A 54,445-nucleotide genomic window follows, 5' to 3' on the forward strand; every position below is an offset into this window, starting at 1 on the left:
GCGCCAATGGCGAACGCACCGGCAGTTCGGTCGAACTCGCCGAACTGATGGCCAAGGAAATGGGTGTGAAGATCACCTTCCTCGACTTCGACTGGGACGGCCTGATCCCGGCGCTCTTGTCCGGCAAGGCCGATCTCCTGGTCGCCGACATGACGCCGACGCTGGCGCGCGGCATGAAGGTCGCCTTCACCACGCCTTACATGTACACGGGCAGCACCGTCTTCACCAAGGCCGACAGCAAGTTCAAGACCACCGAGGACTGCAAAGCCAAGGGCACCAAGATCGCCGTGCTGCTCGGCGCCACCGGCGAGAAGGAAGCCAAGGCCGCCTTCCCCGATGCCGACATCAAGAGCTACAAGGGCGGCGGTCCGCTGCTGCTCGACGCGGTCAACAACGGCCAGGCCGATTGCGGCGTCAATGACGTCTCGGCGGTCAAGGGCCAGTCGACCGCCTACCCGGCCGGCACCTTCACCATCATGCCGGACCTCTTGTCGAAGGAGCCGCTTGCCTTCGCCACCCGCTATGACGAGCCGGACCTGCTGGTCTGGATGAACCTGTTCCTCAACCAGGTCACCATCGACGGCCGCCTGCAGAAGAACCTCGACTACTGGGTCAATTCCGACGCCTGGAAGAAAGACCACTAAATTGGGTGAGTAGTGAGTAGGCAGTAGTGAGTAGTGAGTAGCCATTCGGCGCACTTCTCTACCGCCTACTGCCTACTGCCTACTGCCTACTGCCCTACTGCCCTACTGCCCTACTGCCTACTGCCTACTGCCTCCTCACTACTCACACCGCCGCGCTCATGCTCGAAAATTTCAGTTTCCGCACCATCGTCGAATACCTGCCGCTGTTCGGGCAGGGCCTGGTCACGACCGTCTGGCTGTCGGCGATCTCCTTTGTCGGCGCGCTCCTCGTCGGCATCGCGCTGTGCGCCATGAATTTGCAGCGCGGCTGGTTGTTTCGCGCGCCGGCCAAGGCCTATATCGACGCCGTGCGCGCCACGCCCTTGCTGGCGCAGCTCTATTTCCTCTATTTCGGCCTGCCCCGGCTCGGCTTCGTGCTGCCGGAACTCGTCGTCGGCATCCTCGCTTTGTCATTGAACAGCGGCGCCTATATCGCTGAAATCATTCGCGCCGGCATCCTGTCGATCCCGCGCGGCCAAGTCGAGGCCAGCGTCGCCTCCGGCATGACCTACACGCAGCGCATGCGCCTGGTCGTCCTGCCGCAAGCCTTCAAGGTGACGATCCCGCCGCTGCTCGGCCAGGCGATCGTGCTGGTCAAGGATTCCGCGCTTCTGTCGCTGATCTCGGTCGCCGAGCTGACGCGTGCCGGGCAGTTGCTCGCCTCCGATCGTTTCATGCCGGCGGAAGGCTTTCTCACCATCGCCGCCTTCTATTTGCTGCTCTACTACGGCCTGAAGGCACTGGCCGGTCTCTCCGGCCGCTGGCTCGGCACGGCGGGGGCGCGGACATGATGTGGCAGCAATTCGTCAGCCTCGCCGGCTCTTATCCGCTGGCCCTGCGCGGCCTCGGCATGACCGTGGTGCTGTCGCTGATCAGCCTGGTGCTCGGCACCTTGCTCGGCTTCGGTCTCGGCATCTTGCGCACCGGCGGCAGCCGGCTACTCTCCAGCGTCATCGGCGCCTGGGTCGACCTCATCCGCGGCACGCCGTTCCTGGTGCAGATCTTCCTGATCTTCTTCATCCTGCCGGAGTTCGGTATCGAGCTCGACGCCTTCACCGCCGGCGTCATCGCGCTGACCAATCTCGCCGCCTGCTTCATCTGCGAGATCGTCGCCGCAGGCATCCGCTCGGTTCCATCAGGTCAGGTCGAGGCGGCGCTGGCGTCCGGCCTGTCGCGCTGGCAGCGCATGCGCCAGGTGGTGCTGCCGCAGGCGATGCGCATCGTGCTGCCGCCGCTGGTCGGGCAATATGTGCTCTTGATCAAGGATTCTTCCGTTGTCTCGGCCATCGGCCTGACCGACCTCACCCGCGTCGGCTGGCTGGTGGTGCAGCGTGTGCCCAACGGCCTGCTGGTCTTCTTCCTGGTCGGCGTCGGCTATTTCATCGTCTGCTATCCGCTGATCATGCTGGCCCGCCGGCTAGAACGCCGCATGGGTGCGGCGCATGGCGAGGTGCAGCTGTGACATCGAACCCCAAAGGGCCAAGCAATATGACCAAAGCGGGCATGACCCAACCAGGCCTGACCAAGACCGGCATGATCGACTTTCGCGACGTCAACAAATGGTTCGGCGCGCTCAACGTGCTCAGGGATATCACGCTCAGCGTCGAGCCGCGCGAAGTGGTCGTCGTCTGCGGCCCGAGCGGCTCGGGCAAGAGCACGCTGATCCGCTGTATCAACGGGCTGGAGACGATCAAGGACGGCCACCTCATCGTCGACGGCCAACGCGTCGGCGACCCCGCCACCAACATGACGCAGCTGCGCACCGAGATCGGTTTCGTCTTCCAGTCCTTCAACCTCTACCCGCACAAGACCGCGCTCGAAAACGTCACGCTGGCCCCGATCCATGTCCGCAAGATCCCGCGCGCCGAGGCCGAACAGGCCGGGCGCGAACTGCTGGCCAAGGTCGGCTTGGCCGACAAGGTCAACGCCTATCCGGCACAGCTCTCCGGCGGCCAGCAGCAGCGCGTGGCGATCGCGCGTTGCCTCGGCATGCGGCCCAAGATCATGCTGTTCGACGAACCGACTTCCGCCCTCGACCCGGAAATGATTTCGGAAGTGCTCGACGTCATGGTGGCGGTCGCCGAGGAAGGCATGACCATGATGGTGGTGACGCACGAGATGGGCTTTGCCCGCAAGGTCGCCCAGCGCGTCGTGTTCATGGATGCTGGCGCCATCGTCGAAAGCGGCACGCCCGACGAGTTCTTCTCACACCCCAAGACCGACCGCAGCCGCGCCTTCCTGAGCAAGATTCTCAGGCATTGACGGCGGCGACCGTCGGCTTTGCGGTGCAACCGCTCTGTAAGCCGTTAGGGCCATCGTACCGGGCGAGCGGCTGCCCTTCCGCTGCGGGCGAAAGGGCAAACCGTCTGCGATGGGCGGCTCAGGCCGCCGTCGGGTAATCCGTATAGCCCCTGGCGTCGCCGCCGTAGAACGTCGCCTTGTCGGGGACGTTGAGTTCGGCATTGCGCTTCAGCCGGCTGACCAGGTCGGGATTGGCGATGAACAGCTTGCCGAACGCGACCAGGTCGGCATAGCCGTCCCCGACGGCCTTTTCGGCCAGTTCCTTGTCGTAGCCATTGTTCACCAGCCAGGCACCGGCGCCGCCGGCCTTGTGATAGGCGGCCTTGAGTTCTTCGTAATCGAACGGCTGGTGGCCCTGGCTGAAGTCGCGCGCGCCGCCGGTCGCGCCTTCGACGATGTGGATATAGGCAAGGCCACGGCTGCCCAGGCCCGCCACCACATGGTTGAACAGCGGCTGCGGATCGGCATCCGAAGTGTCGTTGGCGGGTGTCACCGGCGACAGCCTGATCCCGGTCCTGCCGGCGCCGACTGCGCCCGTGACCGCGTCGACCACCTCGAACAGGAAGCGCGTCCGGTTCTCGATCGACCCGCCATACGCATCGCCGCGATGGTTGGTGCCCGAACGCAGGAACTGGTCGATGAGATATCCGTTGGCGCCATGGATCTCGACGCCGTCGAAACCCGCCACCTCGATCGCCGCCTTGGCGGCGCGGCGGAAATCATCGACGATGCCGGGGAGTTCGGCCGCATCGAGCGCGCGCGGCTCGGAGGTCTCGGCGAACTCGCCGCTGCCATCCGGCTTGACCAGGAACGTCTTGGAGTTTGCGCGGATCGCCGACGGCGCCACCGGCTTGCCGCTGCCGGGCTGCAATGTGTTGTGCGAGATGCGCCCGACATGCCAGAGCTGCACCACGATCTTGCCGCCGCCTCTATGGACGGCGTCGGTGACACGCTTCCAGCCGGCCAGCTGGTCCGCGCCATAGAGGCCGGGCACGTTGGCATAGCCCTGGCCCTGATGGCTGATGGCGGTGGCTTCGGTGACGATAAGACCAGCCGTGGCGCGCTGGCTGTAATAGGTCACCGAGAGGTCGCCGGGCACCGCATTGGGCGAGCGATTGCGCGTCAGCGGCGCCATGACGATGCGGTTCGCCAGCGTCAGGTCGCCGGCCCGCAAGGGATCAAACAGGGTAGTCATGAGAAATGCCTTTCATGCATTCGGGGGGAGGATCGTCAGAGATCGGACAAGGCGGCCTGAAAGGCGGCGATGGTTTCTTCGTTGCGCTTGTAGAACACCCATTGGCCGACCCGACGCGTCGTCACGAGGTCGGCCGATGCCAGCGTCGCCAGATGCGCCGAGACGCTGGACTGCGCCAGGCCGCGATGGTCGAACTGGCTGGCGCAGACACCCATCTCGAGCGGATGCGCCTGCGCGGCGAAGTGCTGTTCAGGCTCCTTCAGCCAAGCCAGGACATCGCGTCGAAACGGATGCGCCAGTGCCTTCAATATGATGTCGCGGTCCATCTTCACCTCGCATCGATCTCACCCGATATATAGATCGGGTAGAGTCGATATGGCAGGAAATCCATGCTATTTTCGAAGGCAATTGGAGCAAGTTGGTCTCAGGACACGGCACGAATCCGCAAATAGCGCCGCCGGGCGCCAGCCTCCGCGGCGAATGCGCCGCCATCCCGTCAGGTGACCGACAGCACCTTGCCCGTATCGTGCTGGCGCACGAAATCCACATGGCTGCCGTCCCAGTGGTAGGAGTAGTGCCGGCCTTGTACCGGCACGGGGATGACGTCGGGCCAGAAGATGCCGATGCATTGCCCGTCGGGCATACGCACGCTGTTCCAGACAAGTCCATCGCTGCCCCCTGCCCGTAGCGCCCTCCCCTCCGCCTGCGAGGCGGTGTAATCGTCGGGGTCGAGCACGCCGGGCACGGCGTTGACGTCGTCGAGGTCGCGGTCGACGCTGCCGATCAGCACGCGAAAGTCCGCCGTCCAGCCCGGATCCTCATTGGTGGCGCGCATGAAGTTCTGGTGGTGGTGGATGGTTTCGGCCAGCGCCACATCCTCGCTGTCGCCGGCATAATAGAGGCCGTAGCTGCCATCGGAAAAACGCCCGGGCCGCAGCGTCGAACAGTGCACGAAGGGCGCCATGACGAAGCTGGCGCCGGGGCCGGACACCCGCCTTGCCGCCGCGACCTTGCCGAGATCGCCGATCTCCAGCCGGATGCGCGGGTTGGTCTTCTCCTCGACGGCGGCCAGAGCCTCCCAGTCACGCGGATCGGCAATGTCCTCGAACAGGTCGATCGGCGGATGGATGGAGCGGATGATGCGAAACGTCTGGGGCCAGTGGACGCGGCGCCTGACCGCGAGCCCACTCACCATGCACCACGCTCCGCATCGAGCCATTCGCGCATGGCGGCAAGGTCGGAGATTTCGCCGCGCAGCATCAGGTCGAGCGCCGACTGGCCGCCGAACGTGGCATTGGGCTTGCGGATCCAGGCATAGCCGCGCGCCGGCTCGGTGAAGAGATAGCGCAGGCCCTTGTGGATGCCCATCAGATGCGCCATGCGGGTGCGCAGGTCGCGGTCGATCCTACCGATGCCGCCTTCCTTCCAGCGCGCCCCAGTCTTCCAACGTGCCCAGGTGCGCGCCGACATGCCGCCGAGCAGGATGCAGGCCTCGATGTCGGTGAGGTTCCACGCCTTGAACAGATTGACCGTGGTGCGCGCCAGCGCGCCGGCCTCTTCTTCCGAAATGGCTGACCCGACCGCGGCCGGCGTCGTGACGATGGACTGAAGCTGCATGTTGCTCACCCTGCTATTGGCAGAGATATAGCATGTATTTGCCAATTGGCAAGGATGAGACCTTAACAGACTTGGGTTCCTCGCCCCCACGAAGTGGGGGAGAGGTGGATCGGCGAAGCCGAGACGGAGCGGGGGATGGCGCGGCCCTAGGTGATTGAGCAGAAACATCCAGCGCCGCAGCCCCCTTTCCGACCGCTTCGCGGCCACCTCTCCCCCGCTTTGCGGGGGCGAGGAACCCAATTCCTGGAAGGTCGATGCTAAGGCCCTGCCTACTCCGCCGCCTCATACCCGGCGATGCCCTTGATCTCGAGGAAATCCTCGAGCCCGTATTCGGCGTATTCGCGGCCGTTGCCTGATTGCTTGTAGCCACCGAAGGGCAGGCCGGCGTCCCAGGCCGGGTAGTTGATGTAGACATTGCCCGAGCGCATGCGTGCCGCCACGTCGCGGGCCTTCTGGATGTCCTTGGCCTGGATGTAGGAGGCAAGGCCATAGACGGTGTCGTTGGCCTGTTCGACCGCCTGTTCGACCGTGTCATAGGGCAGGATCGCCAGCACCGGCCCGAAGATTTCCTCGCGCGCGATGCGCATGTCGTGGGTGACGTCGGCGAACACAGTCGGCCTGACATAGTAGCCGCGGTTGAGTTCGGCCGGGCGGCCGGGGCCGCCGGCGACCAGCGTCGCCCCCTCGTCGATGCCGGCCTGGATCAGGTCCTGGATCTTGTCGAACTGGACCTGGCTGACGACGGGGCCAAGCTTGGTGTTGGCGCCATCGGCGGGGCCGACCACGAATTTTTCCGCCGCCGCCTTGGCATAACCGGCGGCCTCGTCATGGCGCTCGCGCGGCACGAACATGCGGGTCGGCGCATTGCAGGACTGGCCGCTATTGCCGAAGCAGCCGGCGACACCCTTGGTGACGGCGCGGGCGAGGTCGACATCCGGGAACAGGATGTTGGCCGACTTGCCGCCCAGTTCCTGGTGCACGCGCTTGACCGTGTCGGCGGCGGCCTTGGCCACCAATATGCCGGCCCGCGTCGAGCCGGTGAACGACATCATGTCGACGTCGGGATGGCTGGACAGCGCCTGGCCTACGCCGGGGCCGTCGCCATTGACGAGATTGAACACACCCTTCGGCACGCCGGCCTCATCGATGATCTCGGCGAAGATGATGGCGTCGAGCGGCGCAATTTCCGACGGCTTCAGCACCATGGTGCAGCCGGCGGCAAGTGCCGGGCCGACCTTGCAGGTGATCTGGTTCAGCGGCCAGTTCCACGGCGTGATCAGGCCGACGACGCCGATCGGTTCCTTGACGATCAGCGAGGCCCCCTTGACGTGACGAAACTGGAAGGTCTTCAGCGTCTCCGCCATCTTCTCCAGATGCGCCAGCCCGACGCCAACCTGGCTGTCGAGCGCCATCTGGCGCGGCGCGCCCATTTCGCGCGACACGGCGAGCGCCAGGTCCCTGGAGCGCTTCTTGTAGACCTCGATGACGCGGTTCAGCATGTCGAGGCGTTCTTCGACCGAGGTGAAGCCGAACGTATTGAAGGCGCGCCTGGCGGCGGCCACCGCCTTGTCGACATCGGCCTTGGAACCCAGCGAGATCCGCGCGAAAACATCCTCATTCGACGGATCGATGACATCGAGTGTGTTGGGCACGACAGGATCGACCCACGCACCGTCGATATAGAACTGCAGATTGTGTGGCATGGTTTTCTCCTTGGGGTGCCGCAAGGCCGTTCCGGCCGTCATATCCGATCAGAAATAACGATGCACAAACGCCGCTGTCAAACACAACCCCCGAAATGGTTGAGCCAGCGCGCCAGCGATTGAGCCAGAGGCGTTGGCCAGAGAACCCAGCCGTTTTCAATGGCCAAGGATGGACTACAGCAGAGTGTGACCTGCCTCGACCAGATGCCGTCGCGCCGCATCCTGATCCCCGGCCTTCACCAGCAGGTGATCGCCGTCGAAGGTGGACACCAGGAAGATGCCCAGTCCCTTTTCCGACAGCGGCTGGATGACCGACAGCACGATGCCGGTTTCGTCGAAAGCAAAGGGCCCCTGCAATTTGAAGGCGACCCAGTCGCCGTCGTGCTTGACCGTGCCTGGGACGCGATCCTGCAGGCACGTGATCGAAAGCTCGTCGTCGGTCCGGGTGATGCTGACGAAGCCCGGCCCGTCCGCCCAGCCGGGAATGCCGTCGCCCGACCCGAGCCGCGAAATCGCGTACGGCCCGGGAAGTTGCCTCAATTTGACCTTGGCAGCCATCGTCGTATCCATGCCTCCGATTTGTCCGCTATCGCGTCAATTTCTTGCTCATATAGACCGTCATGCCGCCCATGAACGGCTCCTCCCGCTCGATCGTATAGCCATGCTTTTTGTACAACAACACATTGGCCTCGAAGGCGCCATTGGTCAGCAGGCGCAGCTCCAGGCGGTCTGCTTCGAGCGCCTTGCGCTCGGCCCGCTCCAGCAGCAGCCGGCCGATCCCCCTGCCCTGCGCCGGCGGCGCGACGCAGACATTCTCGATCCACAGATGATCGTCGGCCAGCATGGTTTCGATCATCCCGACGATGCGGCCGCCGTCGACGGCAAGCTCGAACGGATGCTCGGCAACGGCCTTCCCGTAATCGGCGCGCATCGGCAGCGGCTCGCGGCCGATCACCGGCACCCATTTGCCATAGGCCGCGCGCACAATGTCCCTGATGGTCGCGGCGTCAGCGGTTTCGGCCGGCCGAAACCGGATGGAAGAATTTGTCATCACAGTGCTCCAGATATGCAAAACCCCGCCGGCGATGTCGCGGGCGGGGCTGGAAACGAACGAACCGGATCTATCCTGCCGGCCTTTGTCGTCGCGCAATCAGCTTGCCGCTCCGCAATGGGCGGGAACAACGTCGCTGGGTGTTTGTGGGCGCGAGAGCGAACATGACGCCAAGCTGGAACATGAGGCGCGGGCGTCAAGGCTTGGGGATTAGCCCAGACTTTCGAACTTAGTACTCCTGCGCCGTCAGCCTGAACAGGATCTCGTTGATGTCGGCCTCATCGGGCCAGCTCATGGCGAACTCGACCGTCCTGAAGGAATCCGCCGGATGGCTACACGGTCACAGAGCGCGCGCACGCTTCAGCGGTCAATCCTCGCCGCCTGTTGCGGCGAATAGCGCTCGCCCTGCACGGCAATTGCCGAGACCGCGTTTTCGATGTCGGCAAGATCCTGCGCCGTCAGCGCGACCGAGGCCGATCCGATGTTCTCCTCGAGGCGGTTGAGCTTCGTCGTGCCGGGGATCGGAACGATCCAGGGTTTTTGCGCCAGCAGCCAGGCGAGCGCGACCTGCGCCGGGGTCGCCTTCTTTTGCGCCGCGATGGCGACGATCGCGTTGACCAACGCCTGGTTCGCCTTGCGCGCCTCTTCCGCGAAACGCGGCACGGTGTTGCGGAAGTCGCTGCTGTCGAACCTGGTATCGGCATTGATGGCGCCGGTCAGGAAACCCTTGCCCAGCGGGCTGAAGGGCACGAAGCCGATGCCCAGTTCTTCGAGCACCGGCAGGATCGCCGCCTCGGGTTCGCGCCACCACAGCGAATATTCGCTTTGCAGGGCGGCGACCGGCTGCACCGCATGGGCGCGGCGGATGGTGCGCACGCCGGCTTCGGAGAGGCCGAAATGCTTGACCTTGCCTTGGCCGATCAAGTCCTTCACCGCGCCCGCCACATCCTCGATCGGCACGACCGGATCGACGCGGTGCTGGTAGAGCAGGTCGATCCGGTCGGTCCTCAGCCGCTTGAGCGAGGCCTCGACGACCTCGCGAATATGCTGCGGCCGGCTGTCCATGCCTTGATGTCCGGCCGTGCCGGCGATGTCGATGCCGAATTTGGTGGCGATCACCACCTGGTCGCGGATCGGCTGCAGCGCCTCGCCGACGACCTCCTCGTTCTTGAACGGCCCATAGACCTCCGCCGTGTCGAAGAAGGTGATGCCGCGCTCGAAGGCGGAGCGGATCAGGCGAACGGCATCCGGCGTCTCCATCGGCGCCCCGTAGGACTGGCTGATCCCCATGCAGCCGAGCCCGATGGCCGAGACTTCGAGGCCGCTTGTTCCAAGTGTGCGCTTTTGCATTTTCAATTCTCCTTCGGTGTGATCCGCACCGTGGCGGCACCGGCACGTGCCGCGATCATCGGTGCGAGCTGGCTGCGTATTTCGCCCGGTAGGCGTCATCGATGCGGGCGTTGACGGTTCCCTCGACTGCTTCAAAGGTAACGTCCCGGGTCAGGCCGGCAGCCGTGATGCGTCCGGCCTTCTGCCTGATCGCGGCCTGATACCAGCGCGACTGCCGGCCGTTGTAGCCGCGCACATAAAGCGCGCCGTCGACGACGACCGACCAGATCCAGGTCGGCGTGCCCAGGGTCACGCCGTCATCGCGCAAAGGCGAAATATGCAGATCGTCGGTTGCCGCGATCCTCCCGAGTTCATCCTTCGACCAAGGCATTTCCTATTCCTTTTTCTCGGCATCCGCCTGTTCGAAAACCTTGCGGGCGACGCCGATCGCCGTGCTTGCAACCGGCCATCCGGCGTAAAAGGCGAGATGCGTGATGGTTTCGATGAGTTCGTCGCGGGTGACGCCATTGTCGAGTGCCCGCTTCATGTGGAAAGGCATCTCGTTGATCCGGTAGTTCGAGATCAGGCTGGCGACGGTGACGAGGCTGCGGTCGCGCGGCGAAAGGCCGGGCCGTATCCAGACATCTCCGAACAGCACCTCGTCGGTGTATCTGCCGAGCGCGGGCGCGATATCGGAGAACGGACTCCTGTGCGGCACTGGTTTATCGGTCATGGTGGTTTCCTTCGTTGCGGCATCGGTCCAAGCGAAGCGCTGATGCTTGCTCAGACCCCGTATTGTTCGTCGGTAACATGCTCCATCCAGTCGACGACCTTGCCTTCGAGGGCCTCGGCGATGGCAATGTGGGTCATCGCTGTTGTCGGTGCCGCGCCATGCCAGTGCTTCTCGCCGGCCGCGAACCAGACGATGTCGCCGGGGCGAATAGGCTCGATCGGGCCGCCCTCACGTTGGACCAGGCCGGCGCCCGACATGACGATCAGCGTCTGGCCGAGCGGATGGGTGTGCCACGCGGTGCGCGCGCCGGGTTCGAAAGTCACGGTGGCGCCGCCGACGCGGGCCGGCTCGCTGCCCTTGAACGGTGCGTCGATGCGCACCGTGCCGGTGAAATAGTCGGCTGGACCTTTTGCGGAAGGCTGCGAGCCGCTTCGCTTGATGTCCATGGTTTCTCCTTCTCGACGCCAGGCAGCACGCTGCCCCAGGCCTTCAAGGCCGCCGAGTTCGGGCAGCCAATTGTGATGGCGTCTATTTAGCGCCTGCGATTGGCCTGGATTAGATGCTACACCCGGCATGTACTTATGAGGACAATTCATCAATGCCGCGAGACAATCTGAACGAGCTGGCCGCTTTCCTCGCCGTCGCGCGCGAAAAAAGCTTCACGCGGGCGGCGGCCCAGCTCGGCGTCTCGCAATCGGCGCTCAGCCACACGGTGCGCGCGCTGGAGGAGCGGCTGGGCGTGCGGTTGCTGACCCGCACCACGCGCAGCGTGGCGCCCACCGAGGCCGGCGAGCGCCTGGTGCGCTCCGTCGGGCCAAGGCTCGACGAGATCGAGGCCGAGCTCGCCGCGCTAAGCGCCCTGCGTGAAAAGCCCGCCGGCACCATCCGCATCACTGCCAGCGAGCACGCCGCCGAGGCGGTGCTGTGGCCGGCGATCGCGCGGCTTATGCCGGACTATCCCGACCTCAAGGTCGAGATCATCGTCGACTACGGCCTGACCGACATCGTCGCCGAGCGCTATGACGCCGGCGTGCGGCTTGGCGAACAGGTGGCGCACGACATGATCGCGGTGCGCATCGGCCCCGACATGCGCATGGCCGCGGTTGCATCGCCCGCTTATTTCGCCCGGCAGCCGAGGCCGCGCACGCCGCAGGAACTTACCGCCCACAACTGCATCAACCTGCGCCTGCCGACCTATGGCGGGCTCTATGCCTGGGAATTCGAAAAGGCCGGGCGCGAACTGAAGGTGCGCGTCGAAGGCCAGCTGATCTTCAACACGGCGGGGTTGCGCATGAATGCGGTGCTGGCCGGCCTTGGCCTTGCCTACCTGCCGGAGGATCAGGTGCGCGCGCATCTTGCCGACGGCCGGCTGGTGCGGGTGCTGGCAGACTGGTGCCCGCCCTTCCCTGGCTACCATCTCTACTACCCCAGCCGTCGCCAGGCGACGCCTGCCTTCTCGCTGCTGGTCGATGCGCTGCGCTATCGCGGCTAGAACGTCTGGACTGCGCCCGCGGTCGTTCTATTTTCCTGCCGGAACGCGATTGAAGAAACCCCGGAGCCGTCGCGGTGACAGAAACCGACCTCTATCGTGGCTATATCGACTGCCTCAACAATCAGGATTGGGCGCGGCTGCATCTCTTCGTCCATGACGAGGTGCACTACAGCAGTGAGCGCGTCGGCCTATCGGGTTACCGCGCCATGCTGGAGCGGGATTTCCGGGAAATTCCCGATCTCTATTTCGATGTCCAGCTGCTGATTGCCCAACCACCGTTCATAGCCAGCCGCCTGCAGTTCAACTGCACGCCAAAGGGAACCTTCTTCGGCCTGCCCATCAACGGCCGCAAGGTCTCGTTCAGCGAGAACGTTTTCTATGAATTTCTGAGCGATCGGATCAGGAACGTCTGGTCGGTGATCGACAAGGCGGCCATCGAAGCACAGCTTTGATGAGGCCAGCTCCCCTCTCCCCATTCCCACAGGGAGTTGAGGACTGATCCGCGCAGCGGACGAAAAGCCAATTGCTTGGTTTTTCGAAAGACGAACGGCCGGCAGGCGGATGAGAGGCAGCGCCAACGTTGGTCAGTGATTGCCGATCGTTCGTAAAAATCGATCATTCTGACCATAACAATTCGTTGGAAAGATCGTTTGAGGAATGGCATTCCTCCGGCATACATGTCTGGAGAATTGCATTGTCATCCGCCATCCACATCGCGAACGATATTTCGAAAAGCATGATTTCCGCCGACCTCGCCGCAGGCCGCAAGCGGCTCGATTCGGTGTGGAACGGCATTATCCCCGGCATCGTGCTGGTGGCGATGATCACGGCCGTCGCCTTCTCGGCGCACAATGTCTCCGGCTTCGCTTTGTTCAGCCCGATGATCCTGGCTGTCGTTGCCGGCATGGTCTATTCCAACGTGCTCGGCACGCCGGCGCACGCCAAGGCCGGCATCGCCTTCTCGCAAAAGCGCCTGCTGCGCTTCGCCATCGTCCTGCTCGGCTTCCAGCTGACGCTCGGCCAGGTCGTCTCCATCGGCGCCGGCGGCGTCGGCATTGTCGCGGCGACGCTTGGCGCCACCTTCCTCTTCACCGTCACGCTCGGCCGGCTGATCGGCGTCGACGCCAAGCTGGCGCAGCTGATTGCCGCCGGCACCTCGATCTGCGGCGCCTCGGCCATCGTCGCCACCAACATCGTCACCGATGCGCGCGACGAGGACGTCACCTATGCCGTCGCCTCGATCACGCTGTTCGGCACCGTCGCCATGCTCGGCTTCCCGCTGCTCGCCCCGGCGCTCGGCCTCGACCAGCACGCTTTCGGCCTGTGGGCCGGCGCCTCCATCCATGAGGTGGCGCAGGTCATCGGCGCCGGCTTCCAGAACGGCACCCAGTCCGGCGAGATCGCCACCGTGGCCAAGCTGACGCGCGTTGCCATGCTGGCGCCGACGGTCATCGCACTCGGCCTGATGGCACGGCGCGGCAGCCGCGACCAATCGGCGGCACGGCCGCCCATGCCGTGGTTCGTCGCCGCCTTCGTCGCCGTCGTGGCGTTGAACAGCCTGGTCACCGTGCCCGCCGAAGTGAAGTCGGCCATGGCGCTCGCCACCACCATCATGCTGACCATGGGGCTGGCCGCCATGGGTCTGCAGGCCGACATTTCGCAGCTGCGGTCGCGCGGCCTGCGCCCGCTGGCGCTCGCCTTCTGCGCCTTCCTGTTCATCGGCGGCTTCAGCCTGATGCTGGTGAAGTTCGCCTAGCTCGCCAAGCCTCCCGCGAGGATTCGGATTCCGGCGGCCGCAGGGACGTCGGCTGGGTTGCCTGGCCGCATCTCACTCCAGTCTCCGACGCGCGCTCTTTCCTTGCGCCAGCACAACGACCGACCAACCGGCTCTGCTACGGTCGAAGTATGGGGAGAACCACGAAGGAGACGCCCATGCGGATCGATCCGAACATGTCCATGGACGACCTCATGAGACGATGGCCAACAAGCATTGCCGTGCTGATCCGGCACGGGATGCACTGCGTGGGCTGCCACATCGCTCCCTTCCATTCGATTGCCGAGGCCTGCCGGGATCATCGAATTGACGAAGCCGATTTCCTGAAAGGTCTTGAACGCGCCGTCGCCGGCGGGCCGGTCAGCCGTCCCTATGCTCCGCCAGCATCACCAGGCGATGCGCGTCGGTGATGGTGACACGCTGGCGGCCGCTGACGATGATCCCGCGTTCCTCCCAGGCGCTCAGCAGCCGGCTCACCGTATGCAAGGTCGTCCCCGTCATCTCGGCGATGTCCTGGCGAGAGATCGGGAAGTCGATCTCGATGCCGGCATCGGTCTTGCGCCCCGTCTGCTTCACCAGCCGCAGCAGCGCACTGGCAACGCGTTGCTCGACCTGTTCGGTGGCCAGTTCCATCACGCGCGCCTGCGTGTCCTGCAGCCTCGCGCCGACCGTCTTGAATGTTCCCGCGGTAAGAACGGGAAACCGGGACGATAGGTCCGGCCACACGGCATTCGGCCAGACCAGAACCACGCAGTCGACCGCGGCGATCGCGGTTGCCGGATAGGTCAGCCGGCCGAGTGCGGCGGCAACGCCGAATATTTCGCCCTCACTGATGTAGCGGGCGATCACCTGGCGCCCGTCGGGCGTGGTCCGCACGACGCGAATATGTCCCGCCAACAGCACGTAGAATGAACGCGCCTCAGCCTCCTGCTCGAAAATCGCGGCTTCCTTGGCAAACCGCACGGACCGGGCATCCCTCAGAATGCTGTCCAGCTCCGCGGGCCCCAGGCCCTCGAACAGCGAAAGCCTCGCGATGATCGATCGGTCAAGCGGCAACCCCAAACCCTCGCTGCACACGGCTCCAGATGACGCCGGCAGCCAGTCTATATTTCGTGCGCCAATTTGCGCCAGCGCAAATCGCCTGTCCGTGCTGTCGGCTAGAAGGCTGCAACGGTTTGAGCCGTGATGCACCGAAGAAAGGACTTACCCATGAAATTCCACCTGATCGCCGCGGCCGCCGCCCTGTTCGCCCTCGCCGGCGTCGCAAACGCCGAAGAGCACGTCGTCCAGTTGCTGACCAAGGGAGACAAGGGATCCATGGTCTTCCAGCCCGATTTCATCAAGGCGGCCCCTGGCGATACGGTCAAGTTCGTGCCCGGCGACAAGACCCACAATGTCGAAACCATCAAGGGAATGCTTCCCGACGGCGCCCAGGAAATCAAAAGCAAGATGGGTGAAACGACGACCGTCACCATGACGCAGGAAGGCGTCTACGGCGTCAAATGCAGCCCGCACTACGGGATGGGCATGGTGGCGCTGATCGTGGTCGGCAAGCCCGTGAATCTCGACGCGGCGCAGGCCGTCAAGCAGGTCGGCAAGGCCAAGACCGTGTTCCCCACGCTGTTTGCTCAGGTGGCGAAGGCGAACTGATCGAGGCCGACGGCCGGGCGGACAGACAGGTTCGTCCGCGCTCGACATTGGAATTGCAAAGTCTTGTGGGAGTGGCGGCGGCTTCGGCACCGTCACTCCCACGGCGTTTTGGCGCCCGGCGGGTATCTCCATTCGCCCGCGATTGCCGGTCTCCGAACAGCCGTCGTTGCCTCCCAGATGAACCAGATCAAGGCAAACTAAATTTCAAATTTGCGCCAGCGCAAAGAAGTCCTGGTGGAAAGGCTTATTCTCCATGCATCGAACGGTTCAGAAAAGGAGCGGGAAATGCTTACGAGACGCGAAGCACTGTTGGGGTCTGTTCTTGCGGCTGCGGCCGTCGCGACGGTCGGCTCGATGCCGGCCATGGCCAGCGCCAAGGAAGTCGCCGGCTTGCCGCGGGAAAAGGTGACATTGGTCGCGCCGCCTTTCGTCCATGCCCACGACCAGGTGGCCAAAGGCGGTCCCAAGGTCGTCGAATTCACGATGACCATCGAAGAGAAGCCGATGGTGATAGACGCCGACGGCACCCAGCTCAACGCCATGACCTACAACGGCTCGATTCCGGGGCCTCTGATGGTCGTGCATGAGGGTGACTATGTCGAGCTCACGCTGATCAACCCCGACACCAACACGCTTGCCCACAACATCGACTTCCATGCCGCCACCGGCGGGCTCGGCGGCGGTGCGCTGACCCTGGTCAATCCCGGCGAGCAGACGACGCTGCGCTTCAAGGCGACGCGCTCGGGGACCTTCGTCTACCACTGCGCGCCCGGCGGTCCGATGATCCCCTGGCATGTCGTTTCGGGCATGAACGGAGCGATCATGATCCTGCCGCGTGACGGGCTCAAGGACGACAAGGGCAAGTCGGTCCGCTATGACCATATCTATTACATCGGCGAAAGTGACTTCTACATTCCCCGCGACGAGCAGGGTAAATTCAAGAAGTATGACTCGGCCGGCGACAATTACGATGACACGGTGAAAGTCATGCGTGGCTTGATCCCCACCCATGTCGTGTTCAACGGCAAGGCGGGATCGCTGACCGGCGAAAACGCCATGAAGGCCAAGGTCGGCGAGACTGTCCTGATCGTCCATTCGCAGGCCAATCGCGACACGCGTCCGCATCTGATTGGTGGACATGGCGACCATGTGTGGGAACAGGGCAAGTTCGCGAACCCGCCGGCAAAGGACCTCGAAACCTGGTTCATTCGCGGGGGTTCGGCCGGCGCAGCCCTCTACACATTCCTGCAGCCGGGCGTTTACGCCTACGTCAACCACAATCTGATCGAGGCGGTGGAACTCGGCGCGACCGCGCATTTCACGGTCGACGGAAGCTGGGACGACGACCTGATGATGCAGGTCGAAGCGCCAAGGGCGATTACGTCCTGATTGCCGCCTCGGGTCCTAAGGTAGACGCGGCCTTGCGCCATTCCTGCAGGGCCGCGAACGCGGGAAAACTGCGATGCCCCTCAATCCCATCCTGGCTCTCGGAGGTCTGGCTTGCGCCCTGTTCACGCTGGGCGCGACGGGCGCCGTCGGCTGGCGCCCGGCGCCGGATCAGGAACTCCTGATACGCTCCGAACTCATCACCCTCGCGCCCGGATCGTTCGCCCATCCGCTGCCAGGCGAATTCCTCAGGCAGAACCACCCGGTCAGTGCTCCCGTGGTCCGGGCAACGGTGGCGGAGCCTTTCGAGATCATGAAATACCAGGTAAGCGCTTCGGACTATCGGCGTTGCGTCATGGCCGGCGCCTGCAAGCCGGCCGATGGCCGCGGCAGCGGCAATGTTCCGGTTACTGGCGTCAGCCATATCGATGCCGAGGCCTATGCCGACTGGCTTTCGGCCGAGACCGGATCGGCATGGCGCCTGCCGACGGACATGGAATGGGCCTATGCGGCGGGCGAACGCTTTCGCGGTGACATCGAGGCTGGCGAGACCGACCCCAACAATCCGGCGCAGCGCTGGCTCGTCCAATATCGCACCGAGGCTTCGCTTGGACGAAAATCCGACCCCGAGCCGAGAACCAGGGGCGGATTTGGACCCAATTCCAAGGGGGTGACCGACATTGCCGGCAATGTCTGGGAGTGGACGTCCACCTGTTACGTCCATACGACGGAAGCCGCCGACGGCGCCGGCGTTGCAAGCTCGATCGACAATTGCGGCGTTCATGTCGTGGAAGGTTTCCATCGCACCTATATGTCGAACTTCATCAGGGACGGGAAAAGCGGCGGTTGCGCCGTCGGCACGCCGCCCGACAATCTGGGATTCCGCCTTGTGCGCGACCGGCTCAACCTCGTGCAAGCCGCCATCCGGTGGCTGGGCATTTCCTGATCACGACAACAACAGGGCTTCTGCAATGACATTGAAATCGTCGCTGGCGGATCATGCGCGTCCGGCCCCGGAGAAGCCGTTGCATCATGCAGGCGTCGATCGGGCTGCGATCGGCCGGCTCGTTCGCGAATTCTATGCGCGACTGCGCAAGAACGAACGTCTCGGACCGATCTTCGCGCGCGAGATTCCCGGCGACTGGGAACCGCATCTCGAGAAGATGACCGACTTCTGGTGCTCGGTCATCCTCAAGACGGGTGACTATCATGGCCGCCCGGTGCCGGCGCACCTGAAGCTCGGGGACGTGACCGAGGCCGATTTCGATATCTGGCTGGCCATGTTCAGCCGGACGGCCGCCGAACTCTTTGGCCCGGAAATCGCCGCGGTGTTCGTCGACCGGGCCGAACGGATCGCGACGAGCCTGAAGCTGGCGATGTTCTTCCGCCTGGGCGATCGTGCCTAGAACCTCCGGCTCGGAACAGAACGGGCGCTCAGTCCTCGAACGAACTCGCGGCCGCATAGATCGCCGCGAGCGTCTCGATGCCGGCCTGGTCTTCCTTGTCGAAGCGGCCGGGCAGCGGGCTGTCGAGATCGAGCACGCCGAACACGCCTTCATCGTCCTCGAGCAGCACCACCAGTTCCGAGCGCGAATCGGCGTCGCAGGCGATATGGCCCGGGAAATCATGCACGTCCTTGATCAGCATCGAGGTGCCGAGTTGGACTGCCGTACCGCACACGCCCTTGCCGACCGCGATGCGCACGCAGGCCGGCTTGCCCTGGAAGGGTCCCAGCACCAGCTCCTCGTCCGAGGCCAGGAAATAGAAGCCGGCCCAGTTGAGGTCCGGCACCATCTGGAAGATCAGCGCCGCGGTGTTGGCGGCATTGGCGATCGAGTCGCTCTCGCCTTCGAGCAGCGCTTTCAACTGAGCGGCGAGGTCGCGATAGAAAGCGGCCTTGTCCGAGGTGTCGATGGCCTTGGCCGCGAACATGGCTTGTCTCCCAATTCAGAATCGCGGTTGCGTTTCCGCAAGCTCTCTGCACCAAACGACCACGCGACGATACTAGCTTGAATTCCAGTCGCCGCGAAAGTCGCAAGAAGATGCCCTGTCCGACACTCGGCAGCACGGCATCGAACCGTGCTGCCGTGATCAAGAAGGCAAGTCCATCAGCCGGCGGGTTTGTACGCGCCGGCTGCCTTCTTGGCGGCCGCGAGCACCGCCTTCATGTCGAGTTCTTCCAGTACAACCATCTCGGTCAGCGAGCCGCTCGCTCGCACCGCAAGGGACATGCCAATCCCCGCTGACTGGTCCGGCACCTCGCCATTGACAACGACGTCATAGATGCCGCGCGTGAACATCACGCTGCTCACCTTGCCGCCAACGCTTTCAAAAAGCGCCTTGACCGCGGCCTGCCTGTCCGAACCTTCCATCAACCCTTTGGCGGCATGAGGCGCATAGTTTGCCAAGATAGTCACTTTCATGGGTATTTCCTCCAAATGTCATTGTCTCGTGCTGCCCCACAATTCGAGCGGCACGGAGTGATTTATTTTTCGGAACAATCGCAGGCGCCCTGGGACGCGTTGCCGGCCAAGGGCACGCTGCCGGGCAAATATGCGCTCAAGCTAATATAATGACAAGACCGGACACGCCGATAGCGCCGACAGGAAGGTGCCTGGCTGGGACACGCTCGGCCAACGGCATCGAGCTTGCGCCATTGACGCGCGATGTGGTGCTGAGATTGAACGGCCAGTAGCGTCGGGCGCGGCTTTACATCGGGCGCTTGGGCTCGCCCTTTTGTGGTGCGGCCGTGTCGGAATCCGATTTCTTGTGCTTGTCGGCGGCAATCCTGCGGATGCGGTCGAAGCGGTTGTCCTCGGTGGTTTCGGTCGTGACGACCGTCTGCGGCTTCCGCACGAACACGATCATGGATCGATCTCCTGGGCTAGAAGCCCTGCGCGCCGGGAGAAAATCCCCCGGCGGCAAGATCCGGCTCCTGGAGCCGGCGCGGATTCAGGTCAGGCTGAAAGGTGACTTCTATGAACCACCCTCCAAGGCCGGCTGCATCCTTAGTAGCCGCCCATGCCGCCGCCGCCGCCCGCCGGTGCCGCATCCTTGGCCGGGATGTCGGTGATCATCGCTTCGGCGGTGATCAGAAGCGCTGCGATCGAGCCGGCGTCCTGCAGCGCGGTGCGCACCACTTTCGCCGGGTCGACGATGCCGGCCTTGATCATGTCGACATAGGTCTCGTTCTGGGCGTCAAAGCCCTGATTGTGATCCTTGCCGTCGGCGAGCTTGCCGACGACGATGGAGCCCTCGACGCCGGAATTCTCGGCGATCTGGCGGATCGGCGCTTCAAGCGCCCGCAGCACGATCGAGATGCCGGCGGTGACATCGGCATTGGCGCCGTTGAGGCCCGATAGCGCCGACCTTGCACGCAGCAGGGCGACGCCGCCGCCGGGCACGATGCCTTCCTCGACCGCCGCGCGCGTCGCGTTCAGCGCGTCGTCGATGCGGTCCTTCTTTTCCTTGACTTCCGACTCGGTGACGCCGCCGACGCGGATGACGGCAACGCCGCCCGACAGCTTGGCCAGCCGCTCCTGCAGCTTTTCCTTGTCGTAGTCGGAGGTCGTCTCCTCGATCTGGCCCTTGATCTGGGCGACGCGCGCCTGGATGGTGGCCTTGGTGCCGGCGCCGTCGACAATCGTGGTGGTGTCCTTGTCGATCAGCACGCGCTTGGCGCGGCCGAGCATCTCGACGGTGACGTTGTCGAGCTTGATGCCGAGATCCTCGGAAATCATCTGGCCTGCGGTCAGCACCGCAATGTCTTCCAGCATCGCCTTGCGGCGATCGCCGAAGCCCGGGGCCTTGACGGCCGCGACCTTGAGGCCGCCGCGCAGTTTGTTGACGACCAGCGTGGCCAGCGCCTCGCCCTCGACGTCCTCGGAGATGATCAGCAGCGGCCTGCCGCCCTGCACCACCGCTTCGAGGATCGGCAGCATAGCCTGCAGATTGCCGAGCTTCTTCTCGTGGATGAGCACATAGGGCTCTTCCAGCTCGACACGCATCTTGTCGGCATTGGTGACGAAATACGGGCTGAGATAGCCGCGGTCGAACTGCATGCCCTCGACGACATCGAGTTCGGTTTCGGCGGTCTTGGCTTCCTCGACGGTGATGACGCCGTCATTGCCGACCTTGTCCATCGCCTTGGCGATCATCTCGCCGACGGTTACATCGCCATTGGCGGCGATGGTACCGACCTGCGCGATCTCGGCCGACGACTTGACCTTCTTCGCCTTGGCCTTGATCTCGACGACAACGGCGGCGACCGCCTGGTCTATGCCGCGCTTCAAGTCCATCGGGTTCATGCCGGCGGCAACCAGCTTGGCGCCTTCGCGCAGGATCGAGGCGGCGAGCAAGGTGGCGGTGGTGGTGCCGTCACCGGCGAGGTCGTTGGTCTTCGAGGCCACTTCCCGCACCATCTGCGCGCCCATGTTCTCGAACTTGTCGGCAAGCTCGATTTCCTTGGCGACGGTGACGCCGTCCTTGGTGATGCGCGGCGCGCCATAGGCCTTGTCGATGATGACGTTGCGGCCCTTGGGGCCGAGCGTGACCTTCACCGCATTGGTGAGGATCTCGACGCCGCGCAGCATGCGGTCACGCGCGTCGGTGGCGAATTTGATTTCCTTGGCAGACATTTTTTCAATCCCGTTCGAATTTGGAGTGGACGAACCCCGCGCGGAAGGCGCGGCGCTCCAGTCAGGCGGCCTTCTTGGCTTCGACGCTCTTCTCGATGACGCCCATAATGTCGGCTTCCTTCATGATCAGAAGGTCCTCGCCGTCGATCTTGACCTCGGTGCCCGACCATTTGCCGAACAGGATCAGATCGCCGGCCTTGACGTCAAGCGGCACAAGCGCGCCGTTTTCGTCGCGTGCGCCGGGGCCGACGGCGATGATTTCGCCTTCCTGCGGTTTTTCCTTGGCATTGTCGGGAATGATGATGCCGCCCTTGGATTTGGTATCGCCTTCGGCGCGCCGGATAACGACGCGGTCGTGGAGTGGCCGAAACTTCATGAAAACTTCTTTCTGGGGCCGGCTTAGGCGGCCGCGCCCTTCCTATAGGCGCTTTGGCACTCGATAGATAGGAGTGCCAAAAATTATTCGCAGGGCGATTAAATATTGAAAAGTATTATTTCGGCCTGCCGTTTCGTGATATCCGGAGGCGGTCAAATAATTCAAAAAATTGAATTTTGCCGGTCGGATGCCTATTTATCGGACAAGTTCATTTTCTCGATTCCAGCCCCAAGGAGATTTATGCGATGGCCGACGGCAATCAGACGATCATGGAAAAAGCTGAAGCCCGCTTCGTCGACAAGCAGAAGAAGACGGCGGAGCGCAACAAGGCAACCGCCGAGTACATGTCCGAGGCGCGGGCCAGGGAGATCAAGACCGCAAAGCTCAGGACATTGCGCCTGGCCAAGGAAGAGGCGGATCGCGTCGCCGAAGCCCTGAACCCGACGCCGAAGAAGAAGCGGGCGACCAAGAAGGCCGCCGCAACGGAGGCAAAAACATGAGCCTGACCTTCCCCAACCGCAGCCGCAGCTATGACGAAGCCGGCAAGCGCATCCGCTTCGTCGGCCATGACGGCATGTTCCAGATTTCCTTCTCGGTTGCCGTCGATGCGATGAGCAAGATCCAGCCGCGAACCAGCGCCGATGAAGCGGGCTACCTCGCAACGTTCGACACCGAGAGCAGCGTCATCCGCGATGTTGCGTCGAAGGCCTACGGCCGTACGCGCAAGAGCATGTATGTGCTGACATCCGACGACTTCGGCTGATCAGCCGAGGTCCATGTCCTCGATCATCGTCCGTATCTTCGCGGCTTTTTCGAAATGGTCGAGGCGGTGGGTCCTGATCCACCATTCCGCTGCTTCCATCAGCAGTTCGGGGTCGTCATTCCTGTTGGCGAAAAACGCGTAGAACGACAGGCCGACGGCGGGCCCTTTCTCGGAAATCTTGCGGTCGCAGACCTCCAGTATCTTTTGCCTCAGGCTCGCTCTCACGGGAATCCTTCTTGTTTTGGTGTTGCGGGCCTTGGCCCACCCCGGAACGTTCAACCCTTGCGCTCCGCCCTCTCCTGATGTCGCCGACATTCATCTGCACGACCATGTCCTCGGCCTCGCGCGGGCTCATGCCGACCATCATCTCTTGCCTGATCACGCCTGGCTGGCCAGTCAAGACATCGACGATGGCCCAGATCTGCGGCAGATCCATGCGCAGTGCGCCAGAAGGTCGGGCACAGATTCTCGGCTGTAGGATTTTTGGAGGCCTCGCCTCGGGATCGAACCGAGGCTTCAGAGATTTGCCGTCTCCAGCGTAGCCGCTCCGCCACGAGGCCATGGCAACCGAACTAACGGGGAAATGCTTGCGGAAACGTTAAGGCCCAACGGCCGTTCTGTCGGTACTTTGCAAAATGTCGCCTGGCGTCGCTCTTCGGCAGACCCTTGCGGCGAAGCGATCACGGACGTCAACTTTCCCCTTGAACGATCCCCCGATCTGGCTTAGCCTCGACTTGAGAAAAGGTTTTTCCAAACCGTTCCGATCGGGCTCGGCCATTGGCCGGGCCTTGTTCCGGCCTGTAAGAGAAAACCTTTTCCCAACTCAGGATTCTCGATGGCATCGGACGATCAGCCTGTTCCGGTTTTCCCCAAGCCCGTCACCTTGCGTGACGTGGCGGCGCGGGCCGGCGTCAGCGTCGCCACGGCCTCGAAGGCGCTCAACGACCAGGGGCGCATGACAGCCGAGACGCGCGAGCGCATCCGCGAGACGGCGCGCAGCCTGGGCTTCCGGCCCAACAGCCTGGCGCAGAGCCTGCTCAGGCGCCGCTCCTTCACCGTCGGCCTGCTCACCAACGATACTTATGGCCGCTTCTCGCTGCCGCTGATGTCGGGCATTTCGGACGCGCTGGTCGACAATGGCGTCTCGGTGTTCCTGTGCAATGTCGAGGAGGATCCGCGGCTGGGCCAGTTGCATGTCGAGGCCATGCTCGACAAGCGCGTCGACGGCATCATCGCCACCGGCAAGCGCATCGACCGCCATCTGCCCGTCGATCTCGCCAATCTGCGCATCCCGGTGATCTATGCCTTCACCCAGCCCGATCCCGACGCCGTCGCATTCGTCTCGGACGATGCCGGCGGCGCGCGGCTGGCGGTCGAACATTTCTACCGGCTTGGCCGCAGGCGCATCGCCCATGTCAGCGGGCCGGCGAGCTTTGCCGTGGTGCACGCCCGCGCCCAGGCCTATCGCGACGTGCTCGCCGAAAACGGCCTGCCGGTCACCGAGCCGCTGCTCGGCGCCTGGTCGGAAGCCTGGGGGCATGAAGCGGTGGCGCAATTGTTCGACGGCAAGAGCGAACGGCCTGACGCCGTCTTTTGCGGCAACGACCAGATCGCGCGCGGTGTCATCGATGCCTTGCGCGAGCGCGGCCTCGACGTTCCAGGCGATGTCGGCGTCATCGGTTTCGACAATTGGGAGATCGTCGCCGAAGCGACGCGTCCGCCGCTGACCTCGGTCGACATGAACCTGGTCGTCCTCGGGCGCGAGGCCGGACTGACCCTGCTTTCCCTGGTCGGCGGTCAGCCCGCCGCGCCGGGCATTCGAAAACTGCCGTGCCGGCTGGTGGTGCGTCAGTCCTGTGGCCGCCCACCGGACGGCTGAAAACGCAGCGCCGCGTGACCGGCGCCAAGCCGCGCGCACCGCGGCCAACCCTTGGAGGAGGAGAACATGAGGAACGTGATTGCCAAACTGGCCCTGGCCGCTGCCGTACTGGGCGGTGGTCTCGGCGCTGCCGCCGCCGACACCGCCAACATCTGGGTGCGCGCCGACGGCTCGAATTTCATGCCGCGCATCGTCGATGCCTACAACAAGGCGCATAAGGACCAGATCAAGCTCGACATCATCCCCAATGCCGAGATCATCCCGAAATATGGCGCCGCCGCCGCCGGCGGGACAGCGCCCGACGCGCTGTCGCTCGATCTGATCTACACGCCCTCCTTCGCCGCCGCCGGGCAGTTGGAGGACATCACCGACTGGGCCAAGTCCCTGCCCTATTTCGCCAGCCTGTCGCCCGCGCATGTCAAGACCGGCACCTACAAGGACCACATTTACGGCCTGCCTTTCTCGGCCGACGCCTCGGTGCTGATCTGGAACAAGAAGCTGTTCAAGCAGGCCGGCCTCGACCCTGAAAAAGGCCCCGCCAACTGGGCCGAAATCGCCGCCGACGCCGAGAAGGTCAACGCGCTTGGCGGCAACATCAAGGGCTTCTACTTCTCCGGCAATTGCGGCGGCTGCAACATCTTCACCTTCACCCCGCTGATCTGGGCCTCGGGCGGCGACATCCTCAGCGAAGACGGCTCCAAGGCGACGCTGGACAGCCCGCAATTGCGCGGCGCCATCGATCTCTACCGCTCGATGGTCAAGAAGGACCTGGTGCCGGCAGGCGCGCAGACCGACACCGGCGCCAACTTCTTTGCCGCCTTCGCCGCCGGCAATATCGGCATCTCGCCCTCCGGCGCCTTCGCCATCGGCGCGCTCAACACCCAGTATCCCAATGTCGATTACGGCGTCACCTTCCTGCCGGGCAAGGATGGCGGCTGGTCGTCCTTTGCCGGCGGCGACAATTTCGTCGTCACCAAGGGCACCAAGAAGCTCGCCGTGGTGAAGGAGTTCCTGGATTTCGCCTATTCGCTGGAAGGCCAGACCATCCTCGCCAAGTATGGCAGCCTGCCGGTGCGCGGCGACATCGCCAAGGACGCGCTGAAGGATCTCGATCCGCGCTACCAGGTCGCCGCCGAGGCCATGGCCAAGGGCAAGACCCCCTATTCGGTGGTGTTCAACGATCTGATCAACTCCGCCAACGGCCCGTGGACGCAGATGATCAACGAGGTCTTCTTCGGCGACGATGTCGATGGCGCCATCGCCAACGCACAGGAGACCATGCAGTCGATCATCGACCAGGCGCCGCAGAAGTAGCGGCCGCCTGCCGGCCGCCCGCCTGTCTCCCTGGGCGGGCGGCCGGCGTGCTCCCTACCTCCCAACAAGGGGGAGGTAGGGCGGCCAACTGGATGCGACGCAAGAACAGGCAAAGCATGACCACCATCACCGCAAGCACCACCGCCCCGGCCCGCGCCCGAAAACTCGTCGGCGCCGGGCGCCGGCAATGGATCGGCCTCATCTATGTCGCGCCGGCGGTCGCGCTGGTCATGGTGTTCTTCGTCATCCCGCTCGGCATGACGGCGTGGATGTCGCTGCACAACTGGCCGCTGATGGGCGAGCACGCCTTCGTCGGCCTCGACAATTACGGGGCGATCCTGCGCGACACCAGGTTCTGGAACGCGCTCAAATTCACCGGCTACTACACGGTGGTCGTCACCATCGCGATCTTCGCCGTCGCCTTTCCCTTGGCGATCTTCATCGAGAAACCGCGGCCGCTGACCAACCTCTACCGCACTTTCTTCTTCATGCCGGCGGTGGTTGGTTTCGCCTCGGCGAGCCTGCTCTGGTCATGGCTGCTCAACGTCGATTCCGGCCTGTTCAGCCCGGCCGCCTACGACCTCGGCCTGATCGACAGGAAGTTCAACCTGCTCGCCACCTTCCAGCCGGCCTTCTGGTCGATCATCGCCATGGTGGTGTGGAAGGTCGCCGGCTTCACCATGATCATCCTGATGACCGGCCTGCAATCGATCCCGCAGGATCTGCAGGAGGCCGCCGTCATCGACGGCGCCGGACCGTTCGCGCGGTTCCGGGCGATCACGCTCCCGCTGATGCGCCGCACGCTGGCGCTGGCGCTGATCCTGTCGGTCGCGGGCTCGATCCTTGCCTTCGACCAGTTCTACATCATCCTGCGCGGCGGGCCGCGCAACCAGACGCTGACGGCGGTCTACTGGATCTTCAACCAGTCCTTCGTGTCGTTCAAGCTCGGCTATGGCGCGGCACTCTCCATGGTGCTGCTGGTCATCCTGGTGGCGCTCAGCCTCATCCAGCTGTGGCTGTTGCGCAAGCCCGAGGGGCTCGACTGATGGCGCAGGCGATATCAGCCAGAGGCAAGCTTGCCGCCCGCCTCGCCAGGCACTCCACCGGCATCATCGCCTCGGTGCTGTTCGTCGCCCCCATCGTGTGGACGGCGCTGTCGGCCTTCAAGCCGGCGGCCGAAGCGCGCCTGCCGCCGCTGCCGCCCTGGCCGACCACGGGCTTTTCGCTGGAAAACTATGCCACGCTGAACTCCTTCGGCGACGGGCTCTGGGTCTCGGCGCAGAACAGCATCTATGTCTCGGTGATGACCGTCCTGCTGTCGGTCATCGTCAGCGTGCTGGCCGGCTATGGCTTTTCGCGCTTCCGTTTTCCGTTCAAGGACCTGTTCTTCGTCCTCATCCTGTCGACGATCATGATCCCGTTCCAGTCGATCCTGACGCCGATCTTCCTGGTGCTGACCAAGCTTGGCCTGCACAACACGCTGACCGGCCTGGTCGGCGTCTATGTGACGCTGCAATTGCCGTTCTCGATCTTCATGATGCGCAACGCCTTCGACGCGGTGCCGCGCGAGATCGAGGAGGCGGCGCGTATGGACGGCGCCGGCAACGCCACCATGCTTTTGAAGGTGATGCTGCCGCTGGTCTGGCCGGGCGTCGTCACCATCGCGCTGTTCGCCTTCCTCGGCGCCTGGAACGAATTCCTCGCCGCCCTGGTGCTGATGACCGACCAGTCTAAATTCACGCTGCCGGTGATGATGACGGCACTGCAGTCGGGCCGCTTCGGCGCCATCGACTGGGGCGCCGTGCAGGCGGGCGTCACCGTCATGATGGTGCCGTGTCTCATCCTGTTCCTCGCTTTGCAGCGCTTCTACATCCGCGGCCTGATGGCCGGGGCCGTCAAATAACAGACTGAATGGAGTGAGTTCATGACCGAATCGCCATCCCCCCGCCCCGCCCCGAAGCGAAAGCCGAAACTCGCCTTCCGGCCGCTGCCGGTGCCGCAGGTCGATGTGCACGGCTTCTGGGGCGACCGCGCCGACGCGGTGGCGACCCGCACCGCCGACATCCTCTACGAGCGCTGCGTCGAGGCGCGCATGCTGGAGCAGATCGATCCGGACCACCCCTCGCCCGGCATCGTCATTCCCTTCCACTCGCCCTCGCCCGATGAAGCGGACCGCCAGGGCGCCGAATTCACCGGCTCGACGGTGACGACGCAGATGTTCTGGGATTCCGATCTCGGCAAGACGATCGAGACCGCGGCCTATTCGCTCTACCGGCGCAAGAACCCCGGGCTGGAGAAGAAGATCGACGCCGTCATCGACATGTACGGCAAATTGCAGCAGGAGGACGGCTATCTCTCCAGCTGGTACCAGCGCATCCAGCCCGGCAAGCGCTGGACCAACCTGCGCGACTGCCACGAACTCTATTGCGCCGGCCACCTGATCGAGGGCGCGGTCGCCTACTACCAGGCGACGGGCAAGCGCAAGCTGCTCGACATTATGTGCCGCTACGCCGACCACATCGCCTCGGTGCTGGGACCAGAGCCCGGCAAGAAGAAGGGCTATTGCGGCCATGAGGAGATCGAGCTGGCGCTGGTCAAGCTGGCGCGGGTGACGGGCGAGCAGAAATACATGGATCTGGCGAAGTACTTCATCGACCAGCGCGGCCAGCAGCCGCATTATTTCGACGAGGAGGCGCGCGCCCGCGGCGCCGACCCCAGGGCCTATCATTTCAAGACCTACGAATACAGCCAGTCGCACCGGCCGGTGCGCGAGCAGGACAAGGTCGTCGGCCACGCGGTGCGTGCCATGTACCTCTATTCGGGCATGGCCGACATCGCCACCGAATATGGCGACGATAGCCTGCGCGTGGCCCTTGACCGGCTGTGGGACGACCTCACCACGAAAAACCTCTACATCACCGGCGGGCTCGGCCCGTCGGCGCACAATGAGGGTTTCACCAGCGACTACGACCTGCCCAATGAGAGCGCCTATGCCGAGACCTGCGCCGCCGTCGGCCTGGTGTTCTGGGCAAGCCGCATGCTCGGCATGGGGCCGAACGCCCGCTACGCCGACATGATGGAGCGCGCGCTCTACAATGGCTCGATCTCCGGCCTGTCGCTCGACGGCTCGCTGTTCTTCTACGAGAATCCGCTGGAGAGCCGGGGCCGGCACAACAGATGGAAATGGCACCGCTGCCCCTGCTGCCCGCCCAATGTCGGGCGCATGGTCGCCTCGATCGGCAGCTATTTCTACAGCCTGGCGGACGATGCGCTTGCCGTGCACCTCTACGGCGATTCCACCGCCCGCTTCGACATTGCGGGCACGCCGGTGCAACTCACGCAGGCAAGCCGCTATCCCTGGGAGGGCGCCGTGGAGATCACGGTCGAACCGCAAGCGCCGGTGGAGTTCACGCTGCATCTGCGCGTGCCGGCATGGAGCAGCAGCGCCACGCTTCAGATCAATGGCGAGGCGGTCGACCTCGAAGACATGACCAGCGACGGCTATGCCGCGATCCGGCGCAGCTGGCAGAAGGGCGACCGCGTCCGGCTCGATCTCGAAATGCCGATCGAGCGGCTCTACGCCAATCCCGAGGTCAGGCAGGATGCCGGCCGCGTCGCGCTGTCGCGCGGGCCGCTGATCTACTGCGTCGAGGCATCGGACAATGACGGCCGGCTGCACCGCCTGACCCTGCCCCGCACGGCAACCATAGAGGCACATCAGGCGCCCGAACTGCTGGGCGGCGTGGTGACGCTTTCGGCCACGGCACGAGCCGACGCCGGCAACGGCTGGCAGGAGGGCCTCTACAGACCTGAGCCGCCGGCCAGCGTCGAGACGCGCCTGACCGCCATCCCCTATTACGCCTGGGACAACCGTGAACCGGGCGAGATGCTGGTGTGGCTGCGGGATGGCTGAGGCTTCCCGCTGCTCGACTATGTCCGGCTTGATTGGGCGGCGGCCGCCGGCAGCGCCGCGCTCGGTGCCGCTTGCGGGGCGCTGTTGTCGATATGCGCCCAGGCCGGCCGTTCGAACAGGAACATGCCGAAGCCGACCCGCTGGATGATGAGGTAGAGCACGACGGGGCTGATGATCGAGACCAGCAGCACCGCCAGGCTAAGCACGCCGGTATCGGTCAGCAGGCCGCTTGCCAGTGCGGCGCCACGGAACAGCGACATCGGAATGGTGAAGGCGACATAGACGACCAGCGAATGTTCGCCGAGCCAGCGCAGCCATTCCATCGAGACGAATGTCGACAGCACGCCGCCAAGCACGCAGAGCGCCACCGCGCCGGCGACGGCCAGGGTGAGATGCAGCGGCGGCCATGCCGCCAGCCCCATCTGCATGCCGACCGGCTGCATGGCATAACCCGGCGAATAGACGAGCAGGCCGTTGACGACAGCCCACAGGAGCAGGCCGGCGGCGGCCAGCATCGGGCGGGGCTGCGTCCATTCGACGAGGCGGAACACCAGCGGCGCCATGACGAAGCCGACATAGAAGAACACGAAATAGGCCGCGAACTGTTCAACCGCGTAGCTGTCGGGACGCGGCGCCCACATCTGCAGCCCGGCAGCGATGAGGATGACGACCCAGGCGGGCACGCGGAACTGCCGAAGGAGCTTGGCGGCAAGGCCGAACACCGCCAGCATGTAGATGAACCACAGCACGCCGTATGGCTGGACGACGGCCATTGCCAGATCGTGCAGCATGCCGCCGGGATCCCGGCTGAAGATGCCGATCTTGAGCCCGATCGAGATGATCGCCCACAGCACGTAGAAATAGAGATAGTGGACGACGCGCCGGTCGATGTAGCGCCGCCACGGCCGGTCGATCACCTGCGACAGGAACAGGCCGGAGATCAGGAAGAATTCCGGCATGCGGAACGGCGTCGCGAAGCCGATGACATAGTGCAGGAAGCCGACGCCGCCCGTGTACTCGCCGGTGTTGTAGGCCGCGTACATCATCACCACGAGGATGATCGAGAGGCCTTTGGCCGTGTCCACCCACGGCATGCGCATCGGGCTGTTCATGGCAAATCCATCCGGGGCCGGCCGAGGCGGCCAGCCATCATCCGGCGACATCTAGCACCATCAGGCTTCCCAGATCGTAAACATGGAAGGTCTTGGGGTGACAGGATGGCGGCGCCTAAGTCGTGAACTCACAGAGTATGACAGCGATGGGGTGGGAAACAGAGTGATGGGGTTGGCTTAGCCCTCCACTTTCCATTTTAGTTGGCTGGCGTCGACTGCGTCTGATCCCATATGCTCAACAAAATAGTCTCGTATCCTTTGGCGATGCCGATCCCATCGGGGAGACATTCGCACACTCTCACTCTCATACTCAGCTAGAAATACCCATTCCACGAATTGATCCGCTGTAACATTGCCGGATTGTGGAATAAAATCGGTGACATGCATGAACTTGTCGCCGTGCATTCCTCCGCAATAGCCATGCCCAGCACAGACCGCATGCATAAGCGAGTAAAATATATTATTTTCTTTCATGAAAATGCGCGATGATGAAGCGGAATGCCTACGCGCGCTGCCGCAACATATCCTTCTTGGGCGTAGGTCCGCAATGGCCCGTCTTCCGACCAAGACTCTTGGCGCGCAATTCATCGAGCGGTTACGCGACAATGAGACTACGCCCTAGCGCTTGGCCTTCGACTTGTTCAGCGCCACGGCGGCCCGCACCAGCGCCTTCAGCGCCTCTTCGTCGACTTCCTCACCCTTCTGAAAATCGATCGCCCGCCGCGTGTTTCCTTCGAGGCTGGAGTTGAACAGCCGCGTGGGGTCGGGCAGCGCCGCGCCCTTGGCGAAGGTCAGCTTGACGATGCTCTTGTAGGTCTCGCCGGTGCAGATCATGCCGTCATGCTCCCACACCGGAACCCCGCGCCACTTCCAGGTCTCGACGACATCGGGATCGGCTTGATGGATAAGCGCGCGCAGCCGGCCAAGCATGTCGCCGCGCCAGTCGCCGAGTTCCGTGATCCTGCCGTCGATCAGTTCGGAGGCGGATTTGCGCTCCTGCGATCCGGTCATGCTGTTCTCCTCGAGACTTGGACAATAATGCGCTCACATGCGCTCGCCAGGCAATTGGCTGGCCTGCTTCACCCAGGCGCTGAATTGCGCCTCGTCAAACGCGTCGTCCTCATGGATGTCGAGGTAGCGCGTGTCCCGACTTTTGGATTCGCCCGGCGGCACCGGATCCAGCGACATGCCGCGAAAGAAGGTCACCTTGATGTATCTGGTGAAGCAATGGAAGCTGAGGAACCAGCCTTCGCCCTCGATGCCGTAGAACGGCGAGTTCCATTTCACCGCCTTGTGCACGCCGGGCACGGTGCGCCCGATGAGCGCGTCGAGCCACCTGCCCATCTCGCGCTTCCAGCCCGGCATCGCCGCGATATAGGCCTGCACCGGAGCGTCGCCATAACCCTTGGCGATCTGCGGATTGCCGCCGGAAAGCAGCTTCGGCTCAGCCTTGGCCGGGGTCGACTTGACCATGCGCCTTCCTCCTATCCGTTGGCCCGCTGTGCGCTGCGTCCTTTCGCGACATAGGGCAGCACGAACATATAGAGGCCGCTGAACAGCATAAGGAAGAGCGGCGGCAGTGGCGAATAAACCACCCAGGCGGGCGGCTGTCCAAACGCCATGGTGACGAAATTGGCGACGACGGTCGCCGTGAAGATGATCGACAGCCAGCGATGCGCCTGCCTGATCCATGTGCTCCAGTCCAAAATGACCTCCTGTGAAACGTGTGAAACCAGGCGCGCTACCAGCGCGCCAGCTGAGTGATCTGGATGAGATTGCCGCAGCCGTCATTGAGCTTGGCGATGGTCGAGCCGGTCACCTCGGTCGGCGCCATGGCGAAATTGCCGCCGCGCGCCTTGATGCGCTCATGATCGCCCTTGATGTCGTCGGTGAAGAACATCACCGCCGGCTGGCCCTGCTCGAACATCGCCTGTTGATAGGTTTTGGCGGCCGGCTGGTCGTTGAGGGCCAGCTGCAGCTCGGTGCCCTCGGGCTCGTCCGGCGAGGCGACCGTCAGCCAACGGAATGGCCCGTTGCTGAAATCGGCCTTCTTGGTCAGGCCGAGCACGCCGGTGTAGAAGGCAAGCGCATTTTCCTGGTCGTCGACATAGATGCTGGTCAGTTTGATCTTCATCGTCTTTCTCCATGGGTTTTGCTGGCGGTGTGCCGCCCGGTGAAGTCAGGGGTTGGGTTCGATCGGCCGGCGGAGCAATTCCAGGAAAAGTGTGAAACGGTTTTCCGTCCGGAATTGCGTCAAAACAACGGGTCTAATCTGTCCGGTCGAGAAGCTGCTCCAGCTTCTCGAAGAATTGCGGCCAGCCCATCTTGGCGCCGCCATAGGCGCGCCGCTGCTCCGGCCGGAAGCCGGATTGCTCCATCCGCAGATGCGTTCCGGTCGGCGTCGGGGTGAGCGTGAAGGTCACCACGCTCCTGAGATCGAATGCCGGATCCTGGTGCGCGAGGTTCCAGGTGTAGGACAGCGTCTTGTTCGGCTCGACGGCCAGCACCTCGCAATCGAGCACGCCGCCCCAATCGGCGCTGATGTTGAAGCGGTGGCCGACATCAGGCTTGAAATCGTTCTTCATCAGCCACTCCTCGATCAGATGCGGTTGTGTCAGCGCGCGCCAGAGTTTTTCTGGCGGATGGGAAATCAGCCGCTCGACGACGACAGTGCGGTTTTCAGTGGCACTATCGTTCACTGGTCCATCCTTTTGAGCAAATCCTCGAGATCATCGAACCGGCTCTCCCAAAACCCGGCCATCTGGCGTGTCCAGTCCATCAGCGGCGCCAGCGCGCCAAGCTGCGCGCTGTAGTGCGTCTGGCGGCCTTCATGGCGGTCGCGCACCAGACCGGCCTGCTTGAGCACGCCCAGATGCTTCGACACCGCCGGCTGCGACACGCCGGACTGGCTCGTCAGCGCCCCCACCGTCTGCTCGCCCTGGCGGCACAGCCGTTCGAAGATCGCCCGCCTGGTCGGGTCGGCGAGCGTCCTGAAGAGCATGTCATGGGTTTCAGGCATCTCAGATCGATAACCCGTTGGCTATTGGTTGACGTATAACCACAGGGATATATGTTCGTCAAGAGCAAGATTGGAGCGGCAGGAATGATCCTGGTCACCGGAGCCACCGGCCATATCGGACGCGCCGTCGTCTCGAGCTTGGTGTCATCAGGCCATGAGGTCGCCGCGCTGGTCCGCAAGCGCGAGGCGGGGCAAGGGCGCCCGCCTCGGGAAACAGCACTACGCGTCGGTGACTACGAGGATGCCTCGACGCTCAAAGCAGCCTTCACCGGCGTCGACAGGCTAGTCCTGATTTCAAGTGATGGCGCTGCGGATGCGGTCACGCGCCATCACGCCAACGCCATCGCGGCCGCGACGGCGGCGGGTGTGCGCCACATCACCTTCACCAGTATCGTCGATATCGGCGAGAACTCGCCCTTCTACTACGCGCCCGCCTATCGCGACGCCGAGCGCCGGCTGGCCGCCAGCGGCGTGCCCTCGACCATCCTGCGCTGCGGCCTCTACAGTGATTTCATCCTCGACACATGGCTTGCGCCCGCCTCGGGAGAATTGGTGCTGCCTGCCGGACAGGGCCTGGTTGCGCCGGTCTCGCGCGATAATGTTGCAGCAGCGGTCGCCGCGGTGGCGACTGGGGCTCACACATCCCGCGCGGTCTACACGATCACCGGAGGCCGGGCGCTGGGCTTCAACGAAATCGCCGCCTGCTATGGCGAGGCGACAGCACGGCCCCTGCGCTATCACCCCTGCTCCCTCAGCGAATATCTGGCCTCGGCGTCGGCGCGCCTCGACGAACCGTGGCCGCAGGCCTTCTCCAGCCTGTGCGCCTCGATCGCCGAGGGCCGCTATGGCGGGGTCTCCCGAGACTTCGCCATGCTCACGGATAGGCAGCCGGAGAGCTTTCGAGATTTCCTGGCTCGCGCAACGTCCGCAATGCCGGCGGAAGGCTAGATGGCGCCATGGGCGCGGCCGATCTCCTGCGCCACCAATTCCTGCAACTGCCACAGATTGCGGTCGCGTATGCCGCAGGCGTCGAGGTGGCGGATCGTCTCGAACAGATACTGCGCGCCCGAGCCCCAGTGGCCGACGGCCCTGGCCAGCGTCGCCGCGACCGCGGGCTTGTCGAGCTTGCCGGCATAGCGCGGATTGGCGGGATCGACGACGAAGCCGAGCGCCCGGCTCGCCCCGCCCTCGGTGCTGACCTGCAGCCAGCGCGGCACGTTGACGGCGGGCAGGATGGTCATCTCGCGGCGCAGCAGCGCTTCCAGATTTTCGGCGACCGGCTCGGCGATTTCGAACACCATGCCCTGGCACTGGCCGCCGCGGTCGAGCGCCATCATCAGGCCGGGCTGTTCGAGCGTGCCGCGAAAGCGCTGCACCGTGAAGCAGAACGATCGGTGCCAGCCCCGCGCCACCGCGCGCTCGCCACCCCGGACCTCGCCTGCCGGCTTCCACAGCAGCGAGCCATAGGCGAACAGCTTTAGCGGTCCGGGCGGCGCAGAGGCCAGGATCTCGTCGCGAAACCGCGCATAGTCGGCGTCCGTCATATAGACCATGCCCGGCGTCGGCCCGGCATCCGCGACCACGCGCATGGTCCGCGCCACCAGCGCCTCGGTCAGCGCCATCGGCGCCTTGCGCGGTACGGCGGAAATGGCCTTGTTCATCCTTGCGCTCCCAGCCTTGCCGCCATGTTGCCGAAGGCTGGGGGATTCTCAAGGGCGACCGGCGCGAAATCCCGCCAGTCAATGCCGGGCGTGCGCGGCACGCACGCCCCGCAGGTCTGTTCTAGTGCTTGGTGCTCTTGCCGCCGATGGGAATGCGCTTAGCCTTGCTCTGCGCCTTCTCGGACTTCGGCAAGCTCACGGACAGTACGCCATTGCGGAAGTCGGCGGCGACCTTGTCCTCCGCGACTTCGAAGCCGATCGGGATGCGACGTTCGAAGCGGCCATAGAACCGCTCGGAGAACTGACGCTCCTTGTCGTCGGTTTCGGAGTGTTTTTCGCCGCGCAACGTCAGGACGCCATCATCGAGCAACACCTCGATGTCCTTCTCCTCCATGCCGGGTATCTCGGCTGTCACGCGGATATCCTTGTCCGTTTCGGAGATTTCCACGCTGGGCCAACCGGTGCCGGCCAAAGAGAACCTGCCCATGGACGGAAGCCGCGACTCGAAGCCGCGGAACATGTCATCTACCAGGCGGCTCATCTCGCGATGCAGGCCCATGAACGGGTCCCGATCGCCTTCGCGAAAGAGGGTCGCAGACTGGCTGGTGTCGCGGCTCCACGGCATGAGATCACGAATGGTCATTGCACTTTCTCCTTTCTTGATCCTGTTTCTGGTACGTTCGTATGCACTGGCTGTGCTCCGGAGGACAATGCGCCGTCTGAAGCCGGCATCGCTGCCAGCCTGATCCGTGCTTGCTGTTTTCGCTCTGCTTCTGGTCCGATCCGCTCAACCTTTGGGAACGCCCTCGCCCGGTCGCGGGTCTCCCGCAACGTCACCGCCTCCGGCACATGATGCCCGAGTTCGACGGTCACCGCCCATGAAGCTGACGCCCGCGTCTGCACCGGCCCATCTGGCGGCGGCATGGTCGATCTGGGGTTCGTTGCGGAGGGGTCAAGACCTGGTAATGCAAAGTGATCGTCGAATGCACGTACGCCCGCCTGGGGCAACCTGGCCGCATTGCACAAGGCCGTTCGCGACGCCCGCGTCGAAGCGCTGTCGGGCTTCCGCAAGGCGGTTGCCGGCGGCCGCCGCCGACAGCGCCTGCGCCGCCAACGACTTGCTCCCTCTCAGCGCACTGAAATCCATCCAAGCTGGTCCATGAACTGGATAAGTCTCGGCACTACGACATCGGGTGTCGCCTCCCTGTGCCATTGCCGTTGCACCATGGCGGTGTCGATCGCCTTGCGGCTGGTAGAAGGCGTACAGCCGCTTGGTCGTCAGCCGGCTACGACACCAGCGGCATCGGCACCTTCAGCCCGTCGATCAGCGCATCTCGAAACAGCGCGATCGGGCAGCTGAGCCGTCCGGCGGGCGGGCGGTGCAGCAGCCAGGCGCGCACTTGCGGCTTGAAGTCGGGGCAGTCGATGACCTCGACGGCGTCGCGCCAGCGGCTGTCGGCGAAGGCGCCGGGCGTGACGATGCCGATGCCATGGCCGCGCGCCACCAGCGACATTCTGAGGTCGACGCTGAGCGCCTCCACCCCGACCTGGAACGGCAGCCTTGCCGCCTCGAAACTTTGGCGGATGAAGGCGCGAAACCCGCAGCCGTTTTCGTTCATCACCCAGGCAAAGCGCGACAGGTCGGCGAGCTTCGCCGGCTTCGGCACGCCAAGACCGGGGGACGCGACCAGCAGCACCGATTGCGCGCCGAGATCGTCGCAGACCAGCTCGTCCGGCGGCGCCAGGCCTTCGGCCAGGCACACCGCCACGGCGTCGAGTTCGCTGCGCGCCACCTGCTCCACCAGCCTTGGCGACCAGCCCGAGGTGATGCGCAGCGTCAGCTGCGGAAAGGCGGCGCGCAGCGTGTCGAGCGGCAGCGCTAGTGCCGCGTCGGAGAGATAGGGCATGACACCCAGGCGGAACTCGCCCTTGATCTCGCCTTGCGGCGACACGCCCGCCCTGAGATCGTCCAGCGAGCGCAGCACCCGCCTTCCATGCTCATAGGCCTCGCGCCCCGTAGCTGTCGGCTTCAGCGGCTTCGACTGGCGGTCGAGAAGTGCTGTCGCCAGACCATCCTCCAGATTCTGGATGCGGCGCGTGACGCCCGGCTGGGTGAGGTTCAGCCTGGCGGAGGCGCCGACGATCGAGCCGGTTTCCACCACGGCGATGAAGGCTTCGAGGTCATGGATGTTCATGCACATCTCGCATAATCATTATCGAATTGATTGAATTGTAGCATGATAATGCTTCGGCATAAAGTCCTCAAACAATATGCAAGTTTATTGAGGACCTCATGCTCGACACCAAGGACGGCCAGCTGTGCGGGCGGCTGCCCGCCAGCACCATCACCGGCCCGCAGACGCTGCTCTTCGCCGCCTCCACCGGCATCATCGTCACCAATCTGTTCGCGCCGCAGACGCTGGTCGGGCTGATCGGCCCGTCGCTCGGCGCCAGCGCCGCCAGCGTCGGCCTCGTCGCCATGGCCACGCTGCTCGGCTATGCCGGCGGCCTGTTCTTCCTGGTGCCGATGGCCGATCTCGCCGAGAACCGCGCCTTGATCTTGCGCATGCTCCTGACGGCGGCCCTCGCGGCCGGCGTCGCCGTCTTCGCGCCCACCATCGCCTCGCTGCTGGTCGTCCTGTTCGTCCTCGGTGCCGCCTGCTCGGCGATCCAGATCCTGGTGCCGATCGCAGCCTCGATGGCGCCGCCCGGCAAGGCCGGCCGCGTCATCGGCGATGTCATGAGCGGACTGATGATCGGCATCCTGCTGGCGCGGCCGCTGGCCAGCCTCATCGCAGACGCCTGGGACTGGCGCGCCTTCTACGGCCTCAGTGCTACCGCGCTCGTCCTGCTCGCCGGCGTACTCGCCTTCACCTTGCCGCAGCGGCGCCCGGAAGCACAATCGTCCTACGGCGCGCTGATTGCCTCGCTGTTCGGCCTGCTGCGCGGCGAGCCGGTGCTGCGGCGGCGTGCGCTGACTGCGGCGCTGGTGATGGCGGCGTTCAGCCTGTTCTGGACGGCGGTCGCCATGCGTCTCGCACAGCCGCCTTTCGGCCTTGGCCAGCGCGGCATTGCGCTCTTCGCGCTGGTCGGCGCCGGCGGCGCCGTGGTCACGCCGCTGTTCGGCCGCGCCGGCGACCATGGCTGGACGCGATCCGCCACCATCGCCTGTCACCTCGTGCTGATCGGCGCTATGGCGCTCGCCGCCTGGGCCGGCGCCTCTCAGCCCGGTGCGTCGTGGCAATCGTTGGTGCTGATGGGCGTCAGCGCCGTGCTGCTCGACATCGGCGTCACCGGCGACCAGACGCTCGGCCGCCGTGCCGTCAATCTGCTTCAGCCCGAGGCCCGCGGCCGGCTCAACGGCCTGTTCGTCGGCATCTTCTTCATCGGCGGCGCCATCGGCTCATTGCTGGCCGGCGCTGCCTGGACTTGGGGCGGGTGGACCTGCGTGTGCGCCATCGGCGCAGTCTTTGGCGCCACCGCCCTGGTGGTCGACTGGATCGGCGAGCCGGAATGACCGGGCGTTCTTACAATCACGCCGAGTAGCCCAAGGGAACTATGTTGCCGGCAAACTGTTTTAGTCCTTGCCGGAGGATGCCATGAACGATGCGTCGGCGACGCCCGCGGGTCCCGTCCTTTCATCGACGGAGCGCGTGAACACGCTGTCGCATTTCCACCGCGCCGAGATCGCGCGCATGGCGGGCTGGCGCGATCGGCTCGACAGGACCACGAACTGGGCGATCACCGTGGTGGCGGCGATGCTCTCGGTTTCGCTGTCGACGGCCAGCGCGCATCATGGCGTGCTGTTGTTCGCCATGCTGCTGATCCTGCTGCTTTTGTGGATCGAGGCGCGCCGCTACCGCTTCTTCGACTTCTACCGCGCCCGCGTGCGCCAGTTCGAACGTCACTATTTCGCGCAGATCTTTTCGCCGCAGCCCGACTTCGCCTCGGATTGGCTGCTCATCGTCGGCGAAGGCCTGCGCGCGCCGAAATTCCTGCTGTCGCAACGTGCCGCCCTGGTGCGCCGCCTGCGCCGCAACTACATTTACCTTTTCCTCATCCTGCTGTTGGCCTGGGTATTGAAGATCTCGACACCCAGCCTGCAAACCGTCGGCACCAGGGTCGGCTTTGGCGGTTCGCTGCGCGAAGCGGTCGACAGCGCCGCCCTTGGTCCCATACCAGGCATCGCCATCGTCGCGTTGGTGGCCGCGTTCTACATTGGGCTGCTTGCCATAGTCGTGTTCGCGGCCGGCGACGACGGCGAACTCGCCTTTGGCGATGTCCACGTCTGACCGGATGATCGACTTCCAATTCCGGCAACAGGCGGCTGCAACGCAAAGGCCGGCCATGCGTTGTCATGGTCAGTCCACCGCGACGTTTGAGGGAACCCATGAACCGGCAACCGGCAACGACGTCAGGCCGCCTCGCGGCCACCCTCGTGCTGGCCACCCTTGCCCTGGCACCGGCAAGCCGCGCCTTCGCCGCCCAGGCGCCCGGACATGCGTCGGGCATGGGCGGCTCGGCCGAGGGCCTGTTCGTCGCCGAGATCGTGCTTCTCCTGCTGGTCGGCCGCGGCCTCGGCGAAATCTTCCAGCGTTACGGCCAGCCGGCGATTATGGGTCAGCTGATCGGCGGCATCCTGCTCGGGCCCTCGCTGTTCGGATGGATATGGCCCGACGCCCAGCACCTGATCTTCTCCAGCGATCCGGCGCAGAAGGGCATGATCGATGCGGTGTCCCAGCTCGGCATCCTGCTTCTCCTGCTCCTGACCGGCATGGAGACGGATCTGCGCCTGGTGCGCCGCGTCGGGGCGGCCTGTTTTTCGATCTCGATCACCGGCGTCGTCGTGCCTTTCGCCTTCGGCTTCGCGCTGGCACAGTTCCTGCCGGACTCGCTGCTGTCCGACCCGCGGCAGCGCGTCGTCGCCGGGCTGTTCCTCGGCACGGCGCTGTCGATCTCCTCGGTCAAGATCGTCGCCATGGTGGTGCGCGAGATGAACTTCATGCGCCGCAATCTCGGCCAGGTCATCATTTCCTCGTCCATCATCGAGGACACGATCGGCTGGCTGGTCATCGCGGTGACCTTCGGCATCGCCACCAATGGCAGCCTGCAGGTCTTGCCGCTCATCACCACGGTGGCCGAGGTGGCGCTGTTCATGGTGTTTTCCTTCACCATCGGCCGCCGGCTTGTCTTCACGCTGATCCGCTGGAGCAACGATTCTTTCCGCAGCGAATATGCCGTCATCACGGTGATCCTCATCATCATGGGCGTCATGGCGCTGATCACCAACCTGATCGGCGTCCACACGGTGCTCGGCGCCTTCGTCGCCGGCATACTGGTCGGTGAATCGCCGATACTGTCCGGCCACATTGAGAGCCAGTTGCGCGGCCTCATCACCGCGCTGTTCATGCCGGTGTTCTTCGGCATGGCCGGCCTGTCGGCCGACCTGACCGTGCTTACCGACCCGACGCTGGCGCTGCTGACGCTGGCATTGGTCGCCATCGCCAGCATCGGCAAGTTCGGCGGCGCCTTCCTCGGCGGCCGGCTGGCCGGCATGTCGCTGAAGGAAGCCACCGCCGTCGGCAGCGCCATGAACGCCCGCGGCTCGACCGAGGTCATCGTCGCCAGCATCGGCCTGTCGATGAACATCCTGTCCCACAATCTGTTCACGATGATCGTCACCATGGCCGTCATCACCACGCTGGCCATGCCGCCCATGCTGCGCTGGGCGCTCGGCCGCCTGCCGGTTGGACATGCCGAGAAGCAGCGCGTCGATCGCGAACTGCTCGACGAACGCGGCTTCGTTTCCAGGCTGGAGCGCCTGCTGCTGCTGGTCGACGACAGCCCGGTCGGCAAGTTCACCGCCTACCTTGCAGGCCTGGTCGGCGGCGGCAGCGGCATGCCGACCACTCTGCTTCATCTCCAGGATGGCAGGCTCGCCGGTCAGGTCGGCGACAAAGGCCCGGAACGGGCGTCCAGGGAGGTAAAGAAAGGCGCCGCCAGGAGCGCAAGGGCCGTCAGCAAGGCCGAGGACACGCTTGTCGACAGGGTCCACCTCACAGCCCGCACCGAGCTTCAGGCCAGCGCCGAGACAATCGCCGCCGAAGCCCGCAAGGGCTATGGGCTTCTGCTGGTCGGACTGGAGAACATGCTGACCGACAAAGGCACCTTCAGCGGCGCGCTGAAGGACGTCAGCAGCGGTTTCGACGGCCCGCTCTGCCTCGTGCTGAACGGCGCCAAGGCCGATGGAAAGATGCCGGTGCTGCGCGCCGGAACGACGATACTGGTCCCCGTCAACGGCACCGAGGTCGCGCGCCGCGCCGCCGATTTCGCGCTGGCGCTGGCGCGGCCGCACCGCGCCCGCGTCAAGGCGCTCTATGTCTCGCAAGCCAGGCAGGGCAGCCGGCCGGGCACGGTCTCGCACCGCCGGGAGGAAGCCGTGCTCAAGGATGTCGCCGATCTCGCGGACCGCTACGGCGTCGCCGTCGACACCGCGATCCGCACCCGCGCCACGGCGGACAGGGCGATCGCCAGGGAGGTGACCAAAGGCGCCGCGATGGTGGTGATGGGTGTCACCCAACGGCCGGGCGAAGAGCTGTTCTTCGGCGACACCGCGACAGCGGTGCTCGCCGCGGTCGCCTGCCCGGTCGTGCTTGTGGCCAGCGAACGCGTCAAGCGGGCCGACGCCAATGCCGACGAGGCGGCGGCCGAAATCAGTGCCTGATCATTCCGGCGCAGCGATCGGAACCTACAGGCCCAAGAACTGTCGCCCGATGATGTAGCCCAGCGCCGCCGCGACGAGCGGAAACAGCGCCGGCGCTGCCTTGCTGAAGAGGGAAACTTTCGTGTCCTTGGGCGGCACATAGCGTGCGTTGCCGAGATTCTTGGTCATTGCGTACCCCGCGCCAAACCAGACAGTTTTGCGCATGTCGTTATCCCAAACCGCTACGCGGTTCCGGTCGGCATGCATTAGCAGACGCTTATTAACAGCATGGCCAAATTAACGGGTTGCAAAGAAATTCGATCGAATAGGCGACCATTGCGTCAGGAGAATTCCACGCTTCGGGAACCGATCGTGCGCGACCGCTGGCCCGGTCAAGATCATCATCACCTCGGGCCAGCAACAGCCGGCGCGGACGCTATGCCGAATGGCGGCGTCTTTCCGCCCAAGCCCTATGCGGCTGTTGCAGCCACCATCCAGGGCCTGCTCGACCAGGAACCTGATTGTTGTCGCAGCCCCAAGACATCAGAGCTTGATTTCGTGACCGAAAGACCTGACGTCGCTCGCCAGAACCAGCCTGGCATCGTCGGCAACATAGCCGACATAGCGATAGTCACGGATGAAGCTGATGCGCCCTTCCCGCCACTCCAGCCACATGAAATGGGTTGGCTTCGGGGCCGCCCGATGTTCGAACACCGCGATCACCTCGCGGCCTTCGACCCATGCCGGCTTGAGCCACAGGCCCTCGCTCTTGGCATAGATCGTGAAGAACATCCCAACATCGGCCGCACCTGATCGTGACGGGTGCATGGACTGCTGAAGTCTAACATCATCGGCAAGCAGCGCACGCAAGCCATCCCAGTCGCGCTGGTTGAACAGATCGGTGTAACGGACCACTTTGGCGGAAGCGATGCGCGCATCGGGAAGCCGGCTCGCCTGGGCGTTGATCTCCCGAAGCCGGGCACGGCCGCGCGACAGGTGCGCTTTCACAGCATCGACCGAAATGCCAAGCAGGGCCGCGATCTCAGCCAGGGGCTCATCGAGCACATCTTTCAAGATGATGACGCTGCGCTGGACGACCGGGAGCTCCGCAAAGCGCGACACGGCGGTTTCGATTGCCTCCTTTCGCATCAGCGTCTCCACCGCATCGGCTTTGCTGTCATCGGCGATTTCAAGCGCCGTCTCGATGGGCTCCGCAACGCGGGTTGCGCGGCTGCGCAGCAGGTCCAGCGCCCTGTTGTGGGCAATGCGGAACAGCCAGGGCCTGAGCTGTGGCACCGCGCACAGTTCGTCCAGCGCAACGAAGGCCCGGGCAAAGGTGTCTTGCACCACATCCTCGCCATCGATGACGGAGCCCATCAGGCGCGCGCAATAGCGGTGCAGCTCTGGCCGCAGCGCGGCGGCAAGGGCAAGCAGTCCTTCGCGTCGATCGCGGTCCACACCAGGCTCTCGTTCGTTCAAGCCGCCGCGCCTTCCATGATGGTCACGCCCGCGTCGCCATTGAGGCCGAAGACGACGCCCTCGGCATATTGCGGGTCTTCCAGCACCGAAACCACCCTGTCACCGAACGACCGGGGCGGCATCGGCGCCCCAAAGCGGGTGACGAATTGTTCCGGCGTGATGCCCATGGAGCCTGCGTAGGCGCCTGCCGCGGCGTCGCCGGTTCCGGTACCGAGAATCATCTGCCGCGGCAGGATCGCCTGGAAGCGAATGCCGAGCTTCTTCTCCTGCGAGACGCCATTGGCATATTTGGCCATGAACCAGAGCATGCGCTTGGAGCCGCCATAACCGCCGGACATCTGCGATCCGGTAACGGCAGCACCACTCGATCCCACCAGCACCCGGCTGCCCGGCTTGAGCGGCAGGTTCAGCGCCGCCTGCAGCCAGTACAGGCCAGCCTTGACGTCGGTCTCCCAGGCGACGGAGAAATCCTCCCATCTCAGCTGATCCAGCCGCCCCATCCGGGGTGTGGCGCCAGCATTCAGCACCAGTATGTCAGGGCTGACCTCGCCAAGGATACGATAGGCCGCGTCCTCGTCCGTGACGTCGGCGGCAATCGTGGCGACCCCGAGCCGCGCGCGGACCGCCTCCAGCGCTTCGGCGCCACGCGCGACGACCGTCACTTGGGCATCATGCTCGACCAGCGCTTCGACCAATCCCAGGCCAAGCCCACGGCTGCCACCGGTGACCACGATTTTCTTGTCCTTGAGGCTCATCGACCCTGCTCCATTGCTTCACTGTAGCAAAGACGTTTGAGCATCGGGAAAAGAGTCAGCCCCGCGCCGATCAACCTGTTCGACTACCGCCTACTTGTCGCTGTTTTCGAAGGCACCGATGCCTTGCGCGATGAGGTTGGTGGCCATGACCAGCGAGATGATCGCGGCCGAGTTGAAGACCACCACCCACCATTTGCCGCCGGTGAGGAAGCCGTAGCCGTCGGCGATCGCCAGCCCCCAATCGGCCGATGGCGGCTGGATGCCGAGGCCGAGGAAGCTCAGCGTCGCGATCGAGAAGAAGGCGTAGCCGAGCCGGGTGATCAATTCGATCAGGATGGTTTCCCGCACATTGGGCAGGATTTCGAGGAACATGATCGCCAGGCGTCCCTCGCCGGCGAGCCGGGCGGCGCTGACATAGTCGCGCTCGCGCTGTTCGCGCGTGGCGGTGCGCACGGTGCGCGCCACTAGCGGCGCATAGGCAAGGCCGATGACCGCGATGACGGTGAGGTTTGACGGGCCGATCGCCACCAGCGCCATCGTCACCAGCACGATGAAGGGCAGCGACATGACGGCATCGAGCAGCCGTGCGCCGACCGCATCGACCAGGCCGCCGAAGGTGCCGAGCACCAGGCCGATGACGCTGCCGGCGGCCACGCCCGCCAGCGTCGCCAGTGGCGCCACCAGCAGGATGTCGCGCGAGCCGACGACGATGCGCGAAAGCACGTCGCGCCCGAGCTGATCGGTGCCGAACCAGTGCACCGCGTCGGGCGGCGTCATCATCGACAGGAAATCCTCGGCATAGGGGTCGAACGGCGCGAACCGCGCACCGAACACCGCACAGGCAACCCACAACAGCAGCACCACCGAGCCGATCGCGGTCGACGGCGCCAGATCGGGCAAAGAACCGCGCAGCCGGCCGACCCAGGAGAGCCTGATGTCACCGCGCATGGGAGACTGGGCGAGATCGGTCATGGCGCGTTGCGCCGGCGCTGGCGCGGGTCGAGCAGCGCCTGCAGGAGATCGCCGATCGCGGCCGTCGACACGAAAATCGCAGCCATCACCAGCACGCCGGCCTCGAGCATCGGGAAATCGCGCGCCTTGGCGGCGCTCAGCACCAAATTGCCGAGACCCTGTATGCCGAACAGCGCCTCGATCACCACCAGCCCGCCAAGCAGGAAGCCGCTTTGCGTGGCGATGACCGCCACCGTCGGCACCAGCGCGTTGCGCAGCACATGCTTGAACAGCACCTGCGAGGGGCTGAGCCCCTTGAGGATCGCGGTGCGCGTATAGTCCGCGCCGCGCGCCTCGATAACCCCTGCCCTGGTCATGCGCGCCACATAGCCGATCAGGTTCAGCACCAGCGGCAGCGCCGGCAGGATGAGATAGTAGCTGGACGTCCAGAAACCGGCCCCATTGGGCGCGGCACCGGTGATCGGAAACCAGGCCAGCCACAGGCCGAAGACCATCAGCAACAGCAGGCCTGAGACGAAATCGGGCACGATCGAGAGCGAGACGCCGGTCAGCACGATCAGCCTGTCGGCAAGGCTCCCCGAGCGCAGGCCCGCGACGACGCCGGCGCCGATGCCGATCGGCACCAGGAACAGCAGCACGACGCCGGCCAGTGCCGCGGAGTTCCTGATGCTCGACAGGACGAACGGCGCCACCGGCGCGCGCATCGACAGCGAGTCGCCGAAGTCGCCCGTGATGGCCCGGCTGAACCAGTGCCAGTACTGCGCAAGAATCGGCTGGTCGGTGCCGAGCTTGCGGTTCAATTCGGCGACCGCCTGCGCATCGGCGAACGGGCCGAGCATGACGCGGCCGACATCGCCGGGCAGCACCTGCCCGGCGAGGAAGACCAGCGCGCTGACCAGCCACAGCGTCAACAGCAGCGAGCCTGCGCGTACCGCGAGCGGCCGCGCCATCGAGGCGATGCCGCTCACACGAACGACACCTTGTCGAGCAGCAGATGCGAGATCGCGGTGAAGCGCACGCCCTCCACCTTCGAGGAGACGATGCGGCTGTATTGCGAGAAATAGCTGATGATCAGCGGCGTCTCGTCGAGCAGCAAATTCTGGATCTTGCCAGCGGCGAACCGTTGCGCCTGCAGGTCGCGGGCCTTGCCGTAGTCGATGAGCAGCGCGTCATAGTCCGGACTGTTGAAATGCGCCGCGTTCCAGGCGCCCGAGCTCTTCAGCGTCGCGTTGAGGAAGATATCGGGCGTACCGCGATGACCGAAATCGGTGATGCCGAGATTGGAGTCCAGCCATGGCGAGCTGCCGAACGTCGCCGAGCCGTAATAGGCGTCCTGCGGCAGCACGTTGAGCTTGATGTCGATGCCGGCTTTCCTGGCGAAGTTCTGGATGATCACGGCATAGTCGGGAATGTCGTAGGCGCGTTCGGTAGTCAGCGTCACCTCGAAGCCGTTGGGCATGCCGGCCTCGCCGAGCAGCCGCTTGGCCCCTGCGATGTCCTGCTTGCGCTGCGGCACGGACGGATCGGCCGACGGGAAGATCGGCGCGAACGGCGTGTCGTTGCCGACGACGGCGCGGCCCTTGAGCAGGCCCTTGACCACGGCCTCGCGGTCGATGGTCAGCGCCAGCGCGCGCCGCACGCGCTTGTCGGTGAACGGCGCCTGGTCGGTCCGCAGATGCGCCGGATCATGCGAGCTGGCCTGCACGCTGAGCAGCTTGAAATTGGGATTGCCTTCGATCGCCAGCTCAAGCCGCGTGGTCGAGGGGATGACGTCAAGCTGGCCGGCCTGCAGCGCCAGCACCTGCGCCTGCTCGTCGTCGAAGAACTTGATCTCGACGCGGTCGGGCAGCGCCTTGTCACCCCAATAGTCCGGGTTGCGCACGAAGCTCGCGCCCTGCTTGGGGCGGAAGGACTCCAGCTTGAAGGGACCCGTGCCGTTGAAGGTCCTCTCGAAATCGCCGGCATAGTCGGCCGGCACGATGACGGCATTGTAGACGTCGGAGGAAACGTAGAACGGGAAGTTGCTGTTCGACTGGTCGAGATCGAAGGCGACGGTTTCGTCGTCGACGACCTTGGCGCCGCCCTTGGAGAGAATGCCCTTGTAGGCCGACAGCGCCGACGAGCCGCTGGCCGGATCGACCAGCCGTTCGAAGCTTGCCGCCACGTCCTTGGCGGTTACGGTGCGGCCGTCGTGGAACTTCACGCCGGGCCTGAGCTTGAACGTCCAGCGCCTGGCCGTCTCGTCGGCTTCCCAGGACAGCGCAAGCTTCGGCTGCAGCCCGTCCTTGGGATCGTCGAGGATCAGGTACTCGCCGACCTGGCTGATCACGCCGATGCTGGCCGGATCGGTGATCGTGACGGGATCGATCGCCTTGGTCGGCTGGCCGAGCCCGACACGGACCGTGCCGCCAGGCGTCGCCGCGCCTGCCGCGCCCGGTGCGAACAGGCCATGCGAGGCGGCAAAGCCGGTGAGGCCTAGAAGTGCCGCGTATTTCAGGAGGTCGCGGCGCTTGAGGAAGCCCTGCGCATATTCGTCGACCGCGACATTCCAGATGTCGCCGGTATGGCCGCGCGTCGACTGGTTGCGCAGCAAATCGATGTCGGAACGTTTCGTCATTGTCAGTCTCTCGTCAATTGGAGGATGGGGGAGAAAAAGCCGCCGTCAGGCCGGCTGGCCGTCGAGATGGATGCGGTCCACCGCTTGCGGATAGAAGGCGATCAGCCCCTTGATCCTGGGCATTTCGTCGATCGGGTCGCGGTAGCTCCAGGCAATGTCGGGGCGCACCGAACCGTCCTTCAAAAGGCCCGACCAGTAGGAGGCGATGCCCTTGTAGGGACATCGCGTCGTCGAGTTGGACGCCGTCAGCCGCTCCAGCCGGACATCCTCCGGGCGCAAATAGAAGCGCGTCGGCAGATGGGTCTCGAACAACAGCACCGGCCGGTGGCTGTCGGCGATGATGTCGCCGTCGAACCAGACCTGCACATGGCTGGAACTGTGCAGCACATCGATGCGCGCATAGGGATCCCGGGCATGGACGAAGACTTCCTCTTCCTCCTCGAACCACTGGTCGACCGCCTTCCAGGTGAAGGCGATGCGGCCGGCGAGCGGCGCCAGGCTTTCATCCGGGGGTGCCGTGAACGACCACGCCGCATGGGCGGCGCGCCTGTCGCCGCTGTCGATGTCCCAATAGGCGGCCTCCCCGCCGACGGCGTGCGGCTCGCGATGCAGCGACGGCTTCAGCACCGACGCATCGACCGAGGATGGCGGGAAGAAATAGATCGGCAGGAAATGGTTGGAGCGCAGCACCAGCACGTTGCGGCTGTCGGCGATGGTGCGGCCGCCGAACTTGACGCGCACACGCTTGGGGCTGTGCAGCACATTGACGAGACGCGGAGCGGTCGCTTCGCGCGGCTGGAGATTAGGGGCTGCGGTCATGGCTGCCTCCTCAGGACACGGCGCGCTGATTGGCGCGCTGCTCGGCGAAGCGGTTGGCGGGGCGGGCAAGGCCGAAGCGATCGCGCAATGTGCCGGGCGCATATTCGGTCGGGACGAGGCCGCGCCGCTGCAGTTCCGGCACCACCTGCTCGGCGAAATTCAACCAATCCTCGGGCAGCAGTGGGAACATCAGGTTGAAGCCGTCGGCGGCACCCGACACGAACCAGTCCTCGAGCTGGTCGGCGATCTGCTTCGGCGTGCCGGCGACCGTCGGCACCGAGCCGCTGTTGGCGAGTTTGCGGGCGATGTCGCGCAGGCTGAGATTCTGCTTCGACCATTGCTTGACGCGGTTGAGCGAGGTGCGTCCGCCATTGAAGGTGCTCTCATCCGGCAGCGGCGGCAGCGGCCCGTCCGGCGGATAGGCCGAGAGGTCGATGCCGCTCCAGCTCGACAACAGGTCGATGCCGACCTGGTCGGGGAGAAGCGTCTGCAGATATTCCTGCTTGTCCCGGCCCTCGGCCTCGGAGGCCGCGACGACAGGCAGGATGCCGGGCAGGATCTTGAAGCTCTCCGGCCGCCTGCCATGGCGCGCCAACCGCTCGTTGATGTCCTGGCGGTATTTGATGCCGTCTTCCCGGGTGCTGTAGATGGCGAAATGCGCATCGGCATGGGCGGTGGCGAAATTCTTGCCATCCTCGGACGAGCCGGCTTGGACGATCAGAGGATGGCCCTGCGGCGGCCGCGACACGTTGAGCGGCCCGCGCACCTTGAAGTGCTTGCCCTTGTGGTCGATCGGATGGACCTTGTCGGGATCGGCGAAGTAGCCCGTCTCCTTGTCGATAAGGAGCGCCTCGTCCTCCCAGCTGTCCCACAGCGCCTTGACGATATCGAGAAATTCGCCGGCGCGCTCATAGCGGAAGGCGTGTTCGATATTGCCGTCGCGGCCGAAATTGCGCGCCTCCTCGTCCATCGCCGAGGTGACGACGTTCCACGACGCTCTGCCCTTGCTGATATGGTCGAGCGAGGCGAACAGGCGCGCCACATTGTAGGGCTCGCTGTAGGAGCTCGACGCCGTGGTGATCAGGCCGATATGGCTGGTCACCGCGGCCAGCGCCGACAGCAGCGTCAGCGGTTCGAGGCGGGCGTTGGCGTAGTGCGCGACGCCGCTCTTGACCGAATCCCAGATCGACACGTGGTCGGCGACGAAGATGGTGTCGATGCGTGCCCGCTCGGCCGCCTGCACCAGCTCGCGATAATAGTCGAAATCGAGCACTTCGCGGCCCGGCGCGCGCGGGTGGCGCCATGCCATGCGGTGGTCGCCCTGCGGATTGAAGAAGAACGCGCTGAGGATCATGTGCGACATCTCTGTTCCTTCCCTGCGGATGCGGAAAACCGCCAGTGCGGCGGCCTGTGGCCGTGCCCCGAAAATTGTCCAGTCAGCGAAAGTTAGATTGCGCCCGCGCTTAATTCGAGTAATTTTATAGAGATTGTTTCATATGAAAGCGGAAGCGATTGCCCCTGATCGCGGCGCGCGCAGAAAGTGGTTTCCGGTCGTCCCCCCTGTCTTCGGTCTTGCCAACAATGTCTTCGGTTTTGCCAACAATGTCGTCCGTTCTGAACGTCGAGCACCTCTCCGTTTCCTATCGCGGAGCCAGGCACCGCGCGGTCGACGATATTTCGCTCAAGATTGGGCAAGGCGAAGCGCTCGGCCTGGTTGGCGAATCCGGTTCGGGCAAGAGCTCGGTGGCGCTGGCGGTGCTGCGCTATCTGCCGAGGCATGCCCGCATCGAAGCCGCGCGACTGGCCTTCGAAAACCGCGAGATCCGCGACCTCTCCGCCAACGAGCTGCGCCGGCTGCGCGGCGACCGCGTCGCCGCCGTCTACCAGCATCCGGGCTCGGCGCTGAACCCGAGCATGACCATTGGCGGCCAGATCACCGAGACGATCCTGCGCCACCGCCCGATGCATCGTGACGATGCGTTTGCGCGCGCCGCGCAACTTCTGAGCCGCGTGCGCGTCGCCAATCCCGAACGCGTGCTGCGGCTCTATCCGCACGAACTGTCGGGCGGCATGCAGCAGCGCGCCAACATCGCCATTGCGATCGCGCTCGACCCGGCGCTGCTGGTGATGGACGAGCCGACGACGGCGCTCGACGCCAGCGTCCAGTCCGAGATCATCGCCATCCTCGACGATCTGCGCCGCGAGCACCGCACCAGCATCCTTCTGATCAGCCACGACATCAACCTGATCCGCCGCTCCTGCGACCGGGTCTCGGTGATGCAGGCCGGCTCGATTGTCGAAACCGGGGCGGCTGCCGAAGTCTTCGACAATCCGCGCCACGCCTACACAAGGGCATTGGTCGCCGCCATTCCGACGCTCAGCCGCACCAAGCGCGACGGCAGGCTGGCCGAGGATGCGAGCCTGGTGGACCTCGCTTCCGACGCGCCGGCCGGGGAGCCAGCGCAAACCGCCCTGCCCGCGCCGCGGCGCGAAACCACCCTCTCTTGCCGGGGCATAAGACAATCCTTCGGCGGCCAGCCGGTGCTGCACGGCATCGACCTCGACATCGCCAGCGGCGAGACCTTTGGGCTGATCGGCGAGTCCGGTTCCGGCAAGTCGACGCTGGCCCGCATCGTCACCGGCCTGCAGCCGCCGACGGCGGGCACGGTCGAACTGTTCGGCAAGGCCGTGGCGCCGCTGGTCGAGCGGCGCCGGCCCGGCGAGCGGCGCGACGTGCAGATGGTGTTCCAGTCGCCCGACCGCACGCTCAACCCGCGCCAGCGCATCGGCCGCATCCTCGGCCGGCCGCTGCGCCGGCTGGCCGGCCTGCCGCGCCGCGCCGTGCCGCAGCGCGTCGGCGACCTGCTGGCCTCGGTGCGCCTCGCCCGCACGACATCCCGGCAGAAGCCCGGCACGCTGTCCGGCGGCCAGCGCCAGCGCACGGCCATTGCCCGCGCCTTCGCCGGCCTGCCAAGGCTGGTGGTGCTGGACGAGCCGACCTCGGCGCTCGACGTCTCGGTGCAGGCGACCGTGCTCAACCTGCTCAACGACCTGCAGAAGAAAGGGGATACCGCCTATCTCTTCATCAGCCATGACCTCAGGGTCGTGCGCTACATGGCAGACCGCATCGGCGTGCTCTATCGCGGCCGCCTGGTCGAGACCGGTTCATCCGACCAGATCTTCGCCGGCCCCAACCATCCCTACACGCAATTGCTGCTGGCGGCCTCCTCCAACGACGGACAGGCCGCCACCATGGCCGAAGCACAAACCGCCATCGAACCCGGCGGCTGCGCCTTCGCCGGCCGCTGCCCGCTGGCCGACGCCGGCTGCCACGCAGCCGAGCCTGTCGCCCGGGAAGTCGCATCGGGCCATTTCATCGCTTGCTGGAAGCGCGCCGGTTGAGGTTGGCCCCGAGATAAAGCCGGTGCACCGGCGATTTGAGCAGCTCCATGCCGATCGCTAAGTCCGGCAGACCGCCATGACGAAGAACTCGCGGTAGCAGAAGTCGGGATCGTCGAGCAGGCGATCCGGCCGCTGCTTCAGCTCCCGCCAATAGGCCTGGTCGGCGTCAGGCAGGGCGTAGCTAGGCGCGACGCCGGCAAAATAGGCCAGCAGGTCGCGAACATAGTCGCGCGTCAAGCGAGGCGCGGGCGCCCAGCGCTCGACCAGCCAGCCCTTGCGGCTGACGACCTCCAGGCCGGCCTGCCGCAGACGCGCCGGAAGCGTCGAACCGCAATCGGTGCCGAGCACGCCCCGGTCGCGAAACCCCTGCAGCCTGGCGGCCATGAAGCGCCCCAGCAGGGCCCGGTCCATGGGCAGGATCTGCAGGATCGTCGAATCGAAATCCTTGACGGCGAAGATGCCGCCCGGCTTCAGCACGCGCCTGGCCTCGCCGACGGCAAGCTCGAACTCGGCCGGCGTCAGATACTGCATGACATTGCCGGACCAGACGCAGTCGAACGATGCGTCGGCGAATGGCAGCGACAGGATGCTGCCGACATGCGTGGCAATTTCCGGCGGCTCGGGCAGCGTGCCCGCGAGCGCCTCGACCCGGCCGATGTTTTCAGGCGCGAGGTCGAGCGCGGCGATGAAGCCGGATGGGCCGACGGCCCTGGCGATGAGCGGCAGGAAGCCGCCGCTGCCGCATCCGGCGTCGAGCACGCTCCAGCCCGGGCGGATACCGGCGTCGAGCAAGGCCGCCTCGTATTCGGGCCGCGACGATTCGAAATGAAGATCGAGCCAGCCGGCCTCGCTCGCTTCGTGACCGGTGGACGTTTGATTCCCAGCAGACAAATGATGACCCCCCATGGCGCGGCGGGATAGAAGCGCACCCGACGGCATCACGCAATGCCCCGCGAAGCAGGCGACGCCGGTCTACGCCGGCAGCGACGGCTCGGTGTTCGGCTCCAGCGCCTCTTCCGCCTCATGCTCGTCCGGAAGCACCTCGCCATGCACCCCCAGCGGCCGGCCGATCCAGACCGGATCGACCAGATGGTCGCGCTTGGGATTGTTCGTGTTCGGGTGGATGAGGATGCTCAGGCCGCTATGGTTCAGCATCAGCCACGGAACCAGCGCGCCGAAAATCCCGGTTGCGAAGGAGACCTGGTACATGGCCTGCTCATGCGGGCCGACTTGTTTGTCGTGCCAACTGCCGAGACGCACGCGGAACCGTTCCGCGATGCGCAGCCGCAGCCATTCGGCATGCTGCCGCTCGGCCTGCCCGTCGAAATAGATATGCGCGTGATAGCTGGCGATCTCGGCAAGTGGCCTTGGACTGTCCTGGCTCATCTCGATACCCTCCCTCGCAGCGTGGCTGCGTTCCGCCATTCAGCCCAAGAACGCGGCTTTAAGCAAGGCCACCCGAGCCGCCGGGAAGATCGGCAATGGCTGGACCCGGCCAGGCATTCCGTCACACCGCTCGCGCCGCGAGGGTTCCGGCCCCGCGCACATCGTGTAGTCTGACGGTTTTCCTGGGGAATATGACAAGATGACCACCGCCGAAACCCTGCCCTATCTGTCGTCGGCGGTCCTCGATCGCCTGGCGATCTCCACGCCCAACGTGGTCGACGAGATCGAGCGCCAGATCGTCGGCCAGAGGCGGGGCGAAGTCTGGTGCGCGCCCAAGGCCGCCGTGTGGCCGGGCGACGACCGCTACTTCATGGCCACGCTCGGCGTCGCCACCGTGCCGCCCGTGCTGGCCACCAAGTCGCTGGTGGTGAACCCGCGCAACGCCGCGCGCGGACTGGCCACGCTCAATTCGCTGATCACCCTGCTCGACGCCGAGACCGGCCTGCCGCTGGCCCTGGTCGACGGCAATTGGGTGACGGCCAAACGCACGGCGGGCCTCAGCGCCGTCGCCGCCCGGCGCATGGCAAGGCACGATGCGTCGTCCGTCGCCTTCGTCGGCTGCGGGGTGCAAGCGCGTGGCCACCTCGAAGCGTTCGCCGACCTCTTTCCCCTGCGCGAAATCCGCGCCTTCGGCCGCGGCAAAAGCAATCGCGACGCCCTTTGC

At 64.7% G+C, this 54,445-nt stretch carries 62 protein-coding genes and 2 pseudogenes (2 of these 64 cut by a window edge); 25 read left to right on the forward strand and 39 right to left on the reverse strand.

The features are described 5' to 3' along the window. The 4 genes from CK226_RS31170 to CK226_RS31185 form a co-directional block, all read left to right on the forward strand. On the forward strand, positions 1–644 hold the 3' portion of the coding sequence (locus tag CK226_RS31170; protein ID WP_095774894.1) for an ABC transporter substrate-binding protein. Its footprint begins 163 nt before the window's first position; the window shows 644 of its 807 coding nt (coding positions 164–807); its start codon lies beyond the left edge, outside the window; it ends in the stop codon at positions 642–644. A 158-nt stretch (positions 645–802) separates the two neighbouring features. Continuing rightward, positions 803–1,474: an amino acid ABC transporter permease gene (locus CK226_RS31175; protein ID WP_095774895.1), complete on the forward strand. Its 672-nt coding sequence runs from the start codon at positions 803–805 to the stop codon at positions 1,472–1,474. Beyond that, complete coding sequence (locus CK226_RS31180) at positions 1,471–2,145, forward strand: amino acid ABC transporter permease (RefSeq protein WP_095774896.1); 675 nt, start codon at positions 1,471–1,473, stop codon at positions 2,143–2,145. The genes CK226_RS31175 and CK226_RS31180 overlap by 4 nt, the downstream gene beginning before the upstream one ends. A gap of 41 nt (positions 2,146–2,186) precedes the next feature. Then, positions 2,187–2,945: an amino acid ABC transporter ATP-binding protein gene (locus tag CK226_RS31185; protein WP_095793920.1), complete on the forward strand. Its 759-nt coding sequence runs from the start codon at positions 2,187–2,189 to the stop codon at positions 2,943–2,945. A gap of 118 nt (positions 2,946–3,063) precedes the next feature. Here CK226_RS31185 and CK226_RS31190 read toward each other — a convergent pair whose 3' ends face one another. From CK226_RS31190 to CK226_RS31240, 12 genes and pseudogenes are all read right to left on the reverse strand, one after another. Next, a complete protein-coding gene (locus CK226_RS31190; RefSeq protein WP_095793885.1) occupies positions 3,064–4,179 on the reverse strand; it encodes an alkene reductase in 1,116 nt (371 codons plus the stop codon). 35 nt (positions 4,180–4,214) lie between these two features. Further along, the gene (locus CK226_RS31195) at positions 4,215–4,505 is read right to left on the reverse strand and encodes a metalloregulator ArsR/SmtB family transcription factor (RefSeq protein ID WP_032931173.1); all 291 of its coding nucleotides are present in this window, start codon (positions 4,503–4,505) and stop codon (positions 4,215–4,217) included. Between the two features lie 170 nt (positions 4,506–4,675). Beyond that, positions 4,676–5,374 carry an RES family NAD+ phosphorylase gene (locus CK226_RS31200; protein WP_095790451.1) on the reverse strand — a complete coding sequence of 233 codons (699 nt, stop codon included), beginning with the start codon at positions 5,372–5,374 and terminating at the stop codon, positions 4,676–4,678. Then, entirely contained in the window at positions 5,368–5,796 is a 429-nt protein-coding gene (locus CK226_RS31205; protein WP_095793921.1) for an MbcA/ParS/Xre antitoxin family protein, read from the reverse strand. Before CK226_RS31205 ends, CK226_RS31200 begins: the two co-directional genes overlap by 7 nt. 269 nt (positions 5,797–6,065) lie before the next feature. After that, entirely contained in the window at positions 6,066–7,499 is a 1,434-nt protein-coding gene (locus CK226_RS31210) for an aldehyde dehydrogenase family protein (protein WP_095793922.1), read from the reverse strand. A 174-nt stretch (positions 7,500–7,673) separates the two neighbouring features. Further along, positions 7,674–8,057: an ACT domain-containing protein gene (locus CK226_RS31215; protein WP_095793923.1), complete on the reverse strand. Its 384-nt coding sequence runs from the start codon at positions 8,055–8,057 to the stop codon at positions 7,674–7,676. Positions 8,058–8,085: 28 nt separating this feature from the next. Beyond that, a complete protein-coding gene (locus tag CK226_RS31220) occupies positions 8,086–8,553 on the reverse strand; it encodes a GNAT family N-acetyltransferase (RefSeq protein WP_095793924.1) in 468 nt (155 codons plus the stop codon). Positions 8,554–8,779: 226 nt separating this feature from the next. Continuing rightward, a pseudogene (locus CK226_RS35835) lies at positions 8,780–8,875 on the reverse strand (oxidoreductase); the annotation flags it as partial. 35 nt (positions 8,876–8,910) lie between these two features. Beyond that, a complete protein-coding gene (locus CK226_RS31225) occupies positions 8,911–9,900 on the reverse strand; it encodes an aldo/keto reductase (RefSeq protein WP_095793886.1) in 990 nt (329 codons plus the stop codon). 2 nt (positions 9,901–9,902) lie between these two features. Beyond that, positions 9,903–10,270: pseudogene (locus tag CK226_RS31230) on the reverse strand (DUF2255 family protein). A gap of 3 nt (positions 10,271–10,273) precedes the next feature. Beyond that, positions 10,274–10,612, reverse strand: coding sequence for a carboxymuconolactone decarboxylase family protein (locus tag CK226_RS31235; RefSeq protein ID WP_095793887.1), 339 nt, complete (start codon positions 10,610–10,612; stop codon positions 10,274–10,276). A gap of 50 nt (positions 10,613–10,662) precedes the next feature. After that, positions 10,663–11,058, reverse strand: coding sequence for a cupin domain-containing protein (locus tag CK226_RS31240; RefSeq protein ID WP_095793888.1), 396 nt, complete (start codon positions 11,056–11,058; stop codon positions 10,663–10,665). Positions 11,059–11,210: 152 nt separating this feature from the next. Between CK226_RS31240 and CK226_RS31245 the strand changes: the two genes are divergently transcribed. The 4 genes from CK226_RS31245 (at position 11,211) to CK226_RS31260 (ending at position 14,288) form a co-directional block, all read left to right on the forward strand. Continuing rightward, on the forward strand, positions 11,211–12,104 hold the full coding sequence (locus CK226_RS31245; RefSeq protein ID WP_095793889.1) for a LysR family transcriptional regulator: 894 nt from the start codon (positions 11,211–11,213) through the stop codon (positions 12,102–12,104). Between the two features lie 74 nt (positions 12,105–12,178). After that, positions 12,179–12,556, forward strand: coding sequence for an ester cyclase (locus CK226_RS31250; RefSeq protein WP_095793890.1), 378 nt, complete (start codon positions 12,179–12,181; stop codon positions 12,554–12,556). A 242-nt stretch (positions 12,557–12,798) separates the two neighbouring features. Continuing rightward, positions 12,799–13,860 (forward strand): YeiH family protein, encoded by a 1,062-nt coding sequence (locus CK226_RS31255; RefSeq protein ID WP_095793891.1) that lies wholly within the window; start codon positions 12,799–12,801, stop codon positions 13,858–13,860. 176 nt (positions 13,861–14,036) lie between these two features. After that, entirely contained in the window at positions 14,037–14,288 is a 252-nt protein-coding gene (locus tag CK226_RS31260) for a DUF1858 domain-containing protein (protein ID WP_095793892.1), read from the forward strand. Here CK226_RS31260 and CK226_RS31265 read toward each other — a convergent pair. Next, positions 14,239–14,934 (reverse strand): Crp/Fnr family transcriptional regulator, encoded by a 696-nt coding sequence (locus CK226_RS31265; protein WP_095793893.1) that lies wholly within the window; start codon positions 14,932–14,934, stop codon positions 14,239–14,241. The two genes, CK226_RS31260 and CK226_RS31265, sit on opposite strands and share 50 nt — an antisense overlap. Positions 14,935–15,087: 153 nt before the next feature. Between CK226_RS31265 and CK226_RS31270 the strand changes: the two genes are divergently transcribed. The 4 genes from CK226_RS31270 to CK226_RS31285 all read left to right on the forward strand — a co-directional run bounded on the left by CK226_RS31270 (position 15,088) and on the right by CK226_RS31285 (position 18,320). Further along, positions 15,088–15,528, forward strand: coding sequence for a pseudoazurin (locus tag CK226_RS31270; RefSeq protein WP_095793894.1), 441 nt, complete (start codon positions 15,088–15,090; stop codon positions 15,526–15,528). Between the two features lie 285 nt (positions 15,529–15,813). Next, positions 15,814–16,917, forward strand: coding sequence for a copper-containing nitrite reductase (gene nirK, locus CK226_RS31275; RefSeq protein ID WP_095775044.1), 1,104 nt, complete (start codon positions 15,814–15,816; stop codon positions 16,915–16,917). Between the two features lie 73 nt (positions 16,918–16,990). Beyond that, entirely contained in the window at positions 16,991–17,860 is an 870-nt protein-coding gene (locus CK226_RS31280) for an SUMF1/EgtB/PvdO family nonheme iron enzyme (RefSeq protein ID WP_095793895.1), read from the forward strand. A gap of 25 nt (positions 17,861–17,885) precedes the next feature. Then, positions 17,886–18,320, forward strand: coding sequence for a group III truncated hemoglobin (locus CK226_RS31285; RefSeq protein WP_095774911.1), 435 nt, complete (start codon positions 17,886–17,888; stop codon positions 18,318–18,320). Between the two features lie 28 nt (positions 18,321–18,348). Here the strand turns inward: CK226_RS31285 and CK226_RS31290 are convergent, their stop codons facing one another. The 5 genes from CK226_RS31290 to CK226_RS31305 all read right to left on the reverse strand — a co-directional run bounded on the left by CK226_RS31290 (position 18,349) and on the right by CK226_RS31305 (position 21,927). Next, positions 18,349–18,846: a GAF domain-containing protein gene (locus CK226_RS31290; protein ID WP_095774912.1), complete on the reverse strand. Its 498-nt coding sequence runs from the start codon at positions 18,844–18,846 to the stop codon at positions 18,349–18,351. A gap of 176 nt (positions 18,847–19,022) precedes the next feature. Further along, a complete protein-coding gene (locus CK226_RS31295) occupies positions 19,023–19,337 on the reverse strand; it encodes a GYD domain-containing protein (RefSeq protein ID WP_095774913.1) in 315 nt (104 codons plus the stop codon). Between the two features lie 286 nt (positions 19,338–19,623). Beyond that, positions 19,624–19,782, reverse strand: a complete 159-nt coding sequence (locus CK226_RS35210) for a hypothetical protein (protein WP_179296114.1) — start codon at positions 19,780–19,782, stop codon at positions 19,624–19,626. Positions 19,783–19,922: 140 nt separating this feature from the next. Then, the gene (gene groL, locus CK226_RS31300) at positions 19,923–21,551 is read right to left on the reverse strand and encodes a chaperonin GroEL (RefSeq protein ID WP_095793896.1); all 1,629 of its coding nucleotides are present in this window, start codon (positions 21,549–21,551) and stop codon (positions 19,923–19,925) included. Between the two features lie 61 nt (positions 21,552–21,612). Continuing rightward, on the reverse strand, positions 21,613–21,927 hold the full coding sequence (locus CK226_RS31305; RefSeq protein ID WP_095774915.1) for a co-chaperone GroES: 315 nt from the start codon (positions 21,925–21,927) through the stop codon (positions 21,613–21,615). Between the two features lie 245 nt (positions 21,928–22,172). Here CK226_RS31305 and CK226_RS31310 point away from each other — a divergent pair, with 245 nt between their 5' ends. Together CK226_RS31310 and CK226_RS31315 are read left to right on the forward strand one after the other, a co-directional pair. After that, positions 22,173–22,427, forward strand: coding sequence for a hypothetical protein (locus CK226_RS31310; protein WP_095774916.1), 255 nt, complete (start codon positions 22,173–22,175; stop codon positions 22,425–22,427). Continuing rightward, a complete protein-coding gene (locus tag CK226_RS31315; protein WP_095774917.1) occupies positions 22,424–22,690 on the forward strand; it encodes a DUF1488 domain-containing protein in 267 nt (88 codons plus the stop codon). Before CK226_RS31310 ends, CK226_RS31315 begins: the two co-directional genes overlap by 4 nt. On the opposite strand, the gene CK226_RS31320 is transcribed toward CK226_RS31315, so the two are convergent. Then, complete coding sequence (locus CK226_RS31320; RefSeq protein WP_095790466.1) at positions 22,691–22,915, reverse strand: DUF6500 family protein; 225 nt, start codon at positions 22,913–22,915, stop codon at positions 22,691–22,693. A gap of 610 nt (positions 22,916–23,525) precedes the next feature. Here CK226_RS31320 and CK226_RS31330 point away from each other — a divergent pair. From CK226_RS31330 to CK226_RS31350, 5 genes are all read left to right on the forward strand, one after another. Further along, positions 23,526–24,569, forward strand: a complete 1,044-nt coding sequence (locus CK226_RS31330) for a LacI family DNA-binding transcriptional regulator (RefSeq protein ID WP_095793897.1) — start codon at positions 23,526–23,528, stop codon at positions 24,567–24,569. Positions 24,570–24,635: 66 nt separating this feature from the next. Further along, on the forward strand, positions 24,636–25,883 hold the full coding sequence (locus CK226_RS31335) for a sugar ABC transporter substrate-binding protein (protein ID WP_095774920.1): 1,248 nt from the start codon (positions 24,636–24,638) through the stop codon (positions 25,881–25,883). A gap of 116 nt (positions 25,884–25,999) precedes the next feature. Then, complete coding sequence (locus CK226_RS31340) at positions 26,000–26,929, forward strand: sugar ABC transporter permease (protein ID WP_095774921.1); 930 nt, start codon at positions 26,000–26,002, stop codon at positions 26,927–26,929. Further along, positions 26,929–27,786 (forward strand): carbohydrate ABC transporter permease, encoded by an 858-nt coding sequence (locus tag CK226_RS31345; RefSeq protein ID WP_095793898.1) that lies wholly within the window; start codon positions 26,929–26,931, stop codon positions 27,784–27,786. The genes CK226_RS31340 and CK226_RS31345 overlap by 1 nt, the downstream gene beginning before the upstream one ends. Before the next feature lie 21 nt (positions 27,787–27,807). After that, on the forward strand, positions 27,808–29,796 hold the full coding sequence (locus CK226_RS31350; protein ID WP_095793899.1) for a glycoside hydrolase family 127 protein: 1,989 nt from the start codon (positions 27,808–27,810) through the stop codon (positions 29,794–29,796). 17 nt (positions 29,797–29,813) lie between these two features. Here the strand turns inward: CK226_RS31350 and CK226_RS31355 are convergent, their stop codons facing one another. From CK226_RS31355 to CK226_RS31385, 7 genes are all read right to left on the reverse strand, one after another. Further along, a complete protein-coding gene (locus CK226_RS31355; protein ID WP_095793925.1) occupies positions 29,814–30,908 on the reverse strand; it encodes an acyltransferase family protein in 1,095 nt (364 codons plus the stop codon). Between the two features lie 618 nt (positions 30,909–31,526). Beyond that, positions 31,527–31,919, reverse strand: coding sequence for a DUF1801 domain-containing protein (locus tag CK226_RS31360; RefSeq protein WP_095793900.1), 393 nt, complete (start codon positions 31,917–31,919; stop codon positions 31,527–31,529). A gap of 33 nt (positions 31,920–31,952) precedes the next feature. Then, the gene (locus CK226_RS31365) at positions 31,953–32,381 is read right to left on the reverse strand and encodes a DUF1801 domain-containing protein (protein WP_095793901.1); all 429 of its coding nucleotides are present in this window, start codon (positions 32,379–32,381) and stop codon (positions 31,953–31,955) included. A gap of 11 nt (positions 32,382–32,392) precedes the next feature. Next, complete coding sequence (locus CK226_RS31370; RefSeq protein WP_095774927.1) at positions 32,393–32,614, reverse strand: hypothetical protein; 222 nt, start codon at positions 32,612–32,614, stop codon at positions 32,393–32,395. 35 nt (positions 32,615–32,649) lie between these two features. Next, entirely contained in the window at positions 32,650–33,042 is a 393-nt protein-coding gene (locus CK226_RS31375; protein ID WP_095793902.1) for a VOC family protein, read from the reverse strand. Positions 33,043–33,175: 133 nt separating this feature from the next. After that, positions 33,176–33,607, reverse strand: a complete 432-nt coding sequence (locus tag CK226_RS31380) for an SRPBCC domain-containing protein (protein ID WP_095793903.1) — start codon at positions 33,605–33,607, stop codon at positions 33,176–33,178. Then, positions 33,604–33,927, reverse strand: a complete 324-nt coding sequence (locus CK226_RS31385) for a metalloregulator ArsR/SmtB family transcription factor (RefSeq protein ID WP_095790473.1) — start codon at positions 33,925–33,927, stop codon at positions 33,604–33,606. Before CK226_RS31385 ends, CK226_RS31380 begins: the two co-directional genes overlap by 4 nt. Positions 33,928–34,011: 84 nt before the next feature. Here CK226_RS31385 and CK226_RS31390 point away from each other — a divergent pair, with 84 nt between their 5' ends. Beyond that, the gene (locus tag CK226_RS31390; protein ID WP_179301169.1) at positions 34,012–34,875 is read left to right on the forward strand and encodes an NAD(P)H-binding protein; all 864 of its coding nucleotides are present in this window, start codon (positions 34,012–34,014) and stop codon (positions 34,873–34,875) included. Here CK226_RS31390 and CK226_RS31395 read toward each other — a convergent pair. The 3 genes from CK226_RS31395 to CK226_RS31410 all read right to left on the reverse strand — a co-directional run bounded on the left by CK226_RS31395 (position 34,872) and on the right by CK226_RS31410 (position 37,783). After that, complete coding sequence (locus CK226_RS31395; RefSeq protein WP_095774932.1) at positions 34,872–35,588, reverse strand: gamma-glutamylcyclotransferase; 717 nt, start codon at positions 35,586–35,588, stop codon at positions 34,872–34,874. The genes CK226_RS31390 and CK226_RS31395 overlap by 4 nt on opposite strands. A gap of 121 nt (positions 35,589–35,709) precedes the next feature. After that, positions 35,710–36,231, reverse strand: coding sequence for an Hsp20/alpha crystallin family protein (locus CK226_RS31400; protein ID WP_095774933.1), 522 nt, complete (start codon positions 36,229–36,231; stop codon positions 35,710–35,712). A gap of 643 nt (positions 36,232–36,874) precedes the next feature. Further along, positions 36,875–37,783, reverse strand: coding sequence for a LysR family transcriptional regulator (locus tag CK226_RS31410; RefSeq protein ID WP_095793906.1), 909 nt, complete (start codon positions 37,781–37,783; stop codon positions 36,875–36,877). A gap of 98 nt (positions 37,784–37,881) precedes the next feature. Between CK226_RS31410 and CK226_RS31415 the strand changes: the two genes are divergently transcribed. From CK226_RS31415 to CK226_RS31425, 3 genes are all read left to right on the forward strand, one after another. After that, complete coding sequence (locus tag CK226_RS31415) at positions 37,882–39,105, forward strand: MFS transporter (protein ID WP_095793907.1); 1,224 nt, start codon at positions 37,882–37,884, stop codon at positions 39,103–39,105. An 82-nt stretch (positions 39,106–39,187) separates the two neighbouring features. After that, positions 39,188–39,880 (forward strand): DUF2270 domain-containing protein, encoded by a 693-nt coding sequence (locus CK226_RS31420; RefSeq protein WP_095793908.1) that lies wholly within the window; start codon positions 39,188–39,190, stop codon positions 39,878–39,880. Between the two features lie 98 nt (positions 39,881–39,978). Further along, positions 39,979–42,312, forward strand: coding sequence for a cation:proton antiporter (locus tag CK226_RS31425; RefSeq protein ID WP_245437908.1), 2,334 nt, complete (start codon positions 39,979–39,981; stop codon positions 42,310–42,312). Between the two features lie 24 nt (positions 42,313–42,336). On the opposite strand, the gene CK226_RS35215 is transcribed toward CK226_RS31425, so the two are convergent. From CK226_RS35215 to CK226_RS31465, 8 genes are all read right to left on the reverse strand, one after another. Then, positions 42,337–42,480 carry a hypothetical protein gene (locus CK226_RS35215; RefSeq protein WP_095793909.1) on the reverse strand — a complete coding sequence of 48 codons (144 nt, stop codon included), beginning with the start codon at positions 42,478–42,480 and terminating at the stop codon, positions 42,337–42,339. A 354-nt stretch (positions 42,481–42,834) separates the two neighbouring features. Next, complete coding sequence (locus CK226_RS31435) at positions 42,835–43,770, reverse strand: sigma-70 family RNA polymerase sigma factor (RefSeq protein ID WP_095774939.1); 936 nt, start codon at positions 43,768–43,770, stop codon at positions 42,835–42,837. Further along, a complete protein-coding gene (locus CK226_RS31440) occupies positions 43,767–44,525 on the reverse strand; it encodes an SDR family NAD(P)-dependent oxidoreductase (RefSeq protein ID WP_095774940.1) in 759 nt (252 codons plus the stop codon). Before CK226_RS31440 ends, CK226_RS31435 begins: the two co-directional genes overlap by 4 nt. 90 nt (positions 44,526–44,615) lie before the next feature. Further along, a complete protein-coding gene (locus tag CK226_RS31445) occupies positions 44,616–45,497 on the reverse strand; it encodes an ABC transporter permease (RefSeq protein ID WP_095793910.1) in 882 nt (293 codons plus the stop codon). Further along, the gene (locus CK226_RS31450) at positions 45,494–46,447 is read right to left on the reverse strand and encodes an ABC transporter permease (protein ID WP_095793927.1); all 954 of its coding nucleotides are present in this window, start codon (positions 46,445–46,447) and stop codon (positions 45,494–45,496) included. The genes CK226_RS31445 and CK226_RS31450 overlap by 4 nt, the downstream gene beginning before the upstream one ends. A gap of 14 nt (positions 46,448–46,461) precedes the next feature. After that, complete coding sequence (locus CK226_RS31455; protein WP_095793911.1) at positions 46,462–48,114, reverse strand: ABC transporter substrate-binding protein; 1,653 nt, start codon at positions 48,112–48,114, stop codon at positions 46,462–46,464. Positions 48,115–48,159: 45 nt separating this feature from the next. Then, positions 48,160–48,933: a DUF427 domain-containing protein gene (locus CK226_RS31460; protein WP_095793912.1), complete on the reverse strand. Its 774-nt coding sequence runs from the start codon at positions 48,931–48,933 to the stop codon at positions 48,160–48,162. A 10-nt stretch (positions 48,934–48,943) separates the two neighbouring features. Next, positions 48,944–50,296, reverse strand: a complete 1,353-nt coding sequence (locus CK226_RS31465; protein ID WP_095793913.1) for an LLM class flavin-dependent oxidoreductase — start codon at positions 50,294–50,296, stop codon at positions 48,944–48,946. 239 nt (positions 50,297–50,535) lie between these two features. Between CK226_RS31465 and CK226_RS31470 the strand changes: the two genes are divergently transcribed. Next, complete coding sequence (locus CK226_RS31470) at positions 50,536–52,335, forward strand: ABC transporter ATP-binding protein (protein ID WP_245437909.1); 1,800 nt, start codon at positions 50,536–50,538, stop codon at positions 52,333–52,335. A 57-nt stretch (positions 52,336–52,392) separates the two neighbouring features. On the opposite strand, the gene CK226_RS31475 is transcribed toward CK226_RS31470, so the two are convergent. Together CK226_RS31475 and CK226_RS31480 are read right to left on the reverse strand one after the other, a co-directional pair. Next, positions 52,393–53,226, reverse strand: a complete 834-nt coding sequence (locus CK226_RS31475) for a class I SAM-dependent methyltransferase (protein WP_245437910.1) — start codon at positions 53,224–53,226, stop codon at positions 52,393–52,395. An 81-nt stretch (positions 53,227–53,307) separates the two neighbouring features. Continuing rightward, positions 53,308–53,721, reverse strand: a complete 414-nt coding sequence (locus CK226_RS31480; protein ID WP_095793916.1) for a DOPA 4,5-dioxygenase family protein — start codon at positions 53,719–53,721, stop codon at positions 53,308–53,310. Positions 53,722–53,920: 199 nt separating this feature from the next. Here CK226_RS31480 and CK226_RS31485 point away from each other — a divergent pair. Beyond that, the coding region annotated (locus CK226_RS31485; protein WP_095793917.1) for an ornithine cyclodeaminase family protein crosses the window boundary (this coding region is incomplete at its 3' end): on the forward strand, positions 53,921–54,445 show 525 of its 927 nt. 402 nt of the annotated region lie beyond the right edge of the window.

This window comes from Mesorhizobium sp. WSM4311, assembly GCF_002295115.1.
Taxonomy (GTDB): Bacteria; Pseudomonadota; Alphaproteobacteria; order Rhizobiales; family Rhizobiaceae; genus Mesorhizobium.

Excerpts from the sequence above, each read along its gene's own strand:
- CK226_RS31305 (WP_095774915.1), bottom strand. The coding sequence starts at position 21,927 with ATGAAGTTTCGGCCACTCCACGACCGCGTCGTTATCCGGCGCGCCGAA.
- CK226_RS31195 (WP_032931173.1), bottom strand. The coding sequence starts at position 4,505 with ATGGACCGCGACATCATATTGAAGGCACTGGCGCATCCGTTTCGACGC.
- CK226_RS31215 (WP_095793923.1), bottom strand. The coding sequence starts at position 8,057 with ATGGCTGCCAAGGTCAAATTGAGGCAACTTCCCGGGCCGTACGCGATT.
- CK226_RS31410 (WP_095793906.1), bottom strand. The coding sequence starts at position 37,783 with ATGAACATCCATGACCTCGAAGCCTTCATCGCCGTGGTGGAAACCGGC.
- CK226_RS31280 (WP_095793895.1), top strand. The coding sequence starts at position 16,991 with ATGCCCCTCAATCCCATCCTGGCTCTCGGAGGTCTGGCTTGCGCCCTG.
- CK226_RS31355 (WP_095793925.1), bottom strand. The coding sequence starts at position 30,908 with ATGAACAGCCCGATGCGCATGCCGTGGGTGGACACGGCCAAAGGCCTC.
- CK226_RS31285 (WP_095774911.1), top strand. The coding sequence starts at position 17,886 with ATGACATTGAAATCGTCGCTGGCGGATCATGCGCGTCCGGCCCCGGAG.
- CK226_RS31235 (WP_095793887.1), bottom strand. The coding sequence starts at position 10,612 with ATGACCGATAAACCAGTGCCGCACAGGAGTCCGTTCTCCGATATCGCG.
- groL (WP_095793896.1), bottom strand. The coding sequence starts at position 21,551 with ATGTCTGCCAAGGAAATCAAATTCGCCACCGACGCGCGTGACCGCATG.
- CK226_RS31450 (WP_095793927.1), bottom strand. The coding sequence starts at position 46,447 with ATGGCGCGGCCGCTCGCGGTACGCGCAGGCTCGCTGCTGTTGACGCTG.
- CK226_RS31185 (WP_095793920.1), top strand. The coding sequence starts at position 2,187 with ATGACCCAACCAGGCCTGACCAAGACCGGCATGATCGACTTTCGCGAC.
- CK226_RS31480 (WP_095793916.1), bottom strand. The coding sequence starts at position 53,721 with ATGAGCCAGGACAGTCCAAGGCCACTTGCCGAGATCGCCAGCTATCAC.
- CK226_RS31335 (WP_095774920.1), top strand. The coding sequence starts at position 24,636 with ATGAGGAACGTGATTGCCAAACTGGCCCTGGCCGCTGCCGTACTGGGC.
- CK226_RS31310 (WP_095774916.1), top strand. The coding sequence starts at position 22,173 with ATGGCCGACGGCAATCAGACGATCATGGAAAAAGCTGAAGCCCGCTTC.
- CK226_RS31330 (WP_095793897.1), top strand. The coding sequence starts at position 23,526 with ATGGCATCGGACGATCAGCCTGTTCCGGTTTTCCCCAAGCCCGTCACC.
- CK226_RS31360 (WP_095793900.1), bottom strand. The coding sequence starts at position 31,919 with ATGACCGGATCGCAGGAGCGCAAATCCGCCTCCGAACTGATCGACGGC.
- CK226_RS31240 (WP_095793888.1), bottom strand. The coding sequence starts at position 11,058 with ATGGACATCAAGCGAAGCGGCTCGCAGCCTTCCGCAAAAGGTCCAGCC.
- CK226_RS31470 (WP_245437909.1), top strand. The coding sequence starts at position 50,536 with ATGTCGTCCGTTCTGAACGTCGAGCACCTCTCCGTTTCCTATCGCGGA.
- CK226_RS31210 (WP_095793922.1), bottom strand. The coding sequence starts at position 7,499 with ATGCCACACAATCTGCAGTTCTATATCGACGGTGCGTGGGTCGATCCT.
- CK226_RS31415 (WP_095793907.1), top strand. The coding sequence starts at position 37,882 with ATGCTCGACACCAAGGACGGCCAGCTGTGCGGGCGGCTGCCCGCCAGC.
- CK226_RS31420 (WP_095793908.1), top strand. The coding sequence starts at position 39,188 with ATGAACGATGCGTCGGCGACGCCCGCGGGTCCCGTCCTTTCATCGACG.
- CK226_RS31440 (WP_095774940.1), bottom strand. The coding sequence starts at position 44,525 with ATGAGCCTCAAGGACAAGAAAATCGTGGTCACCGGTGGCAGCCGTGGG.
- CK226_RS31175 (WP_095774895.1), top strand. The coding sequence starts at position 803 with ATGCTCGAAAATTTCAGTTTCCGCACCATCGTCGAATACCTGCCGCTG.
- CK226_RS31365 (WP_095793901.1), bottom strand. The coding sequence starts at position 32,381 with ATGGTCAAGTCGACCCCGGCCAAGGCTGAGCCGAAGCTGCTTTCCGGC.
- CK226_RS31190 (WP_095793885.1), bottom strand. The coding sequence starts at position 4,179 with ATGACTACCCTGTTTGATCCCTTGCGGGCCGGCGACCTGACGCTGGCG.
- CK226_RS35215 (WP_095793909.1), bottom strand. The coding sequence starts at position 42,480 with ATGACCAAGAATCTCGGCAACGCACGCTATGTGCCGCCCAAGGACACG.
- CK226_RS31245 (WP_095793889.1), top strand. The coding sequence starts at position 11,211 with ATGCCGCGAGACAATCTGAACGAGCTGGCCGCTTTCCTCGCCGTCGCG.
- CK226_RS31205 (WP_095793921.1), bottom strand. The coding sequence starts at position 5,796 with ATGCAGCTTCAGTCCATCGTCACGACGCCGGCCGCGGTCGGGTCAGCC.
- CK226_RS31290 (WP_095774912.1), bottom strand. The coding sequence starts at position 18,846 with ATGTTCGCGGCCAAGGCCATCGACACCTCGGACAAGGCCGCTTTCTAT.
- CK226_RS31225 (WP_095793886.1), bottom strand. The coding sequence starts at position 9,900 with ATGCAAAAGCGCACACTTGGAACAAGCGGCCTCGAAGTCTCGGCCATC.
- CK226_RS31315 (WP_095774917.1), top strand. The coding sequence starts at position 22,424 with ATGAGCCTGACCTTCCCCAACCGCAGCCGCAGCTATGACGAAGCCGGC.
- CK226_RS31375 (WP_095793902.1), bottom strand. The coding sequence starts at position 33,042 with ATGAAGATCAAACTGACCAGCATCTATGTCGACGACCAGGAAAATGCG.
- CK226_RS31270 (WP_095793894.1), top strand. The coding sequence starts at position 15,088 with ATGAAATTCCACCTGATCGCCGCGGCCGCCGCCCTGTTCGCCCTCGCC.
- CK226_RS31395 (WP_095774932.1), bottom strand. The coding sequence starts at position 35,588 with ATGAACAAGGCCATTTCCGCCGTACCGCGCAAGGCGCCGATGGCGCTG.
- CK226_RS31425 (WP_245437908.1), top strand. The coding sequence starts at position 39,979 with ATGAACCGGCAACCGGCAACGACGTCAGGCCGCCTCGCGGCCACCCTC.
- CK226_RS31260 (WP_095793892.1), top strand. The coding sequence starts at position 14,037 with ATGCGGATCGATCCGAACATGTCCATGGACGACCTCATGAGACGATGG.
- CK226_RS31445 (WP_095793910.1), bottom strand. The coding sequence starts at position 45,497 with ATGACCGATCTCGCCCAGTCTCCCATGCGCGGTGACATCAGGCTCTCC.
- CK226_RS31180 (WP_095774896.1), top strand. The coding sequence starts at position 1,471 with ATGATGTGGCAGCAATTCGTCAGCCTCGCCGGCTCTTATCCGCTGGCC.
- CK226_RS31390 (WP_179301169.1), top strand. The coding sequence starts at position 34,012 with ATGATCCTGGTCACCGGAGCCACCGGCCATATCGGACGCGCCGTCGTC.
- CK226_RS31455 (WP_095793911.1), bottom strand. The coding sequence starts at position 48,114 with ATGACGAAACGTTCCGACATCGATTTGCTGCGCAACCAGTCGACGCGC.
- CK226_RS31460 (WP_095793912.1), bottom strand. The coding sequence starts at position 48,933 with ATGACCGCAGCCCCTAATCTCCAGCCGCGCGAAGCGACCGCTCCGCGT.
- CK226_RS31345 (WP_095793898.1), top strand. The coding sequence starts at position 26,929 with ATGGCGCAGGCGATATCAGCCAGAGGCAAGCTTGCCGCCCGCCTCGCC.
- CK226_RS31385 (WP_095790473.1), bottom strand. The coding sequence starts at position 33,927 with ATGCCTGAAACCCATGACATGCTCTTCAGGACGCTCGCCGACCCGACC.
- CK226_RS31465 (WP_095793913.1), bottom strand. The coding sequence starts at position 50,296 with ATGTCGCACATGATCCTCAGCGCGTTCTTCTTCAATCCGCAGGGCGAC.
- CK226_RS31295 (WP_095774913.1), bottom strand. The coding sequence starts at position 19,337 with ATGAAAGTGACTATCTTGGCAAACTATGCGCCTCATGCCGCCAAAGGG.
- CK226_RS31340 (WP_095774921.1), top strand. The coding sequence starts at position 26,000 with ATGACCACCATCACCGCAAGCACCACCGCCCCGGCCCGCGCCCGAAAA.
- CK226_RS31400 (WP_095774933.1), bottom strand. The coding sequence starts at position 36,231 with ATGACCATTCGTGATCTCATGCCGTGGAGCCGCGACACCAGCCAGTCT.
- CK226_RS31200 (WP_095790451.1), bottom strand. The coding sequence starts at position 5,374 with ATGGTGAGTGGGCTCGCGGTCAGGCGCCGCGTCCACTGGCCCCAGACG.
- CK226_RS35210 (WP_179296114.1), bottom strand. The coding sequence starts at position 19,782 with ATGATCGTGTTCGTGCGGAAGCCGCAGACGGTCGTCACGACCGAAACC.
- CK226_RS31350 (WP_095793899.1), top strand. The coding sequence starts at position 27,808 with ATGACCGAATCGCCATCCCCCCGCCCCGCCCCGAAGCGAAAGCCGAAA.
- nirK (WP_095775044.1), top strand. The coding sequence starts at position 15,814 with ATGCTTACGAGACGCGAAGCACTGTTGGGGTCTGTTCTTGCGGCTGCG.